Raw genomic sequence first — 57,671 nt, forward strand, 5'->3', positions numbered from 1 at the left:
GCTGGTCGCGCTGTTGGTGGCGTGGCTGAGTCTGAGCCTGGCGCCGTTGGGCGTCGCCCAGGTGCAGAAGATCGTGGCCCAGCAAGATGCCTTGACCGAGTTCGATACCCTGGTGCCCGGTCGCTTCCAGAGCCTGCGTGACGGCACCCGTGTCACCTATGCCGAAACGATGTCCGACGATCGGGTCAATCTCGGTGGCGTGTTCATCTCCGAGAAGCGCTTCAATCAAGACAAGACCAAGGACCGTGCGCCTTCGGTACTGGTCGCCGAAAAGGGCCATCAGGAAGTCCAGGCCGACGGCAACCGCTACCTGATCCTGGAAAACGGCTATCGCTACGATGGCAACCCAGGCGAGGCCGGTTATCGTGCGATCAAGTACGAGACCTACGGTGTGCAATTGCCCAAGCCGGAAGTCAGCCAGGAGGTCACCGAGCGCGAAGCCATCCCGACCTCCGACCTGATCGGGCACGACGGTCTGCGCGAGCGCGCCGAGCTGCAGTGGCGGCTGTCGCTGCCGCTGCTGGTCTTCATCGTGACGCTGCTGGCGGTGCCGCTGGCCAGGGTCAATCCACGCCAGGGTCGCTTCCTCAAGCTGCTGCCGGCGATTCTTCTGTACATGGCCTACCTGACGATGCTGATTTCCGTTCGCGGTGCCCTGGAGAAAGGCAAGCTGCCGATTTCCCTTGGCTTCTGGTGGGTACACACGCTGTTCCTGCTCATCGGTCTTGCGCTGATGTACTGGGAGCCGCTGCGCTTGAAGATGGCCTCGCGCCGTGCGGGGGTGAGCCGTGGTTAAACTCGACCGCTACATTGGCAAGAGCGTACTGCTGGCCATTCTCGCCGTGCTGGGGATCATCCTCGGCCTGGCCTCGCTGTTCGCCTTCATCGACGAGATGGGTGACCTGAGCGACACCTACAGCCTGCTCGATGCCAGCAGCTATGTGCTGCTCACCGCGCCGCGCCGCCTCTACGACATGCTGCCGATGGCCGCACTGATCGGTTGCCTGATTGGCCTCGGCAGCCTGGCTAGCAGCAGCGAATTGACCATCATGCGTGCCGCTGGCGTGTCCATCGGCCGCATCGTCTGGGCGGTGATGAAGCCGATGCTGGTGCTGATGCTGGTCGGCCTGCTGATCGGCGAATACGTTGCCCCGGTCACCGAGAACAAGGCCCAGGCCGAGCGTTCGTTGGCCCAGGGCGGTGGCGAGGCGCAGAGCTCCAAGCGAGGCATGTGGCACCGCCAGGGCGACGAGTTCGTGCACATCAACTCGGTGCAGCCCAACGGCCTGCTGCTGGGCGTGACTCGCTACCGTTTCGACGACGAGCGCAAGATTCTCAGTTCCAGCTTCGCCCGTCGTGCCCTGTACAAGGACGAGCGCTGGGTGCTGCATGACGTCAACACCACGTTCTTCAAGGGCGATCACACCGAAGTGGTGCAGGTGCCGGAAGAACTCTGGGATGTTTCGGTGACGCCGGAACTGCTCAATACCGTGGTGCTGCCGCCCGAATCGCTGTCGATGACTGGGCTGTGGGAGTACATCCATTACCTGGCCGATCAGGGTCTGAACAATGCCCGCTACTGGCTGGCGTTCTGGAGCAAGATTCTGCAGCCGGTGGTGACCGCCGCATTGGTGCTGATGGCGATCTCCTTCATTTTCGGTCCGCTGCGCTCGGTGACCTTGGGTCAGCGCGTGTTCACCGGGGTGCTGGTGGGCTTCGTGTTCCGCATCGCCCAGGATTTGCTCGGCCCCTCGAGCCAGGTGTTCGGCTTCCCGCCGTTGCTGGCGGTGGTGATACCGGCAGGGGTCTGCGCCCTTGCAGGGGTATGGCTGCTACGAAGGGCGGGATGAGCCTAGCCTTGGCGTAAATGAAAAAGCCGACCCTAGGGTCTAATGCTGTTCACTTAATATCTGTATTGCTGGAATTAGGGCTGCTGCGCAGCCCATCGCGACGCAAGGCCGCTCCCACAGGGTCCGTACAGCCCCATGTTTCAGGGTTTGCGCGGACTTTGTGGGAGCGGCCTTGTGCCGCGAAAGGGCCGCGAAGCGGACCCAGCATTCTTTAAGTGAACAGCATTACGACCCTAGGGTCGACTATTTGCTGGCCGCTGCGCAGAGCCTAGGCTGGCCGCAGTCATTTCTTCGATTTTGGTACGCGTACCAGCCGGGTTTCGGAGTAGATGTCATGCCAACTGCGTTTGTGCTTGTCGATCAGCGACCAGATAAAGCCCAGGCCCAGGCACAGCCAGGACGCGATCGAGACCACGAAGCGCAGTAGAGCCTGCCACAATGTGATGGCGCTGCCGTCGGCATTCTGTACGCGCACTCCCCAGACCTGCATGCCCAGCGTCTGGCCGCCGTGGGTCCAGAACTTGGCGAAGAAGCCGAACAGTGCGAACAGCAGTACCGTGGACAGCAGCGGGTCGCCATCCAGCGCGCCCGCCTCGGTGAGCGCTCGCATGCGAGCCTCGCCGATGATCGACATCTGGATCAGCTTGTAGACGCCCGCCGTCACGATCAGCAGGGCCGTGCAGAGCAGGAAGTCGTAGAACATCGCTGCCAGGCGTCGGCCAAGGCCGACAGGCGGGAATTCACCCTGGGGAGTGAGCAAGGGCTTGGTCATGCACGGTGGCTCCGAAAGACGAAGCCGCCATTCTACGGTTAAAAAAAAGCCCCTGCACTTGGCAGGGGCTTTTTCGAAGCCGGATCGGCTTACTCTGCAACCTGAACCTTGTCAGCTTGCATGCCTTTCTGGCCTTGCACGGCTTCGAAGGTGACCTTCTGGCCTTCTTTCAGGCTCTTGAAGCCATTGCCTTCGATCGCGCGGAAGTGAACGAACAGATCCGCACCGCTTTCGGGGGTAATGAAGCCGTAACCTTTCTCGTCATTGAACCACTTGACGGTACCGTTCTGACGCTCAGCCATTTTCTTGCTTCCTATGAATCTTTAGATAGTGATTTCAGTTTCTTTCGTTTTGGAAGGACGAAAGAGTACTGGGCTGGGTTGCAGGAAAGTAAGAGACGTCAGACGGGTTGTAGCAAAATTCGGCTACTGGCCCAGGTCACGAACTGTTGCGACCCATGCAAACACAGTGAGCCGACTCTACGCCAACTCTCGCGACAAAAACAAGCCCCGAATCGCCTCCAGATCAGGCTTTTGCCGATTACCGACACAATGGTCGCAAACAGCATGGCGCCTGGGCTGGCGCCATGTTCGAAAGTTATTAAATGGGTTCGCAATCGAATAAGCGAGCGCTTAATGAATTACCTTCAACCTCGGTAGTAACGCGGCACAACGAAAGGCATTTTGCTGACCCTCAAGGCAACTTGTTTGCCCCGCACCACGGCGAACAGCGGCGTTTCCAATGCACTGTGTTCGCTATCGACATACCCCATCGCCACAGGCGCATTCAATGTCGGTCCGAAGCCGCCACTGGACACCCTTCCGACCGTCTTGCCGGTGCCATCGACGATGTCGGCACCTTCTCGAACCGGCGTGCGCTCCTGTGGCAGCAGGCCGACGCGCTTGCGGGCCACGCCCTCACGCTGCTGCTCGAACACCCGCTCAGCGCCTGGGAAACCGCCCGCACGCGCGCCGTCGGCGCGACGGGCCTTGGACACGGCCCACCACAAGCTGGCTTGCACTGCGCTGGTGTCAGGGTCCATGTCGTGTCCATACAGGCACAGCCCGGCTTCCAGGCGCAGCGAGTCGCGGGCGCCGAGGCCGATCGGCTGCACTTCGGGTTCGGCCAGCAGGCGCCGCGCCAGGGCTTCGGCGTGCTCCGTGGGTACCGAGATCTCGTAGCCGTCTTCGCCGGTGTAGCCAGAGCGACTGATCAGGCAATCCGCCTCGAGCAGCGTCACGCGCCGCACCTGCATGAAGGTCATCTGCGCCACTTCAGGTGCCAGGCGCTGCAGCACCGAGGCCGCTGCCGGGCCTTGCAGTGCCAGCAGGGCGCGCGTCTCGAACAGCGGTTGCACCTCGCAACGGGCGCCCAGATGCTCGCGCAGATGGGCCAGGTCCTGCTCCTTGCAGGCGGCGTTGACCACCAGAAAGAGCGTGTCGTCGCCGAGATTGGCGACCATCAGGTCATCGAGGATGCCGCCCTGTTCGTCGGTGAACAGCGCATAGCGCTGGGTGCCGACCGGCAGGTCGACGATGTCCACCGGCACCAAGCTTTCCAGGGCGGTCGCCGCTCCAGGCCCGTGCAGCAGGATCTGGCCCATGTGCGAGACGTCGAACAATCCCGCCTGGCTGCGGGTGTGCAGGTGTTCCTTGAGTACGCCCAGCGGGTACTGCACGGGCATGTCGTAGCCGGCGAACGGCACCATGCGTGCGCCCAGCTCCAGGTGAAGGGCGTGCAGCGGGGTCTTGAGCAGTGTGGCGGTCATCGATGACTCCTTGGAATGTGGTCCAGCCCTGCGCGCGAGCGGCAAGTGGCATTCGCGCGCAGGCCTTGCTGAGGCGGCGACGTTGGCGGCCTCAGACGTCCTGATAGCTTTCGATCGACGGGCAGGCGCAGACCAGGTTGCGGTCGCCGTACACGTTGTCGACGCGACCCACCGGCGGCCAGTACTTGTTGTCCATCAGGCTGGCCACTGGATACACCGCTTGCTCGCGGCTATACCCGTGTGCCCAGTCCCCGACCAGCTCGGCTGCGGTGTGCGGGGCGTTCTTCAGCGGGTTGTCGTCCCTGTCCAGGCTGCCGTTCTCTACCGCGCGAATCTCTTCGCGAATCTGGATCATCGCCTCGCAGAAGCGGTCCAGTTCCTGGCGCGACTCGCTCTCGGTCGGCTCGATCATCAGCGTGCCGGCCACCGGGAAGGACATGGTCGGGGCATGGAAACCGAAGTCGATCAGGCGCTTGGCCACATCATCGACGCTGATGCCGCTGGCGTCCTTGAGCGGGCGCAGGTCGAGGATGCATTCGTGGGCCACCAGGCCATTGCTGCCGCTGTACAGCACCGGATAGTGCTCTTCCAGGCGGCGGGCGATGTAGTTGGCATTGAGAATGGCCATCTGCGAAGCGCGCTTGAGCCCCGCCCCGCCCATCATGCGGATGTACATCCAGGTGATGGGCAGGATGCTGGCGCTGCCGAACGGTGCAGCGCAGACCGCCCCAGTGGTGTTCTCCAGCGCCGCATGACCGGGCAGGAACGGAGCCAGATGGGATTTGACGCCGATCGGCCCGACGCCCGGTCCGCCACCGCCGTGGGGGATGCAGAAGGTCTTGTGCAGGTTCAGGTGCGAGACATCGCCGCCGAACTTGCCTGGGGCGCACAGCCCGACCATGGCATTCATGTTGGCGCCATCGATGTACACCTGGCCACCGTTGTCGTGGATCAGCGCGCAGATCTCACCGATGGCTTCTTCGAACACGCCGTGGGTCGATGGGTAGGTGATCATCAGCGCGGCGAGGTGCTCGCGGTGCTGGCTGGCCTTGGCCCGCAGATCGTCGACATCGACGTTGCCGCGCGCGTCGCAGGCAGTCACCACCACGCGCATGCCGGCCATGTGGGCCGTGGCCGGGTTGGTGCCGTGGGCCGAGGAGGGGATCAGGCAGATGTCGCGGTGGCTGTCGCCGCGGCTTCGGTGATAGGCGCGGATCGCCAGCAGGCCGGCATACTCGCCTTGCGAGCCGGCATTGGGCTGTAGCGACACCGCGTCGTAGCCGGTGGCAGCGCAGAGCATGGCCTGCAATTCGTCGGTCAGTTGCTGGTAACCCTGGCTTTGGCTGGCTGGGGCGAACGGGTGCAGGTTGCCGAATTCGGCCCAGGTCACCGGCATCATTTCGCTGGCCGCGTTGAGTTTCATGGTGCACGAGCCCAGCGGGATCATGCTGCGGTCCAGGGCCAGGTCCTTGTCGGCCAGGCGGCGCAGGTAGCGCATCAACTCGGTTTCGCTGTGGTAGCGGTTGAATACCGGGTGTTCGAGGTAGCCCGAGCGGCGCAGGAGGGCCTGCGGCAGGCGCGAAATGGGGCCTGCGACCAGGGCGTTGAAGTCGGGCAGGCGACCGCCTTCGGCGAACAGCCCCCACAGCGCTTCGACATCGGCTTGGGTGCTGGTTTCGTCCAGCGACAGGCCCACGTGCGTGGCGTCGATCTGGCGCAGGTTGAAGCGCTGTGCCCGGGCTTTTTCGTGAAGCGCGGCGGTGGTGGCGCCGGTGTTCAGGGTCAGGGTGTCGAAGCAGGTGCTGTTGAGCACCGAGACGCCGAGACTGTCGAGGCCGGCAGCGAGCACGGCAGTCAGCGTATGCGTGCGTTCGGCGATGCGCTTGAGGCCGGCGGGGCCATGATAGACGGCGTACATGCTGGCGATGTTGGCCAACAGCACCTGGGCGGTGCAGATGTTGCTGGTGGCCTTCTCGCGACGGATGTGCTGCTCGCGGGTCTGCATGGCCAGGCGCAGGGCGGTTTTGCCGAAGCGGTCGATCGACACGCCGACCAGGCGGCCCGGCATGTCGCGCTTGAACGCGTCGCGAGTGGCGAAGTACGCCGCATGTGGACCGCCAAAGCCCAGCGGCACGCCGAAGCGCTGGGCGCTGCCGATGGCCACGTCGGCACCGAACTCGCCCGGCGGGGTGAGCAGGGTCAGGGCCAGCAGGTCGGCGGCTACCGCCACCAACGCGTTGCCGTCGTGCAGGCTTTGGACCACTTCGCGGTAGTCGAACACTGCACCATGGCTGGCCGGGTACTGCAGCAGCGCACCGAAGTAGGCGCTGGTGTCCTGCAGCGCGAACTCATCGCCCACCACCACGTCGATGCCCAGCGGCTCTGCGCGGGTGCGCAGTACATCGAGGGTCTGCGGATGGCAATGCACGGAGGCGAAGAAGGCATTGCTGGCCTTGTTCTTCGACAGCCGCTTGCAGAAGGTCATGGCCTCGGCCGCAGCGGTGGCTTCATCGAGCAGCGAGGCGTTGGCGATCGGCAAACCGGTCAGGTCGCTGATCAGCGTCTGGAAGTTCAGCAGCGCCTCCAGGCGACCCTGGGAAATTTCCGGCTGATAGGGGGTGTAGGCGGTGTACCAGGCCGGGTTTTCCAGCAAATTGCGCAGGATCGGCGCCGGCGTGTGGGTGTTGTAGTAGCCCTGGCCGATGAAGCTTTTGAACAGCTCATTGCGTGCAGCGATGGTCTTGAGGGCGGCGAGCGCGTCGGCTTCGCTTTGCCCATCGGCATGACCGAGTACGCTGGTGCCCTTGATGCTCTCGGGAATGACCGCAGCGGTCATGGCTTCGAGCGAATCGAAGCCCAGGGTGTGCAGCATGCCCTGTTCGTCGGCGCTATTCGGGCCGATGTGGCGGGCGATGAATTCGTTGGCGGTGCCGAGGTTGCTGGTCATGGTGGTGATCCTCAGGCGTCGGCGTTGGCGTTGAGCAGGCGGTCGTAGGCATCCTGGTCGAGCAGGGCGGCCACTTCAGCCATGTCGGCGGGGACGAAGCGGAAGAACCAGCCTTGGCCCAGTGGGTCTTCGTTGACCTGTTCCGGGCTGTCATTGAGGTCTTCGTTGACGGCGACCACTGCGCCAGTGAGCGGCATGTACACACCGCTGGCGGCTTTGACCGATTCGACGGTGGCGGCTTCGGCACCTTTGTCGTAGTGCTGCAGCTCCGGCAGTTGCACGAAGACCACATCGCCCAAGGCGTTCTGGGCGTAAGCGGTAATGCCGACGGTGACGCTGCCGTCCGCTTCGACGCGCAGCCATTCGTGATCTTCGGTGAAACGCAACTCGCTCATGGGAAATCCTCGTAACGCAGGGGTCGATGGGCGCGGTGGTTCCGCGCTCTTGAGATGGGATTTCACCTAGCAATAATGCGGCCACTCGAATGGAAGCCCCTCAATTCAATGGGTTGGGAGCTTTTTGTGGGTGCGGGGGAGCGTGGAGATGGAATGAAAACGCTACGGCGCAAAAGTGGGAACAAAAGATCGACCAATCAAACCTTTGCAAAGACAAGCGCAATAGGGTTTGTACTGATTTCATTACGGTGTATTGAAATCAGTACGGCTGTGGTCGGCTTCAGGACTTTCCAGAGATGCCGTACTTACGCAAGCGCTGCGCAATGGCGGTATGCGAGGTATGCAGCCGCGCGGCGAGTTGGCGCGTCGAGGGGTAGCTGGCATAGAGCCGTTGCAGCAAACTGCGCTCGAAATCGCCGACGGCCTGTTCCAGGCTAGCCACTTCGCCATCCTGCCCGCGCGCGACCGACGTGCCCGCAATGTCCAGATCGCCAATGTCCACCAGGTGGCTTTCGCAAATGGCGGCAGCGCGGAAAATCACGTTCTGCAACTGGCGCACGTTGCCCGGCCAGGGGTTGGCCAGCAGCGCCTGGTGGGTGGCGGGCGCCAGGCGGCAGGGCGGGCGCTGGATCTGGGTGCAAGCCTGCTGCATGAAGTAGTGGGCCAGCATCAGGATGTCCTGCCCGCGGTCGCGCAGGGGCGGCACTTGCAGGTTGAGCACGTTCAGCCGATAGAACAGGTCTTCGCGGAAGCTTCCTTCAGCGACCATGCGCTCCAGGTCGCGGTGGGTGGCGCTGATGATGCGCACGTCGACCTTGACCTCACGGTCGCCGCCAACCCGGCGGAAGCTGCCGTCACTGAGAAAACGCAGCAGCTTGGCTTGCAGGTACGGCGACATTTCGCCGATCTCGTCGAGGAACACCGTGCCTTTGTTGGCCAGCTCCATCAGACCGGGCTTGCCGCCGCGCTGGGCGCCGGTGAAGGCGCCGGGGGCATAGCCGAACAGCTCGCTCTCGGCCAGACTCTCGGGCAGCGCGGCGCAGTTGAGTGCCAGGAATGGCGCGGCCTGGCGGCTGCTCAACGCATGGCAGGCGCGGGCCACCAGTTCCTTGCCGGTGCCGGTTTCGCCATGCACCAGCAGCGGCGCATCCAAGGTCGCCACGCGCAGGCCGCGGGCTTTGAGGGTGCGGATGACCGGCGACTCACCGAGCAGTGCATCGAAGCCTTCGGCGCGGTCGTGCCGCAGCGCCGACAGGCGCTCACCCATGCGGTTCGGCGGATACAGCGTGAGCAGGCCACCGGCCTGGGTGATCGGTGTGGCGTCGAGCAGCAGGCTCTGGCCATTGAGCTGCATTTCGCGCATGGGCAGGTGGAAGTTGTTGTCCAGCAGGGCCTGGAGCAGGTTGTCGTCGCCGAACAGCTCGCCCACCGAGCGGCCCGCCGATTCGCGCCCGCACAGGGCGATCAGTGCCGGGTTGGCCAGCAGCACCTTGCCGGCGCTGTCGACGGCCAGCACCGGATCACTCATGGCCGCCAGCAGGGCGTCGAGCTGCAGGTGACGGCGCTGGCCGGGCAGAATGTCGACCACCTCCACCGCCTGCACGCCGTGCACCTCGAACAGCGCATCGTGCAGTTCTTCGAGCACGGCAGGGCTCAGGGTCGGTGCGTCGATGTAGACATTGGGCGGAACCATCTCCACCGCATCGAGGTTGAGGTGACGGGCACCGAGCAGGGCCAGGACTTCCTGGGTGATGCCGACGCGGTCGATGAAGCTGACGTGGATGCGCATGGGGGCGAGCGGTCTTGAGACGAGAGGCAGCAGTATGCCTCGAGATGCCTGGCGCGCCCACACGAACGGTGCATGGTCGGCGCCGAGGTCACTGCAAATGTTCAGGCTTGATCGGATCGCCGGACTTCACCGCCAGCGTCTGGCGGATGTCTTCAAACATGTGGTCGTAGAGTTTGTGCGGCGAGTTCAGGCTCTCGAACTTCTTCGGTGCCGGAAGGTGTGCCTGCGCTCTGCGCGTGAGTTGCATGAGAAAGCTCGGCAGGACCTGGTCCTTGGCCAGGAAGAAGCGTTCGTCCACCGGTTTGCCTTCGATGCTGCCATGCATGTGGAACTGGATGCCGTGCCCTTCCTTGGGGTCCTGGGTGGCCTCGTACTCGATGGCGAGGTCGTAGCTGTGGTCGTGGCTGTTGAGCGCGACGCGCTCGATGTGCACGTGACCAGGATGGAACTGGGCCATGGGGCGTCCTCCTGTAAATCGAAAACGGCCGGTGGGGCGCACCGGCCAACTGCGTTCAACGGTAGCTGATCCCGGGCAGGCCGGTCGATATGCGTGTACCGGCGGTGCCTTTGACGATGTCCTCGATGTTCTCCAGCGAGCTGATGACTGCGACCTTGCCGGTATTGCGGGCGAACTCGCAGGCGGCTTGGACCTTGGGGCCCATGGAGCCGGCGGCGAAACCGAGCGTGTCCAGCGCGTCCGGGTGCGCCTGGGCGATGGCGGTTTGCGTCGGCTTGCCGAAGTCCACATAAGCGGCATCGACGTCGGTGGCGATGATCAACAGGTCGGCGTCGAGCTGCTCGGCCAGCAGCGCGGAACACAGGTCCTTGTCGATCACCGCCTCGATGCCCTTGAGTCGTCCATGGGCATCGTACATCGTTGGAATGCCGCCACCCCCGGCACAGATCACCAGCGTGCGCTTTTCCAGCAGCCATTTGATCGGGCGGATCTCGAAGATACGCTTGGGTTTGGGGCTGGCGACCACGCGGCGGTACTTGTCGCCATCGGCCTTGACCACCCAGCCCTTTTCCTGCGCCAGGCGCTCGGCTTCCTGCCGTTCGTAGACCGGTCCGATGAACTTGGTCGGGTCCTTGAAGGCCGGGTCGTCGGCATCGACTTCGACCTGGGTGAGCAGGGTGGCGAAGGGCACCTCGAAGTCGAGCAGGTTGCCCAATTCCTGCTCGATCATGTAGCCGATCATGCCTTCGGTCTCAGCGCCCAGCACGTCCAGCGGATAGGCCTCGTCAGGCTTGTAGGCCTGGCCCTGGAGCGACAGCAGGCCAACCTGCGGGCCGTTGCCGTGGGCGATGACCAGCTCGTTGCCCGGATGGATGCGGGCGATACGCTCGGCAGCGGTACGAATGTTGGCGCGCTGATTGTCGGCGGTCATCGGTTCGCCGCGGCGGAGCAGGGCGTTGCCGCCCAGTGCAACCACGATACGCATGGGGAATCTCCTTTGGTGAGCTACTGCGAGCCGTCAGCGTCGAGCGGCCAGTAGACGCGCGGTCGGGCTGAGGCTCGCCGCTTGACGCTCAAAGATCGGCGAGGGTCGAGACCAGGATCGCTTTGATCGTGTGCATGCGGTTCTCGGCCTGTTCGAAGGCGATGCAGGCCGGGGACTCGAACACGTCGTCGGTCACCTCGATGCCGTTGGTCAACTCCGGGTACTGCGCGGCGATCTGCTTGCCGACCTTGGTCTCGCAGTTGTGGAAGGCGGGCAGGCAGTGCATGAATTTGGTCCGCGGGTTGCCGCTGGCCTGCATCAGCGCAGCGTTGACCTGATAAGGCTTGAGCAGCGTGATGCGCTCGCCCCAGGCTTCGATCGGCTCGCCCATCGACACCCACACGTCGGTGTGGATGAAGTCCACGCCCTTGACGGCCGCGCGCGGATCTTCGGTCAGGGTGAGGCGTGCGCCGCTTTCTTCGGCGTACTGCTTGCAGCGTTGCACCAGATCGTCGTGGGGCCAGAGGTCCTTGGGCGCGGCGATGCGCACATCCATGCCGAGCTTGGCGCCGATCAGCAACAGCGAGTTGCCCATGTTGTTGCGCGCATCGCCCAGGTAGGCATAGCTGATGTCGTGCAGCGGCTTGTCGCTGTGCTCGCGCATGGTCAGCACGTCGGCGATCATCTGCGTGGGGTGGTATTCGTCGGTCAGGCCGTTGAACACCGGCACGCCGGCGAATGTGGCCAGCTCCTCGACGATCTCCTGCTTGAAGCCGCGGTACTCGATGGCGTGGTACATGCGCCCGAGCACGCGGGCGGTGTCCTTCATGCTTTCCTTGTGGCCGATCTGCGAGGAATTGGGATCGATGTAGGTGACGTTGGCGCCTTGGTCATAGGCGGCGACCTCGAAGGCGCAGCGGGTGCGGGTGGAGGTCTTCTCGAAGATCAGCGCGATGTTGCGGCCCTTCAGGTGCTGCTGCTCGGTGCCGGTGTACTTGGCACGCTTGAGGTCGCGCGACAGGTCCAGCAGGTACTTGAGTTCGCGGGTGCTGTGGTGTTCGAGGCTGAGCAGGTTGCGGTTACGCATGTTGAACGCCATGACGGTGTCTCCTTGGGTTCGGTAGGCTCGTGTAGCTGGGAATGACGGCTCTCAGTAGTCGATCGGATCGCGCACGATCGGGCAGGTCATGCAGTGGCCGCCGCCGCGACCCCGGCCCAGTTCGCCGGCGCTGATGGTGATCACTTCCACGCCGGCCTTGCGCAGCAAGGTGTTGGTGTAGGTGTTGCGGTCGTAGCCGATGACCACGCCGGGCTCCAGGGCCACCACGTTGTTGCCGTCGTCCCACTGCTCGCGCTCGGCGGCGAAGCTGTTGCCACCGGTTTCCACGACTCGCAGCTTCACCCCCAGGTGTTCGCCGACCACGTCGATGAACGATTTATGTTCCCGGCGTACGTCCATGCCGTAGGGCTTGCTCTCGTCGGGGCGAATGATGAACGGCACGATTTCGCTGACCACCTCCGGGAAGACCGTGACCAGGTCGCGGTCGCAGAAGCTGAACACCGTGTCCAGGTGCATCGCTGCGCGCGACTTGGGCAGGCCGGCGACAATGACTTTTTCCACCGCGCCCTTGGCGAACAAGCTCTGCGCCAACTGGCCGATGGCCTGGCGCGAAGTGCGCTCGCCCATGCCGATCAGCACGACGCCGTTGCCGATCGGCATCACGTCGCCGCCTTCGAGGGTGGACTGGCCATGCTCCTTGTCAGGGTCGCCGTACCAGACCTGGAAGTCGGCCTGGGTGAACTGTGGGTGGAAGCGGTAGATGGCCGTGGCCAGCAGGGTCTCCTGGCGGCGCGCCGGCCAGTACATGGGGTTGAGCGTGACGCCGCCGTAGATCCAGCAGGTGGTGTCGCGGGTGAACTGAGTGTTGGGCAGCGGCGGCAGGATGAAGCTGGAATGGCCCAGGTAGTCGTTGTACATCTTCACCACTGCCGCGCCTTCGCTCTGCGGCAGGTCCTGGCCGGCCACGCCGCCGATCAGAAATTCGGCCAGGTGGCGCGGCTCCAGGCCTTCCAGCCAACTGCGCACTTCGTTGGTGAGGCCGACGCCGACGGTGTCCGGCGAAATCTTGCGGTCGAGGATCCAGGCCAGCGCCGCCTTGTCCTGCACGATGTCGGTCAGCAGGTTGTGCATCTCCAGCACCTCGACGCCGCGCTCGCGCATCTTGGTGACGAAGTCGAAATGGTCGCGCTTGGCCTGGTCGACCCAGATCACATCGTCGAACAGCAGTTCGTCGCAGTTGCTTGGGGTCAGACGCTTGTGCGCCAGCCCCGGTGCACAGACCATCACTTTGCGCAGTTTGCCGGCTTCTGAATGGACGCCGTATTTCGCTTTGTCCGCGGACATGAGGTGTTCCTCCAGCAAGAGGTGATTCACAGGGTCAGAAAGCCGTCGTACAGGCCGTAGGCTGCCAGCAGGGCGCCCAGGACCACGGCGGCGAAGATCAGTTTTTCCAGGCGGCTGAAAATGGGTTGGCCCACTTCGTGCCGGGCCTTGGCGAACAGGATCGCGCCCGGTGCGTAGAGCAATGCCGACAGCAGCAGGTACTTCACGCCGCCGGCGTACAGCAGCCAGATGGCGTAGAGCAGGGCGATGGTGCCGATGGCCAGGTCCTTGCGTCGTTCGGCCAGGGCCTGCGCGTAGGTTTCCCCGCGCACCGCCAGCAGCACCGCATAGGCCGCCGACCACAGGTAGGGCACCAGGATCATCGAGGTGGCGAGGTAGATCAGCGACAGGTAGGTGCTGTTGGAAAACAGGGTGATGACCAGGAAGATCTGCACCATGGCGTTGGTCAGCCACAGGGCATTGGCCGGCACATGGTTGGCGTTCTCACGGCGCAGGAACGCCGGCATGGTGTGGTCCTTGGCGGCCGCGAACATGATTTCCGCGCACAGCAGCACCCACGACAGCAGCGCTCCCAGCAGCGAAATGATCAGGCCGACGCTGATCAACAGCGCCCCCCAGTGACCGACGACGTGTTCGAGCACGGCGGCCATCGATGGGTTTTGCAACCTGGCCAGTTCCGGCTGGGTCATCACGCCCATCGACAGCACGTTCACCAGCACCAGGAACAGCAACACGGTGACGAAGCCGATGACCGTGGCCTTGCCCACGTCGGCGCGTTTTTGCGCCCGTGAGGAAAAGATGCTCGCGCCTTCGATGCCGATGAACACCCATACCGTCACCAGCATCATGTTGCGCACCTGGCTCATCACCCCGCCCAAGTCGGGGGAGCCCTGTCCCCAGATGTCGGCGGTGAACACGTCGAGCTTGAAGGCGAACAGACAGATCAAGGCGAACAGCAGCAACGGCACCACCTTGGCCACCGTGGTGACCAGGTTGATGAACGCCGCCTCCTTGATGCCGCGCAGCACCAGAAAGTGCACGCCCCACAACAACAGCGAGGCGCCGACGATGGCCGCTGGCGTGTTGCCCTGGCCGAAGATCGGGAAGAAATAGCCCAGGGTGCTGAACAGCAGGACGAAATAGCCGACATTGCCCAGCCAGGCGCTGATCCAGTAGCCCCAGGCCGAAGAGAAGCCCATGTAGTTGCCGAACCCGGCCTTGGCGTAGGCGTAGACGCCGCCGTCCAGGTCGGGCTTGCGGTTGGCCAGGGTCTGGAACACGAAGGCGAGGCTGAGCATGCCCACGGCGGTGATTGCCCAGCCGATCAGTACCGCGCCGACCCCGGCGCTGGCGGCCATGTTCTGCGGCAGCGAGAAGATACCGCCGCCGATCATCGAACCCACCACGAGGGCAACTAATGCACCAAGTTTGAGTTTTCCGGGAGCATCAGACATTTAACGACTCCACGTCAGGAGGAAGTTGCTGAAAGAATAAATCCGACGCATTCGACATTCGCTGATTTGGATCAGTCGTTGAGGATTCGTCGTCAGAAACTTCCCGTTCGCTAGTTCGAAATTGAAGACGAAAGCGATCCATTCCTCTGCATGAAGGCCATGTGCCACAAGGCTTTGAGGTCGGTCGCCAGAAAAACACAGCGTTTGCCGAACGAACTTTCAACCTAGTCGTTTCCTAGGGCTTCGCCAATTTTCCTCGTCTTCAAAGGCGATAAGTGCTCAGGATGTGAAACGTTTGGCACTCGGCCCCTGTATAAGCGCTCACCGATAGACAGATCCGTTATGAGTCATTTAGATTTAATGGTTTTAGTTGATATGACTGTCATGAAATCTCACGCTTCAATTCGATCGTTCAACTGCCGTGCGCCCGGTGAGGGTGCTCCTTGATGGGCGAGCAAGGACACAAACTAGGCTTGGGCGCGCTCGTCGCCTTGGTCGTGGGGTCGATGATCGGCGGGGGGATCTTCTCGCTGCCGCAGAACATGGCTGCCCGTGCCGAAGTGGGCGCGGTGCTGATCGGTTGGTCGATCACCGCCGTGGGCATGCTGGCGCTGGCGTTCGTGTTCCAGACCCTGGCCAATCGCAAGCCGACGCTCGACTCGGGCGTGTATGCCTACGCCAAGGCCGGGTTCGGCGACTACCTGGGCTTCTGCTCGGCTTGGGGGTACTGGATCAGTGCCTGGATGGGCAATGTCGGCTATTTCGTCCTGCTGTTCAGCACGCTGGGGTTCTACGTTCCGTTGTTCGGCGAGGGCAATACGCCCCTGGCCATTGGCTGTGCCTCACTGTTGCTCTGGAGCGTGCACCTCTTGGTGCTGCGCGGCATCAAGGAGGCGGCGTTCATCAACCTGGTCACGACCGTGGCGAAGGTCTTGCCGCTGCTGATCTTCATCGTCATCGCCGCTTGCGCTTTTCGCGCCGATGTCTTCACCCGCGATGTCTGGGGCCTGGATACGCCGCAGTTGGGCAGCGTGCTGGAGCAGGTGCGCAGCATGATGCTGGTGACGGTGTTCGTGTTCATCGGCATCGAGGGCGCCAGCGTCTATTCCGGGCGCGCGCGGCGTCGCTCGGATGTCGGCAGGGCGACGTTGATTGGTTTTCTCGGCGTGTTGGCGCTGTTGGTGCTGGTCAATGTGCTGTCGCTGGGCGTGATGAGTCGTGGCCAGTTGGCAGGATTGCCGAACCCATCGTTGGCTTCGGTACTGGAACACCTGGTAGGGCCCTGGGGCGCCCTACTGATCAGCGTCGGCCTGGCGGTGTCGCTGCTCGGCGCCTTGCTGTCGTGGGCGTTGCTCTGTGCCGAGATCCTGTTCGCCACGGCCCGTGACGGCACGATGCCGCGTTTTCTCGCCAAGGAGAACGCCAACCAGGTGCCGGCCAATGCGCTGTGGCTGACCAATGGCATGATCCAGGGTTTCCTGTTGATCACGCTGTTTTCTGCCGGCACCTACACCAGCCTGATCTACCTCGCCTCGTCGATGATCCTGATGCCGTACTTCTGGTCGGCCGCCTATGCCGTGAAGTTGGCCTGGTGCGGCGAGGGTTATGCCGGGCAGTCGGCCGCGCGGCGCAAGGACCTGATGATTAGTCTGCTGGCCTTGGTGTATGCGCTGTGGTTGCTGTACGCCGGTGGCGCCAAGTACCTGCTGCTCTCGGCGCTGCTGTATGCCCCTGGGGCAATCCTGTTCGCACGGGCTCGCCGAGAGCAGGGCCGGGCGCTGTTCAGCCGATGGGAGATGCTGATCTTCGCCGTGGTGCTGCTGGGCGCCGGGGTGGCGGCCTGGGCGCTTTCCGTGGGGCTGCTGAGTCTTTAGCGTCCCGCCCTGTGACGGTCACCAGGCCGGGCGGGCCGAACCCAGCTCGCTGGCGCCCAGTGCCCACTCCAACTGCGCGCAGCCCACTCTTAACGGGCCCTTGAGCCGCTGCGCCACGCCCCAGGGCGTGTGCTCCAAGTGGGGATCGAGATCGTCGGCACTTTCTTCGGCCAGCGGCAGGTCATCGCCGACCGTACCGTGCTCGACCAGCAAGGCGGCGGTGCGTGCCAACGACAGGCGCGCGCGGCAACCGGCGCCGCTGTGCAGGCGCTGTTGCAGGCCCCGAATAGCTTCGGCGGCCATCAGGTAACCGGTGGCGTGGTCGAGCGCCTGCACTGGCAGCGGTATGGGTTTTTCCGCCTGCTGCCAGCGCATGCCTTCACGGGCGATACCGCTGCTCATCTGCACCAGGCTGTCGAAACCCCGGCGATCCTGCCACGGCCCGCTCCAGCCGTAGGCATTGAGGCTGACGTCGATCAGGCCGGGGTTGAGCTGGCGCCGATACCGCGCGCCGAAGCCCAGACGCTCCAGAGCATCGGCGCGATAGCCGTGCAGCAGGACGTCGGCGTCGGCAAGCAGGGCAGCGAACGTCTCGCGGTCTGCGGGGGCGTGCAAGTCCAGACGCGCGCAGCGCTTGCCGAGGGTGACCTCAGCGACCAGCGAGGGCTCTTCCCAGGCTGGCGGGTCGATACGCAGGACCTGGGCGCCGAAGCCGGCCAGCAGGCGGCTGGCCGTGGGGCCGGCGATGATGCGGGTCAGGTCGAGTACCTTGAGCCCTGCCAACGGACGCGTCGGTGTGCCCTGCCAGGTCAGGGTCGGGCCGGCTTCGAAGCCTTCGCGCAGCACCAGCGGCTCCTGGTTGACGGCCAGGCCCTGGGGATGCGCGCACCACTGCGCCCAACTGCGCATCTGCGCCGCGCAGCCGCCGGCCTGGACCACGGCGCTTTCCAGCGCTTCGGCATCCCAGCGCGCGACCTCGGCGGCGACGGCCTGGCGTTCGGCGGGGGTACCTAGCACAGCCAGTGCCGCCTGACGGTGATGGACGGCGTTGGTGTGCAGGCGAATCCAGCCGTCACGGGTGGGGTAGTCGCCCGCGATGGCGTCCCACAACGGCGGTGTCTGCCAGCCGTGGGGACGCAGGCTGGTGGCGAACCAGAACGAAGCCAGGCGCCGATCGACGCTGACCAACGGGCATTGGTCGGTCTGTTGTTGCAGCAGCCTGGCCAGGGCCAGACCAGCGGCTGCCACACTGGCGGCGGCCAAGTCGGTGACGGCGAAGGTCGAGGGCAGCGCGCCGATGCCGTGCCAACGCAGGGCGCTGCTGTCCAGGTCGAGTGCTTGGGCGATGGTGTCGAGCATCTGATGCATGCAGGATCCTCCGTGCTGGGGGTCATTGCAGTACATCCGGCGCGTCGATGCAATGTCAGCGTTGCAGTTCGGCGGGAAGTGGCGCAGTGGGATGCTCTGGACGCGACCAGATCCACAGGTTGCCCAGGGTCATGCCGGCGATGGCCAGGAACACCGGCCAGCGGTGCTCGAGCACGATCAGCATCAGGCTGGCGCACAACAGCATGCTCAGGGTGGCGCTGATCTTGGCGCGGCGCTGGATGACCTTGCCATTGCGCCAGTTCCACAGGATCGGTCCGAACAGCCGATGGTTGTCCAGCCACGCTGCCAAGCGGGGCGAGCTGCGGGTCGCGGCCCAGGCGGCGAGGAGGATGAACTCGGTGGTGGGCAGGCCGGGTATCACGATGGCGACCAGGCCTATCCCGAGGCTGACATAGGCCAGAAGCGCATACAGCAGGCGTGACACTCGGGAGCGGGCAAGTCGGGTCGTCATGGTCTCACTGCAAGGCGATACGGCCACCGGGAGGGTGGCCGGCAAAGGCATTTCAAGCCAGCGCGGCATCGGTGGCATAGGCGTGCCTGAGCAGCTCGGTAAAGCGCTCGAAGGCTGCCACGGCGGCGCGCTCGGCGGCGACGTCCTGTTCTGGCGACAACTGCAAGCCGTCCAGCGTGCGGATGAACTGTTTCCAGCCCTCGGCCCGGCCACCTTCGGGCTCGCCCAGATGGCGGGCACCGAAGCTGTCGGACAGGCCCAACGCCTGCGCGCGCTTGATCAGGAACGCGGCGCCCAGTTTGGAGCCTTCGGAGACGAAGATCCAGCCCAGCGCCTGGCCCAGCGTCGGCGCGGTCACGGCGCCGGGAACGGCTGACGGTACAGCGGTGTTCAGGTCTGCCAGATCCAGCCGTGCCTGTTCGGCCCGGCAGCGGGCGGCGAGGTCCGGGAAGAGCGAGATCAGCGCCGGGTCGTTGTACAGCGCCTGCAGTTCGGACTGGAACAGGTACTGGGCGACGACGAAGCGGGCGAAGCTGTCGCGGCTGTCGAACGGCGCATGCGACTTGACCAAGGCATCGAGCTCGGTGTGCGGGGCGTGGGTCACCTGGTTCAGGCGCTGCGAGCGCAGGGCAGGGCGCTCGGAAGGGGCTTGGGTCATGGAGGCATCCTTGGGAAATGGGGCAGTCTAGGTAAAAGACGAAAGAGAAGACGCAGGGCAGTAAAAAAACCTCACCTGCGGTCAGGACGTATTCGCATTGAGGGTCGAAGGAGCGGGTGAGCCACTGCGCGCGCAGGGCTCACGGTAAACAGCCCCGAATCAGATATCCCACACCACATTGATGGCGAAGTTGCGACCGGGCATCGTCAGGCGGTCGAGGTTGGCCGGCTGGGTCACGGCCGCTTCGCCCAGGCCGTCGTAGCCGCGCACGTCATCCCACTGCCAGTATTTCTTGTCGGTGAGGTTGTACAGGCCTGCGTTGACGGTCACGTCGTCGGTGACCTTGTAGAAGCCGGTCAAGTCGAGCACGCCGTATCCTGGGGTGCGGAACTGCGAGCTGGTACCGTCCGGGGCGAAGAAGGTGCTGTCGTCGACCCGGGTCTTGCGCTTGACCAGCGTCCAGCTCAGCAGGCCACCGTACTGCGGCTGCTCGTAGCCCAGGCCCAGTACGGCGGTGAGCGGGTTGACGCTGTTCAGCGGCTGGCCGTTGTCGTCATTGCGGCCATGGGCATAGGCCAGCGAACCCTGGGTATAGAGGCCCTGGCTGGCGCCGAAGCTGTCCAGGTTCAGACGGCCCTTGAGTTCGGCACCCTTGATGGTGGCGTGACGAATGTTGTTGGCCTGGAAGGTCGAGCCGAGGTTGGCCGACTGCACAGCGTCTTCGTTGATGAAGTCGCGGTACTTGTTGTAGAACACCGCGACATCGAACTGGCCGGCCTCGAACTGGCCGCGCAGGCCCGTCTCGTAGCTCTTGCTCTTTTCCGGTTCCAGGTTCGGGTTGGGCTCGACCCGATAGCCCAGTGTCGGGTTGTCGAAGCGGCCATACATGGCCTTGGCGGTCGGTGTGCGGAAGCCCTCGGCGTACTGGCCGTACCAGGTGTAGTGATCGTCGAAGGCATAGGTGATGCCGAGCTTGGGCGAGACCCGATGCCACTTTTTGTCGCTGTCGTCGATACCGGCGGCCGCTGCGCCGTTGCCCTGGATGCCGCGCAGGAATTCGTCGGTCATTTTCGGCGACAGGCGGGTGTAGTCGTAGCGGGCGCCGGGCAGGAAGGTCCAGTCGTTCCAGCGGATCTCATCCTGGGCGAACAGGCTGTAGGTGTCGACGGTGGGGTCGGGGAAGTCACTGACCCGTGCCTGACCGTCGTTCGTGCTGACCTGGCCGATGGCGCGGCAGGTGCCGCCGACATTCAGGCAGACGCCGCTGCCGCTGCGTGAGCCGGTGACTTTCTCATGCTTGAAGGTGGTGCCGTAGGTCAGCAGGTGCTCGGTCTCACCGAGGCTGAAGGCCTTGTCCAATTGCGCGTCGAGCACCCACTGGCGATCCTTGTAGGTGGTCTGGCGATCGCGCGCCACTTGGCGCCCGGACGCGAAATACAGCTCGTCGGTGCGCTGGTCGGTCTTGGCGATCTGGTAGTTCAGGCTCCACTTGACGTGATCTGCCAGCAGGCTGTCGAGGCCGAATTCATGGTTGATGCCCACGCGTTCGCGGGTGACGGTATCGTTGCCTTGGCGCAGGCGGTAGCTGTTCATGGCGCCGAAGCCTGGGATGAACGGCCCACCCACGGCGCTGCGGATGTTCTGATCGCGGTCGTCCTTGTAGTGCTCGTAGGTCAGGCCCAGGCGCGCGTCGTCGGCGTAGTTCCAACCCAGCTTGGCCAGCACGTTGGTGGTGCGCACGTCTTCGGGGTTGGCCTCGGTCCGGGCCAGGCCCGTACCGCCGTGGCTGCCGTAGGACTCGGTCTCGTGGCCGTTGCGCTGACTCAGGTGCAGCAAGCCGTCGACGTCGCCCTGGCGGCCGGCGACGGTGGCGGAGGTCAGCCAGCTCTCGTCGGCCGAGCTGTAGCCCGTCTTCAGGCGCGCGCCGATGTCTTTGCCGGGCTTGATGATGTCGTCCGCGTCCAGGGTGTAGTAGCTCACCGCGCCGCCGATGGCATTGCTGCCGTAGAGCACCGAGGCCGGGCCACGCAGGATTTCCACGCGCTTGACGATTTCAGGGTCGACGTAGTTGCGCTGGGTCTGGGCGTAGGGGCCGTAGAAGAAGCTGTCGGGGATCGACACACCATCGATCTGGGTGAGGATGCGCTCGCCGTCGATGCCGCGGATGTTGAAGCCGTTCAGGCCGCTGCGTTGGCCGGTGCCGCCCACTGATACGCCGGGCTCGTAGCGCACCAGTTGCTTGATGTCGCCGACGTTCTGCCGGTCCAGTTGTTCGCGGGTGTGTACGCTGACGCTGCTGGGCACCTGGCTGGCATCCTGGGCGCTACGGGTGGCGCTGACGGTCATCTGCTGCAAGGCGATCACCGTGCCGGCGCGCTGACGTTCGAGCACCACGTTGCCGGGGCCGAGGATGCGAAAGTCCAGACCGGTATTGGCGAGCAACTGGCGCAACGCGGCCTCAGGCGACAGCGCGCCTTGGGCGCCGGGGGAGGCCACATCCTGGGCCAGTTCGGCGGAAAAGCCGACCTGCCAGCCGGTGGTCTGGCTGAAGGCATTGATGGCTGAGACCAGTGGCTGCTGGGCGATGGCGAAGCGATATTCGCCGCTACGCGGGCTGCTGACCTGGGCGGGCTCGGCGGCCAGCGCAGGCAGGCAGCCGACGCCACTGGCGATCAAGGCCAAGGTCAATAGGGACAATTGCCCCCGGCGTTGGGGGGAGGAATGAAGGCGGGTTGGACCTGAGGACATCGAAAGCGCTCCCTGTCGCGCGAACCGTTATGAGTGAGTGCAGTTCTCGTTTTTGAACAAGAATCAGTTGCATTGGCTATAACGAGACGTGCCAGGATCGCGATTGCGTAAAAAATAGTGGGATGGACTGCGCGGGAGTGCGGCGATCAGTTGAGAATCACCACGTTCGGGTACTCATGCACTTGCGCCGAAGTGATGTGCGCCAGGGCCCGTAGCGCCTCCAGTGGCTGGTCCAGGCGGTAGTTGCCAGTCACCGCTACGGTTTCCAGGCGCGGGTTGCGATTGATGATCCAGCCGGGATAGTAGCGGCGCAATTCGTCGAGCACCTGGCTCATGGGGCAATTCTCGAAGACCAGACGACCCTCGACCCAGGCCAGGTCCTTCTGCGGATCGACCCGCTGGCGCTGGCCGAAACCTTCGGGGCCGACCGCGATGCTGTCGCCGGCACGCAGACGAATGCGCTGGTCGCTGGCGGCCTGCAGGTCGACATCACCGCGCTGTACCCGCACCTGCGCCTGGCCGTCGAGGTAGCGCACGGCGAAGTGGGTATCGCGTGCCTGCGCACGCAGCGGGCCAGCCTGGACCTCCAGCGCCGGCTGGTCGCCGCCAGGCACTTCGAAGTAGGCCTCGCCTTGCAGCAGGCGTGCGACTTGCTGGCCGTCGCGCGCGTGACTGGCGAATGCCGAATCGGTGTTCAGCAGCACGTGGGCGCCACCGTCCAGTTGCAAGCGCTGGCGTTCGCCGACTTGGGTCAGGTGGTCGGCTTGCAGGCGCACCGGCAGATTGCCGAAGGTGAACAGCCCCACCAACAGCAACGCAGCCGTGGCCAGCGGTTTCCAGTGGCGACGTAGGCGACCGCGCAGGGACGCGCGACGGCGCTGGTGCAGATCGCCGGCGAGTCGGCGCACCTGCGCGCCGTTCCATAGCGCTTCGGCCTCCACGTAGGCGTGGGCGTTATGGTCGTTGGCGCTCAGCCAGGCCTGGAAGTGTTCGGTGTCTTCGGCGCTAGGGCATTGCAGACGGATCAGCCAGTCCTGGGCCTCGTCCAGGGCACGGGCGCGGGCGTCTGGCGCGGCGAGCGATGGGCGAGAGGCGGAGTCGGTCACGGCATGTCCTTGGGCGATGGCTGCTGCAGATGATCGGTGCTGGCGCCAGGGCTGGCAAGCGCTCAGGCGAGGCGCTCGGCCACGCTCACGCAGATCGCCATGATCAGTTTCAGTTCCTTCTGCACCGTGCTGGCCGAGACCTGCAATTGCTCGGCGATTTCCTGGTAGCTGGCGCCCTGCAAGCGGCTGAGGATGAAGATGCGTTGTTGCCGCTCGCTGAGCTGGCCGAGGCTCAGGCTCAGACGCTCCAGCAGTTGTTCGGCGTGCAGGGCATCTTCGCGGCTGCTCAGCGGCGCGGCGACATTGTGCAGGACCTGCTCGCAGACGTCGTCCACCAGCGTGCGCGCCTGGACGCGACGTGCGCGCAGGTGGTCGAGCGCCAGGTTGCGCGCGGTCTGGAAGACGAAAGGTTCGAGGTGTTCCACGGGGCGCTCGCCCAATGCGCGAGTGACCCGCAGGTAGGTTTCCTGCACCAGGTCTTCAGCCGTGCTCGGGTTGCCGACCATGCGCTGGAGCGTGCGCAACAGGCTCAGGCGCTGGTTGAGAAACAGGGCAGTGAAGCGGGACTGACTCACGGGGAAACCTGACCGAATGGGATTTTTGATGATGCGTATCATTCGCGCTAAAGGTCAAGCTGGGAAATGTCATGGCGCCATCCCCTTCAGAGCAAAGGGCAATTTCAACGCGATAAATCTGCGGTGATAATCAGCTATTGGGTTTCTAATTGTTTCTATAAGTAGGGATTTTCTGGTTTCTCGATCAAGCGTTGTCTTGCCGGAAGGAGGTGCCTAGGTTTGTGGCTCCCACCTCAGGCAATGACGATCAGGAGACACCATGGCCCATCAGGCGGCTCGGAGCATTTCGCTTATTCGCTTAGCCGAATTTGCGGCACTCATCAAGCGTTTTGGATCGAGCGCTGAGCGAGGAGGGCTGTCATGACTGGCAAGCCTGCCGCCCGCAAGGGCGACGCGATCAAGTGCCCGGTGCATGGCGACAGCACGCTTCTTTCCGGTTCCCCCAACGTCTTGATCAACGGTCGTCCGGCCGCTCGCGAAGGCGATGAATGCGCTTGTGGCGACACCCTGAGCACTGGCTTTTCCACCTCCGTGTTCATCAATGGCAAACCGGCTGCGTTACAGGACAGTGAGGGTGGCCATGGTGGCGTGGTGATTGGCGGATCCGGGAACGTCAATATCGGCGGGGGCACTTCCAGCTGATAGATCAGATGAGGGGTAAGCCCATTGCCGGGCGCAAGGTCAGGCTGTGGTCGGACGATGGGTGGAACCTGGTCGGCACCACGGATGCAGAAGGTCGTACGGTTCCGCGCGTTCACAGCCGCCCCGAGACGCTCTACATCGCTCTGCTGCGAGACGACGAGGCATGAGCGACAGGCCCCGTCTCGACCAGGGCGGTACGGCGGTGGGCGAGCGCGTCAATCCTGTTCGCCTGCAAGCGCCTCAGCTCGATCAGAACGACAAGACCGTACTGTGTTCGGCGGTCTGTCATTGCTCGGCGGCGCCCGCCATCAGCCGTGACGGTCGCAACCTCAAGCAAGTGTGCGTGGCGCAGCACCTGCGGGCGCTGGACGATGTGCTGCAACAGCGCAGCCCCTACAAGCCCGAGGTCAGTTACGACATGACCAAGCAGCCACCGCAGCCGATTCTCGACATGGCGCAGCAAGCTGCTCGACCGCGAGCCGCCTCTGGACGCGTCGAACAGCCTGACCGCCAGCCCGTGATGCGGCTCAGCGCGCGTTGAACAGTGCCAGGCAGTTGTCGAGCATGCGGTTGGAGAAGCCCCATTCGTTGTCGTACCAGGCCAGCACCTTGAGCATGCGCCCGTTGGCGCGAGTGTGGTTGGCGTCGAAGATCGACGACAGCGGGTTGTGGTTGAAGTCGCACGACACCAGCGGCAGGTTGTTGTAACCCAGCACCCGCGAATGGCGACTGGCCTCCAGGAACAGCGCGTTGACGTCGTCGGCCGAGACCTCGCGCTTGAGGTTGACGGTCAGGTCCACCAGCGACACGTTGATCACTGGCACCCGCACGGCCATGCCGGTGAGCTTGCCAGCCAGCTCCGGCAGCACCAGGCCCACGGCCTCGGCGGCGCCGGTCTTGCTCGGAATCATCGATTGGGTGGCCGAGCGCGCGCGGTACGGATCGCTGTGGTAGACGTCGGTGAGTACCTGATCGTTGGTGTAGGCGTGGATAGTGGTCATCAAGCCCTGTTCGATGCCGAACTCGCGCTGCAGCACCTGGGCGATCGGCGCCAGGCAGTTGGTGGTGCACGACGCGTTGGAGATGATCTGGTGCGAGGCGCGCAGCACGTCGTGGTTGACGCCATACACCACGGTGGCATCCACGCCCTTGGCCGGTGCCGAGATGATGACCTTGCCGGCGCCGGCGCTCAGGTGCGCAGCGGCTTTTTCGCGTTCGGTGAACAGCCCCGTGCATTCGAACACGACGTCGATGGCTTCGGCTTTCCAGGGCAGTTCGGCAGGGTTGCGGATGGCGCTCACGCTGATGCGGTCGCCGTTGACCGTGATGCTTTCGTGGTCGGCCTCGACACTGACGTCGAAGGTGCCGTGAACGCTGTCGTACTTGAGCAGGTGGGCGTTCATGGCGCTGTCGCCCAAGTCGTTGATGGCGACGACCTGCAGGTCCTGACGGTAGCCTTGGGTATAGAGTGCGCGAAGGACGTTGCGTCCGATGCGGCCGAATCCGTTGATCGCGATGCGAAGGGTCATGGCATTACCTCTGGCAGTTCGGGTGAAGCTTGTGGCACAAAGACGCGACAGCCTCACTGAAACGGTTTTGTTATAGGAATTACAAGATTATTCACTCCATGATAGAAAACAAGCATTTTTAGTGGCAATATTTTTGTAAATCTACAACGAGTGATCGAGCCGGGCGTCCCGGCGAGCCTTTCGCCCCTGCCTTGAGCCTAGGTGGCAATGGCCGCCAGCGCCGAGATCGGTTCAGATCGCCCTTACCCTAGCCTGGAGTTCAGTACATGCATCCGCGCATCCTCGAGGTCACCGCCCGGCTGACCGAACGCAGCCGTGCCACCCGTGAACGCTACCTTCAGCTCATTCGCGGCGCGGCCAGCGAAGGACCGATGCGCGCCAGCCTGCAATGCGCCAACTTCGCCCACGGCGTGGCCGGCTGCGGCAGCCAGGACAAGCAGAGTCTGAAGATGATGAACGCGGCCAACGTCGCCATCGTCTCGGCCTACAACGACATGCTCTCGGCGCACCAGCCCTACCAGCACTTTCCCGAACAGATCAAACAGGCCCTGCGCGAGATCGGCTCGGTCGGTCAGTTCGCCGGTGGCGTGCCGGCCATGTGCGACGGCGTTACCCAGGGCGAGCCAGGCATGGAGCTGGCGATCGCCAGCCGCGAAGTGATCGCCATGTCCACGGCCATCGCCCTTTCCCACAACATGTTCGATGCCGCGCTGATGCTCGGCATCTGCGACAAGATCGTGCCTGGGCTGATGATGGGCGCGCTGCGCTTCGGTCATCTGCCGACCGTCTTCGTGCCAGGCGGGCCGATGCCCTCGGGCATCTCCAACAAGGAAAAGGCCGACGTGCGCCAGCGCTACGCCGAAGGCAAGGCAAGCCGCGAAGAACTGCTGGAATCGGAGATGAAGTCCTACCACAGTCCCGGCACTTGCACCTTCTACGGCACCGCCAACACCAACCAACTGGTCATGGAGGTGATGGGCCTGCACCTGCCGGGCGCCTCGTTCGTGAACCCCTACACGCCGCTGCGCGATGCCCTCACCGCCGAGGCGGCGCAGCAGGTCACGCGCATGACCAAGGCCAGCGGCAACTTCATGCCCTTGGGCGAAATCGTCGACGAGAAGGCGCTGGTCAATTCCATCGTCGCGCTGCATGCCACCGGGGGGTCGACCAACCATACGCTGCACATTCCAGCCATCGCCCAGGCCGCGGGTATCCAGCTCACCTGGCAGGACATGGCCGACCTGTCCGAGGTGGTGCCGACCCTGTCGCACGTGTACCCCAACGGCAAGGCCGACATCAACCACTTCCAGGCGGCCGGCGGCATGAGCTTGCTGATCCGCGAGCTGCTCGATGCCGGGCTGCTGCACGAGGACGTCAATACCGTGGCCGGACATGGTCTGCGTCGCTACACCCAGGAGCCGTTCCTGGAGGACGGCAAGCTGGTCTGGCGCGAGGGTCCGTTGCAGAGTCTGGACGAAAGCATCCTGCGCCCGGTGGCACGGCCGTTCTCGGCCGAGGGCGGGCTGCGGGTCATGGAGGGCAACCTTGGTCGTGGCGTGATGAAAGTCTCCGCCGTTGCCCCGGAGCACCAGGTGGTCGAAGCCCCCGCGCGCATTTTCCACGATCAGCAGTCGCTGGCCGATGCCTTCAAGGCCGGCGAACTGGAGCGTGATTTCGTCGCCGTGGTGCGCTTCCAGGGCCCGCGCTGCAACGGCATGCCCGAGCTGCACAAGCTCACGCCGTTCCTCGGGGTGCTGCAGGACCGTGGCTACAAGGTCGCGCTGGTCACCGACGGGCGCATGTCCGGCGCCTCGGGCAAGATCCCGGCAGCGATCCACGTGTGCCCGGAAGCCTTTGATGGCGGCCCGCTGGCAAAGGTGCGCGACGGTGATATCGTGCGCGTCGACGGTGTCGAAGGTACGCTGCAACTGATGGTGTCGGCCGAAGAACTGGCCGGGCGCGATCAGCCTGAAGCACCCCAGGGCAATGACCTGGGCTGCGGCCGCGAGCTGTTCGGCTTCATGCGCATGGCATTCAGCCCGGCAGAGCAGGGCGCCAGCGCCTTTACCTCGGCTTTGGAGCGATTCAAATGAAGGCCTTGCTGGTCGGCGACATTGGTGGAACCAACGCACGCTTTGCCCTGTGGCGCGACAACGACCTGCACGCCGTGCAGGTGTTGGCCACGGCGGATTATTCCAGCCCCGAGCAGGCCATCGAGGCCTATCTGCACGAGCAGGGCATCGCCCGTGGCGGCGTGTCGGATGTCTGCCTGTCGGTGGCCGGGCCGGTGGACGGCGACGACTTTCGCTTCACCAACAACCATTGGCGGCTGAACCGCACGGCGTTCTGCAACACCCTGCAGGTCCAGCGCCTGCTGCTGCTCAACGACTTTTCCGCCATGGCCCTGGGCATGACCCGGCTCAAGCCGGGCGAGTTCGTCGAGGTGTGTCCGGGCCAGGCCGATCAGGCGCGTCCGGCGCTCATCATCGGACCGGGCACTGGCCTGGGGGTGGGCACCTTGCTCAACCTGAACAAGCATTGGATGGCGTTGCCAGGCGAGGGCGGCCACGTCGACCTGCCGGTGGGCAACGCCCGTGAGGCTGCGATCCACCAGCACATCCAGGGTCAGATCGGTCACGTCAGTGCCGAAACCGTGCTCAGCGGTGGCGGACTGGTGCGCCTGTACCAGGCGATCTGCGCGCTGGACGGCGCCGCGGCGCAGCACAAGACCCCGGCGCAGATCACCGAGGCGGCGCTCGGCGGCGAGCCGCGTGCGCTGGCGGTGATCGAGCAGTTTTCGCGCTTCCTCGGCCGGGTGGCGGGCAACAATGTGCTGACCCTGGGCGCGCGGGGCGGCGTGTACATCGTCGGCGGCGTGATCCCGCGCTTCGTCGAGCTGTTCCTGCGCAGCGGCTTCGCCACCAGTTTCGCCGACAAAGGCTGCATGAGCGGCTACTTCCCCGGCGTACCGGTGTGGCTGGTGACAGCCGAGTTCTCGGGGCTTCTCGGCGCCGGCGTCGCGTTGCAGCAGGTGCTCGCCCACTGATGCCGTGAACCCCATCGCGCGGGGCGGTCCTTGGCGGCGCAACACCGCACGGACTTGCCCCGCGCCCGCCTCAGCGCTTATACAATGCCTCCAGCAGGCACCAAGACCTGCCCCCACCAAAGGGATTCCATTGTGAGCACTGCCGGTAAGACCATCCTCATGGTCGACGACGACCAGGATATTCGCGAGCTGTTGCAAACCTACCTCAGCCGCTGCGGCTTGCAGGTGCAGGCCGAACCCGACGGACAGGGTTTTCGCCGCGCCCTGGAGGCCGGGAACTACGACCTGCTGATCCTCGACGTAATGCTGCCCGACGAAGACGGCTTCAGCCTGTGCCGCTGGGTGCGTCAGCATCCACGCCAGTCGCGGGTGCCGATCATCATGCTGACCGCCAGTTCCGATGAGGCCGACCGCATCATCGGCCTGGAGCTCGGCGCCGACGACTACCTGGGCAAGCCGTTCAGCCCGCGCGAGCTGCAAGCGCGGATCAAAGCCCTGCTGCGCCGCTGCGACTTCACCACGGCGAGCCCCGCCAGCGCAGTGCTGGCCTTCGACGACTGGCGCCTGGACACGGTCAGCCACCGGCTGTTCCACCGCGACGGCGAGGAGGTGATTCTCTCCGGTGCCGACTTCGCCCTGCTCAAGCTGTTTCTCGATCATCCCCAGCAGATCCTCGACCGCGACACCATCGGCAATGCCACCCGTGGCCGTGAACCGATGCCGTTGGACCGCATCGTCGACATGGCGGTGAGTCGCCTGCGCCAACGGCTGCGCGACACCGACAAACCGCCACGGCTGATCCGCACCGTACGCGGCAGTGGCTACCTGCTCGCGGCGAATGTCTGCTGTGCCGGCTGAACAGGGCGTCGAGCGCCGCTGGCGCCTGCTGCCGCGCTCGTTGCTGGGGCGCATGCTGCTGCTCACCTTGCTGGTGGTGCTGATCGCCCAAGGCCTCTCGAGCCTGATCTGGCTGGCCCAACTGCGCGCCAGTCAGGTACAGGGGCTGCGCGCCAGCGCCAGCAGCCTGGCCCATTCCATGAGCGCCAGCGTCAGCTATTTCCGCTCCTTGCCGGTGGCCTACCGGCCGATGGTGCTCGATCAACTGCGCAGCATGGGCGGCACGCGTTTCTTCGTTTCGCTCAACGACAAACCGCTGGACATGTCGGTGCTGCCCGTCACCTCGCGCAAGCAGGCGGTGATCGAAGTGGTGAGTGAGGTGCTGCATGAGCGCCTGGGCCAGGGCATGGAAATCTCCGTCGAATTCGTCAGCCCCGATGACCTGCGCATCTTCAACAGCGGTCTGAAGCTCGATGAGCTGCCGCGCTCCTGGGCGCACTACGCCTTGACCCTGGAACCGCTGAATCCACCGGTGCTGGTGACCCAGATTCGCCTCGACGAGGGCGAGTGGCTGTACATCGCTTCGTTGCTGCCCGAGCCCTACACGGGGCTCGAACCCCAGGGCCTGCCGCGTCAGCAGATCGGTTTCATCGTCCTGACCACCGCCTTGCTGCTGCTGTTCATCGGCTTGCTGGTGCACTGGCAGAGCCTGCCGCTCAAGCGCCTGGCACGCACGGCCCGGGAGATGTCGCTGGGCGCCGACGTGCCGCCGGTGGCCGAGGCGGGAGGCAGCGAAGTGGTGGAAGTGGGGCGGGCGTTCAACGCCATGCGCGAGCGCATCAGCCGTTACCTGACCGAACGCTCGCAGTTGTTCAGCGCCATCTCCCACGACCTGCGTACGCCAATTACCCGCCTGCGCCTGCGTGTCGAGCTGCTCGAGGACGAGGCGTTGCAGGCCAAGTTCAGCCGTGACCTCGACGAGCTGGAGCTGCTGGTCAAGGGGGCGCTGCAGTGCGTCAAGGACACCGACATTCACGAGAACATCGAGCCGGTCGACCTCAACCAGGTGCTGGAGATTCTTGCCGAACCCTACCTGCGCGACGGACGCATCACCGTCGAGGGAAAAGTGCTGGCGCCCTATCAGGGCAAGCCACTGGCGCTGCGCCGCTGCATCGGCAACCTCATCGATAACGCCATCAAGTACGGCGAGCGCGCGCACCTGCGGATCATCGACGGCCCGGAGGCTTTCGTGTTGCAGGTCGACGACCAGGGCCCGGGCGTGCCGGAGCAGCGCCTGGAACAGGTATTCGAGCCGCACTTTCGCCTGGCGGCGCAGCAGCAGGGCTATGGCCTGGGCCTGGGCATCGCCCGCAACATCGCCCACAGCCACGGCGGCGAGGTGAGCCTGCTGAACCTGCGCGAAGGCGGGCTGCGGGTGACGCTGTGCCTGCCGCGGCTGATGGAGTGAGCTCAGAGGGGCGAGGCGCGGATGTCACGACTTGGTGACATTCGCGCTGGCCTTCGTGACATGATCGCGCAGAGGGCTGGCTAGAATCCGCTGACGACAGGCACCCGGCCTGTCCTTGGCAAGGACCACGCCGCTGATGGACAGCCTCGATTTTACCACCGGCCGCTGGCTCGATTCGCCGGCCCACCAGGCTTGGCTGCTGGGCGAAGGCCAGCGTCTGGTCAGCTTCGCCAAGGCCTCGCGCCTGCCCGGTGGCTTCGCCGGCCTCGATGCCCGCGGTGCGCTGCCCGGCGCAGCGATGGCCGATACCCTGAACACCACCCGCATGATCCACTGCTTCGCCATGGCCCACGTGCAGGGCATTCCCGGCTGCCTGCCGCTGGTCGCCCACGGCGTGGCCGAGTTGCTCGATGGCCCGCTGCGCGATACGCGCCACGACGGCTGGTACATCGATGCGCGTGAGCAAGGCGAGCGCAGCAAGACCGCCTACCTGCACGCCTTCGTCGCCTTGGCCGCCAGTTCGGCGGTGGTGGCCGGTGCTGCCGGTGCCCGGCCCTTGCTGGACGATGCCATCGCGGTGATCGAGGCGCACTTCTGGCGCGAGGAGGAGGGCGCACTGTGCGAATCCTTCGCCGAGGACTGGTCGCAGGCCGAGGCGTATCGGGGCGCCAACAGCAACATGCACGCCACCGAAGCGTTTCTCGCCCTGGCCGATGTCACCGGCCAGACCCGCTGGCTGGATCGCGCCCTGCGCATCGCCGAGCGGCTGATCCAGCATCACGCCGCGGCCCACGACTTCGTGGTGGTCGAGCACTTCGATGCCCACTGGCAGCCGCTGCCGGACTACAACCGCGAAAACCCCGCCGACGGCTTCCGTCCCTTCGGCAGCACACCGGGCCATGCCTTCGAATGGGCACGCCTGCTGCTGCACCTGGAGGCATCGCGCCAGCGGGCCGGGCTGCAAGTGCCGGGCTGGCTGTGCGAGGCTGCCCGGTCACTGTTCGCCGGGGCCTGCCGCCACGCCTGGAACGTCGATGGTGCGCCAGGGCTGGTCTACACCCTCGACTGGCACAATCGCCCGGTGGTGCGCGCGCGTCTGCACTGGGTGCACGCCGAAGCCTGCGCCACCGCCGCCGCGCTGCTGCGCCGTACCGGACAAACCGACTATGAGCAGTGGTATCGCCGCTTCTGGGATTTCATCGCGATGCATTTCATCGATCTGGTCCACGGTAGCTGGCACCATGAGCTGGATCCGCAGAACCGCCCTGGCGCAAGCATCTGGGGCGGAAAACCGGACCTGTACCATGCCTATCAGGCCGTGCTGCTGCCGCGCCTGGCCCTGGCGCCAAGCCTGACTACAGCCCTGGCCCAGGCGAATGTCACCAAACGATGACATTCAGGCATCGCTTCGTTACCTGACGGGGCGGCCTCGCTCTCTAGAATCGATGCAACGCAAGCGCCAGTCTTGCACTGCATAACAAGAAGAAAGGTACTCCAATGAATTCCAAGCTCTGTCTCGCCGCCGCTATTTCCCTCGCCTCGCTTCTGCCGCTCAGTGCCCAGGCCGCCGACTCCAAAGGGAGTGTGGAGGTGGTTCACTGGTGGACGTCGGGCGGTGAAAAGGCCGCCGTCGATGTCCTCAAGGCCCAGGTCGAGCAGGACGGTTTCACCTGGAAGGACGGCGCGGTCGCCGGTGGCGGTGGCGCCACGGCCATGACCGTGCTCAAGAGCCGCGCCGTGGCCGGCAATCCGCCCGGCGTCGCCCAGATCAAAGGTCCCGACATCCAGGAATGGGCGTCTACGGGCCTGCTCGACACCGACGTGCTCAAGGATGTGGCCAAGGAAGAAAAGTGGGATAGCCTGCTCGACAAAAAGGTCGCCGACACCGTCAAGTACGACGGTGACTACGTGGCCGTTCCGGTCAACATCCACCGCATCAACTGGCTGTGGATCAACCCCGAAGTGTTCAAGAAGGCCGGCATCGAACAGCCGCCCAAGACCCTCGAAGAGTTCTACGCCGCCGCCGACAAGCTCAAGGCCGCAGGCTTCATTCCCCTGGCCCACGGTGGCCAGCCGTGGCAGGACAGCACCGTGTTCGAGACCGTCGTGTTCGCCGTGATGGGCGCGGACGGCTACAAGAAGGCGATGGTCGACCTCGACGAGAAGACCCTCACTGGCCCTGAGATGATCAAGGCGCTCACCGAACTCAAGAAAGTCGCCAGCTACATGGACCCGGACGGCAAGGGCCAAGACTGGAACCTGGAAGCGGCCAAGGTCATCAACGGCAAGGCCGGCATGCAGATGATGGGCGATTGGGCCAAAAGCGAGTGGACCCTGGCCAAGAAGGTCGCGGGCAAGGACTACCAGTGCGTGCCATTCCCCGGTACCGGCAAGGGTTTCCTGTACAATATCGACTCGCTGGCGGTGTTCAAGCAGAAAGACAAAGGCACCGCCGAGGGCCAGAAAGACATCGCGCGCAAGGTGCTGGGCGAGGACTTCCAGAAGACCTTCAGCATCAACAAGGGCTCGATCCCCGTGCGTAACGACATGCTCGAGCACATGGACACGTTCGGCTTCGACAGCTGCGCGCAGACCGCTGCCAAGGACTTCCTGGCCGATGCCAAGTCCGGTGGCCTGCAGCCGAGCATGGCGCACAACATGGCGACCACGCTCGCCGTGCAGGGCGCCTTCTTCGATGTCATCACCAACTACATGAACGACCCGAAAGCCGAGCCGGCCGACGCGGCGAAGAAGCTGGCGGCAGCGATCAAGTCTGCCCAATAGCTGAGGCTGTGCAGGGGCGGCCAATCGCCGCGCCTGCAGCGTGTGTGCTTTCTTCCATCGGGGTATCCCTTCCATGACCACGACCACCGCCCGCCTGCGGGCCTCACCCCTGGACGCGTTGCAGCGCTGGCTACCCAAGCTGGTGCTGGCGCCGAGCATGTTCATCGTGCTGGTGGGTTTCTACGGCTACATCCTGTGGACCTTCGTTCTCTCGTTCACCACCTCGACCTTCCTGCCCACCTACAAATGGGCGGGCCTGGCCCAGTACATGCGGCTGTTCGACAACGACCGCTGGTGGGTGGCGAGCAAGAACCTGCTGGTGTTCGGTGGCCTGTTCATCGGCGTCACCCTGGTGATCGGTGTGCTGCTGGCGGTATTTCTCGACCAGCGCATCCGCCGCGAGGGCATGATCCGCACCATCTACCTGTATCCCATGGCGCTGTCGATGATCGTCACCGGCACCGCCTGGAAATGGCTGCTCAACCCGGGCATGGGCCTGGACAAGCTGCTGCGCGACTGGGGCTGGGACGGTTTCCGCTTCGACTGGCTGATCGACCCTGACCGGGTGGTGTACTGCCTGGTGATCGCTGCCGTGTGGCAAGCGTCGGGCTTCATCATGGCGATGTTTCTCGCCGGCCTGCGCGGCGTCGACCCCTCGATCATCCGCGCCGCGCAGATCGATGGCGCGAGCCTGCCGCGCATCTATTGGTCCGTGGTGCTGCCGAGTCTGCGCCCGGTGTTCTTCAGCTCGCTGATGATCCTCTCGCACATCGCCATCAAGAGTTTCGACCTGGTGGCGGCCATGACCGCTGGCGGTCCGGGCTACTCCTCCGACCTGCCGGCGATGTTCATGTACTCGTTCACCTTCAGCCGTGGGCAGATGGGCATGGGCTCGGCCAGCGCGATCCTGATGCTCGGGGCGATCCTTGCGATCCTCGTGCCTTACCTGTATTCCGAGCTGCGGAGCAAACGCCATGACTGACGTCGTCGCCAAACCCGGCCTGAGCCTGGGGCGCGTGGCCATCCACGCGGTGCTGCTGGTGGCCGTGCTGCTGTACCTGGTGCCGCTGGTGGTCATGCTGTTGACCAGCTTCAAGACCCCGGAAGACATCAGCACCGGCAACCTGTTGAGCTGGCCGCAGATGTTCACGGCCATCGGCTGGAGCAAGGCCTGGGCCACGGTCAACGGCTATTTCCTCAACTCGATCCTGATCACCGTGCCGGCCGTGCTGATTTCCACCACCATCGGCGCGCTGAACGGCTACGTGCTGTCGATGTGGCGCTTTCGCGGCTCGCAGCTGTTCTTCGGTCTGCTGCTGTTCGGCTGCTTCCTGCCGTTCCAGACCGTGCTGCTGCCAGCCTCGTTCACCCTCGGCAAGCTGGGCCTGGCCAGCACCACGTCAGGTCTGGTGCTGGTGCATGTGGTCTACGGCCTGGCCTTCACCACACTGTTCTTCCGCAACTACTACGTGAGCATTCCCGAGGCGCTGGTCAAGGCGGCGCGCCTGGATGGTGCCGGGTTCTTCACCATCTTCCGGCGCATCATCCTGCCGATGTCGACGCCGATCATCATGGTCTGCCTGATCTGGCAGTTCACTCAGATCTGGAACGATTTCCTGTTCGGCGTGGTGTTCTCCAGCGGCGACTCGCAGCCGATCACCGTGGCCTTGAACAACCTGGTCAACACCAGCACCGGCGCCAAGGAATACAACGTCGACATGGCCGCCGCGATGATCGCCGCGCTGCCGACGCTGTTGGTCTACGTGGTGGCGGGCAAGTATTTCGTGCGCGGCCTGACCGCCGGCGCAGTCAAGGGGTAAGTCATGGCAACGCTCGAACTTCGCAATGTAAACAAGACCTACGGCAGCGGCCTGCCGGATACCCTCAAGGACATCCAGTTGGCCATCGGCGACGGAGAGTTCCTGATCCTGGTCGGCCCTTCCGGCTGCGGCAAGTCGACGCTGATGAACTGCATCGCCGGGCTCGAGCAGATCACCGGCGGTGCGATCCTGATCGATGGCGAGGACGTCAGTGGCATGAGCCCCAAGGACCGGGACATCGCCATGGTGTTTCAGTCCTATGCGCTGTACCCGACCATGAGCGTGCGCGAGAACATCGAGTTCGGCCTGAAGATTCGCAAGATGCCCCAGGCCGCCATCGACGAAGAGGTGGCGCGGGTGGCCAAGCTGCTGCAGATCGAGCACCTGCTCACGCGCAAGCCGAGCCAGTTGTCCGGTGGTCAGCAGCAACGCGTGGCCATGGGTCGGGCGCTGGCGCGGCGACCGAAGATCTACCTGTTCGACGAGCCGCTGTCCAACCTCGACGCCAAGCTGCGGGTCGAGATGCGCACCGAAATGAAACTGATGCATCAGCGCCTGAAGACCACCACGGTGTATGTGACCCACGACCAGATCGAGGCCATGACCCTGGGCGACAAGGTGGCGGTGATGAAGGACGGCATCATCCAGCAGTTCGGCACCCCGCAGCAGATCTACAACGATCCGGCGAACCTGTTCGTCGCCAGTTTCATCGGTTCGCCGCCGATGAACTTCATTCCGGTGCACCTGAGCCGCCAGGACGGTCGCTTGTTCGCCCAACTCGACAGCGGCCAGGCCCGCTGCGAACTGCCGTTGGGCGTGCACGGCGATGGGCTGGAAGGACGCGAGGTGATTCTCGGCGTACGGCCTGAACAGATCGCCTTGGGCGCCACCGAGGGCAATGGCCTGCCGGCCGTGCGCGCCGAGGTGCAGGTACTGGAGCCCACCGGCCCGGACCTGCTGGTGTTCGTCACCCTCAACCAGACCAAGGTCTGCTGCCGACTGGCGCCGGATGTCGCCTGCCGTGTCGGTGACAGCCTCAACCTGCAGTTCGACCCGGCGCGGGTCCTGCTGTTCGACGCAGCCACCGGCGAGCGCCTGGATCTGCCGGCGACCCACGCGACGATCAAGGACAACGTCGCGCGTTTCAAAGGCCGCTGAAGTACACCCCCCATCGATAACAAGAAAAGAGGAACCAACGGATGGAACATCGCAAACGTATCAAGGCCCTGGGATCGCTGACCCTGCTTGCCCTGTTCGGCAGCACCGGCGCGCACGCCGCCGAGGCGTTCTCCAGCGACTCGAAATGGATGACCGGCGACTGGGGCGGCACGCGCACCGAGTTGCTGGAAAAAGGCTATGACTTCAGCGTGGACTATGTCGGCGAGGTGGCCGGCAATCTGCGCGGTGGCTACAACCACGACAAGACCGCGCGCTACAGCGACCAGTTCGCCCTCGGCGCGCACCTGGACCTGCAGAAGATCCTGGGCTGGCACGACGCCGAGTTCAAGCTGGCGATCACCGAGCGCAGCGGGCGCAACCTGTCCAACGACCGCATCAGCGATCCACGCGCCGGGCAGTTCAGCTCGGTGCAGGAAGTCTGGGGCCGTGGCCAGACCTGGCGCCTGACCCAGATGTGGGTCAAGCAGAAGTACTTCGACGGCGCGCTGGACGTCAAATTCGGCCGCTACGGTCCGGGCGAAGACTTCAACAGTTTCCCCTGCGACTTCCAGAACCTGGCGTTCTGCGGCTCGCAGGTGGGCAACTGGGTGGGCGGCATCTGGTACAACTGGCCGGTGAGCCAGTGGGCGCTGCGCGTGAAGTACAACATCACCCCAGAGTTCTTCGTTCAGGTCGGCGCCTTCGAGCAGAACCCTTCGAACCTGGAGACCGGCAACGGCTTCAAGCTCAGCGGCAGTGGCACCAAGGGCGCGATCCTGCCGGTGGAGATGGTCTGGTCGCCGAAGGTCAACGGCCTGCCGGGCGAGTACCGCCTGGGCTACTACTACAGCACCGCCGACGCCACCGACGTGTACAAGGACATCAATGGCAACCCGCAGGGCATCTCGGGTACCGACTTCAAGTCGCATTCCAGCAAGCATGGCTGGTGGGTGGTGGCCCAGCAACAGGTCACTGCGCACAACGGCGACGCCAGCCGCGGCCTGAACCTGTTCGCCAACTTCACCGTGCACGACAAGGCCACCAACGTGGTCGACAACTACCAGCAAGTGGGCATGGTCTACAAAGGCGCCTTCGATGCACGGCCCAAGGATGACATCGGCTTCGGCATCGCCCGCATCCATGTCAACGACGATGTGAAGAAGCGCGCCGAGCAGATCAATGCCTTCAACGGCATCGACGACTATGACAACCCGGCCTTCCTGCCGCTGCAGCGCACCGAGTACAACGCCGAGTTGTACTACGGCTTCCACGTCACCAACTGGCTGACCGTGCGCCCGAACCTGCAGTACATCAAGCGTCCGGGCGGCGTGGACGAAGTCGACAACGCACTGGTCGCCGGCCTGAAGATTCAGTCGTCATTCTGAGACCGATTGTTGTAAATTTACGCCATCGCCTCTCACCCCGACATCCACTGCCTGGCAGTGGATGTTTTTTCCAGGGCTGAGATAGCGCTGTCTCAACAACAAGAGTGTCTCTGAAATGTCCGAACATCCGCTCCAGCGCTTCTTCACCTCGCAACGGCCGAGACCGGTTTTCGAGTGGGAGCGTCACCAGCAGCGCGATGTCCTGATCATCGATCATCCTCGCTGCCAGGCGGTGTTCAGTCGCCAGGGTGCGCAGTTGTTGCACTTCCAGCCGACCGGTGAGAAGCCTTGGTTGTGGTGCGCCGAGCAGTGGCCGCAGGTGGGTGCGATTCGGGGCGGGGTACCGGTGTGCTGGCCGTGGTATGGCCGTCATCCCAGTGAGGACTTGTGGCCGGCCCACGGCTGGGGCCGGCTGCTGGACTGGAAGCTGCTGGACAGTTGCGAGGACGAGCAGGGGGTGAGTCTCACCTGGCGCCTGGACCTGTGCGATTGGCAGGTGGACCTGCATGCGCGGCTGGGTGCGAGCATGGAACTGCGCTTGAGCACCGAGCACCAGGACAGCGAGCCGTGCCAGTTGAGCCATGCCCTGCTGGCGTTCTGGCGCATCAGCGACGTGTCGCAGGTCGCCTTGTCGGGTCTCGAGGACATCGACGGCTATGACCGGCTCAACCGCCAGGCCTGCCGCGAAGAAGGCGCGCTGACCCTCAACGGGGGCTGCCAGAAGGTGTATCCGGGCACGCCGAAGGTGCAGTTACACGACCCGGCCTGGGAGCGCGAACTGTACATCGACACCAGCGACAGCGACGACACCGTGGTCTGGCATCCCGGCAATCGGCCGCTGATGGGGGTTAGCGGTCGCGAGAGCCAGGGTTTCGTCTGCGTCGAGGCCGCCAGCGGCAGCGCCGAGGGGCTGAGGCTGGCGCCCGGGCAGCGCGCACAGTTGACGCTGCAGGCCCATCGGCTCAGTTGAGCTCGTTGTCCTCGGCGGGGTAGCGGCTGGCGTTGAGGCTTTCCTTGATCTTGCGCAGGTGCGGCTGGAAGTCCGAGCCCCGGCGCAGGGTCATGCCGGTGGCCAGGACGTCGAGTACGGTCAGCTGGATGATGCGTGAAGTCATGGGCATGTAGATGTCGGTGTCCTCCGGCAGCGGCAAGTGCAGGCTCAGGCTGCAGGCGCTGGCCAGCGGCGAACCGGCGGCGGTGATGCCCAGCACCGAGGCGCCGTTTTCCCGAGCCTGGCGGGCTACTTCCACCAGTTCGCGGGTGCGTCCGGTGTAGGAGATGATCACGAACAGGTCACCGGTGTGCGCGACCGATGCCAGCATGCGCTGCATCAGCACATCGGGGTGGGCCGACACGGCCAGGTTGAAGCGGAAGAATTTGTGCTGCGCGTCCATGGCCACCGGGGCCGAGGCGCCGAGGCCGAAGAAGTGGATCTGGCGCGCCTGGATCATCATGTCCACGGCGCGGCTGACCTGCTGCGGATCGATCTGCTGGCACGCGCTGTCGAGCGAGGCGATGGCGCTGGCGAAGATCTTCTGGGTGTAGGCGGCCGGGTCGTCGTCGGCTTCCACCGCGCGGCTCACGTAAGCCGCGCCGCTGGCCAGGCTCTGTGCCAGTTGCAGCTTGAGTTCGGGATAGCCGCTGACGCCGAAGGAGCGGCAGAAGCGGTTGACGGTCGGTTCGCTGACCTTGGCCACCTGGGCCAGGGCGGCGATGCTGAAGCGCGTGGCCTGCTGCGGGTTGAGGAGGATGACCTCGGCGACTTTGCGTTCGGCCTTGTTCAGCTCGTCGAGGCGTCCCTGGATCTGCTCCAGGAGGTTTCGCACACGGTCCATGGGTTGTCCTTGGGTCGGAAACGCGGCCGGCTGCGGGAACTGCCGGCATGTTGCAGGGTTGTCTATCGTACTGAGGGTGGGTGTGTCATACCACACGTCTGTACCACTTAGGGGTAATGTTGTTGTTTTTACTACATCCTTCTTGAAAAGTACGCCTGAAAACGGTATTCCTACGTCCACTTTAATAAAAGAACCAACATCATGGCGGCCATTAGCGTAGAACCTTGCACTTTCGCCCTATTCGGCGCCCTCGGCGACCTGGCGTTGCGCAAGCTGTTTCCTGCCCTCTATCAGCTCGATCGCGCCGGCCTGCTGCACGCCGACACGCGCCTGTTGGCCTTGGCCCGTGAGCCGGGCAGCGCCGACGATCACCTGGCGACCATCGAAGCCCAGTTGCGGCGCTTCGTGCCGGATGCCGATATCGACCCTCAGACCTTGCAGCGCTTCATCGCGCGCCTGAGTTACCTGCACCTGGATTTCGTCCAGGCCGAGGGCTATACCGCGCTGGCCGAGCAGGCCGGCGAGGGCCTGCCGCTGATCGCCTATTTCGCCACGGCGGCAGCGGTGTATGGCGCCATCTGCGAAAACCTCGACAAGGTCGGTTTGGCCGAGCGCACCCGCGTGGTGCTGGAAAAACCCATCGGTCATGACCTGGAGTCCTCGCGTCGGGTCAACGACGCCGTGGCGCGCTTCTTCCCCGAGAGCCGGGTCTATCGCATCGACCATTACCTGGGCAAGGAAACGGTCCAGAACCTGATCGCCCTGCGTTTTGCCAACAGTCTGTTCGAAACCCAGTGGAACCAGAACTCTATCTCCCACGTGGAGATCACCGTGGCCGAGAAAGTCGGTATCGAAGGTCGCTGGGGCTACTTCGACAAGGCTGGCCAGTTGCGCGACATGATCCAGAATCACCTGTTGCAGCTGCTGTGCCTGATCGCCATGGACCCGCCCAGCGACCTGTCGGCCGACAGCATCCGCGACGAGAAGGTCAAGGTGCTCAAGGCGCTGGCACCCATCACCGGTGACGGGCTCAGCACCCGGGTGGTGCGCGGTCAGTACATTGCCGGCTACAGCGACGGCAAGCCGGTGCCTGGTTACCTGGAAGAAGACAATGCCAATGCCCAGAGCGACACCGAAACCTTCGTCGCCCTGCGTGCCGATATCCGCAACTGGCGCTGGTCCGGCGTGCCGTTCTATCTGCGTACCGGCAAGCGCATGCCGCAGAAACTGTCGCAGATCGTCATCCACTTCAAGGAAACCCCGCACTACATCTTCGCTCCGGAGCAGCGTCTGCAGATTGGCAACAAGCTGATCATCCGCCTGCAACCGGACGAAGGCATCTCGCTGCGGGTGATGACCAAGGAGCAGGGGCTGGACAAGGGCATGCACCTGCGCAGTGGCCCACTTCAACTGAATTTTTCCGACACCTGGCGCAGCGCGCGGATTCCGGATGCCTACGAGCGTTTGTTGCTCGAAGTGATGCGCGGCAACCAGAACCTGTTCGTGCGCAAGGACGAGATCGAGTACGCCTGGACCTGGTGCGACCAGTTGATCGCCGGCTGGAAGAACGCTGGCGATGCGCCCAAGCCTTATGCGGCAGGGTCCTGGGGCCCGATGAGCTCGATTGCACTGATCACTCGCGATGGGAGAGCCTGGTATGGCGATATCTGAACTGCGACTGCCGAGCAACGTGAAGGTCCATGAACTGGCCGACAGCAAGCGGCTGGCTGCGGCGTTGGCCGCCGATGTGGCCGAGCGGCTGTCTTCGGCCGTGGCCGCCAAGGGCCAGGCGTGCCTGGTGGTGTCCGGGGGGCGCAGCCCCGTGGCATTCCTGGAGCAGCTTTCCAGCGCGTCGCTGGATTGGTCGAAGGTCACGGTATCGCTGGCCGACGAGCGCTGGGTGCCGGTCGAGCATGCCGACAGCAATGCCGGGCTGCTGGCCCGCCACCTGTTCAAGGGCGCGGCGGCCAAGGCTCGTTTCCTCGGTCTTTACCAGCGCGGCGACAACCTTGAGGCCGCAGCAGAAGCGGCGGACCAGGCACTGACCGAGTTGCCGCCCATCGACGTGCTGATCCTGGGCATGGGCGATGATGGCCATACCGCTTCGCTGTTCCCGGACAGTCCGCACCTGGCTGAGGGCCTGGACCCTGGCGCCAGCCGTCGCTGCCTGCCGATGCTGGCGCCAAGCGTGCCGCACCAGCGCCTGTCGATGACCCGCGCGCTGCTGTCCAGCGCCGCCTTCACTGCCTTGTCGGTGCAAGGCCCGGGTAAGCTCGCCGCCCTGCGCGCTGCATTGGCCGCCAATGATGCCGCGCAGATGCCGATTCGCGCCTTTCTTCACGACCCCCTGGACATCTACTGGTGCCCATGAGCCAAGGATCCACTGTCATGACCACCCTTGAACGCCCCCAACCGCTGCGCTCGATGGCCGAAAAAGCCGCCCGCATCGACCAGATCTGCGCCCAGGCGCGCATCCTGCCGGTGATCACCATCGCCCGCGAGCAGGACATCCTGCCGTTGGCCGACGCGCTGGCCGCCGGTGGCATTCGCACCTTGGAGGTGACCTTGCGCTCCGAGCACGGCTTGAAGGCCATCCGCGTGCTGCGCGAACAGCGCCCCGAGTTGTGCATCGGCGCTGGCACCGTGCTCGACCCGGCGATGTTCGCCGCCGTCGAAGCCGCGGGCGCGCAATTCGTGGTGACGCCGGGCATCACGGCTGAGGTGCTCGAGGCCGGTGTTCGCAGCGACATCCCGCTGCTGCCAGGCATCAGCACGCCATCGGAAATCATGGCCGGTTACGCGCTGGGCTATCGCCGCTTCAAACTCTTCCCGGCAGAAGTAGTCGGTGGCGTCGCCGCGATCAAGGCCTATGGCGGCCCGTTCGGCGACATCCGTTTTTGCCCTACCGGCGGCGTCAATCCGGCCAATGCCCGCAGCTACATGGCCTTGCCGAACGTGATGTGCGTTGGCGGCACCTGGATGCTCGACAGCAGTTGGGTCAAGAGCGGCGACTGGGCGCGGATCGAGGCGTGCAGCGCCGAGGCCATGGCGTTGCTGGGCTGATACGAATTTCGTTGTGTGCTGTACGGCTTGTGGGGCGCTTGGTCGGCGCCCCTTTTTTTGCCTGTGATTCGACGATCAGGCGACCTTGAATTGCGAGACCAGCCGTTGTCGTGCTCAGACCTGTGACGCCAGTTTCTGCTGGGGGAGGCGGTCTGCTGCGCACGAGCGACTGTCCTGCGCACAACAAAAAGCCCGCGTCTTGCGAGGCGGGCTCTCAGGGTAGTGCGCGGGCAATCAGGCCGCTTTGGCAGACTGCTGGCTCAGCGAGCGGTTCAGGGCGCTGAACAGGGCCTTGAAGCTGGCCGTGGTGATGTTCTCGTCGATACCCACGCCATGTACCGGACGACCGCCGGCCACGCGCAGTTCGATGTAGGCTGCGGCCTTGGCGTTGGTGCCGGCACCGATGGCGTGCTCGTTGTAGTCCATGATCTCGACCGCGACCGGCAGGCCGGCGACCAAGGCTTCCAGGGCGCCGTTGCCCTTGCCGCGCCAGTGCAGGGTAGTTTCGCCTTCACCGGCCACTTCCACTTCCACGGCGCTGCTGCCGTTCTCTTCCTGCAGGCGATGGCTGACCAGCGCGTAGGGTGCGTTGGCTTGCAGGTACTCTTTGTGCAGCAGGCTGTAGATCTGCTGAGCGGTCATTTCCAGGCCCAGGCGATCGGTCTCGCCTTGCACCACTTGGCTGAATTCGATCTGCATGCGACGCGGCAGGCTGATGCCGTATTCCTGCTCCAGCAGGTAGGTGATGCCGCCTTTGCCGGACTGGCTGTTGACGCGGATCACCGCCTCGTAGCTGCGGCCGATGTCGGCCGGGTCGATCGGCAGGTACGGCACTTCCCACAACTCACCGTCCTTCTGCTGGGTGAAGCCCTTGCGGATGGCGTCCTGGTGAGAGCCGGAGAAGGCGGTGTGCACGAGGTCGCCCACATACGGATGACGTGGGTGCACGGGCAGTTGGTTGCACTCTTCGACGACCTTGCGCACGCCGTCGATGTCGGAGAAGTCCAGTTGCGGGTCGATGCCTTGGGTGTACAGGTTCAGCGCCAGGGTGACCAAGTCGACGTTGCCGGTGCGCTCGCCGTTGCCGAACAGGCAGCCTTCGGCGCGGTCGGCGCCGGCCATCAAGCCCAGCTCGGTGGCGGCGATGCCGGTGCCACGGTCGTTATGGGTGTGCAGGCTGATGATGACGCTGTCGCGACGGTTGACGTGGCGGCAGAACCATTCGATCTGGTCGGCGTAGACGTTCGGCGTGGCCACTTCGACGGTGGCTGGCAGGTTGAGGATGATCTTGTGTTCCGGCGTCGGATTCCACACCTCGATCACCGCGTCGCACACTTCCTTGGCGAACGCCATTTCAGTGGCGCTGAAGGTTTCCGGGGAGTACTGGAAGGTCCATTGGGTGTCTGGCTGCTGGGCGGCGTACTTGACGAACAGCTTGGCGGCGTTCACCGCGATGTCCTTCACGCCTTGCTTGTCCTGGTTGAAGACGATGCGGCGGAATGACGGGCAGGTGGCGTTATACAGGTGGACGATGGCTTTCTTGGCCCCGCGCAGGGACTCGAAGGTACGTGCGATCAGGTCTTCGCGGGCCTGGGTGAGCACCTGGATGGTGGTGTCGTCGGGGATGTGGCCATCTTCGATGAGGGTGCGCACGAAGTCGAAATCGGTCTGCGAGGCCGAGGGGAAGGCCGCTTCGATTTCTTTCACACCGACCTGCACCAAGGTCTTCCAGAAGCGCAGCTTCTTTTCCGCATCCATCGGTTCGATCAGCGACTGGTTGCCGTCACGCAGGTCGGAGCTGCACCAGATTGGCGCCTGGGTGAGGGTTTGCGAAGGCCAGGTGCGGTCGGGCAGGTCGATGGTGGGGAAGGCGCGGTATTTCTTGGAAGGGTCTTTGAGCATGGTCATTGGAGCAATCCTTTAAATGTGCGGCCTGATCGGGCCTGCCAAGCGGTGACGAGATGACGCGGCGGGGCGATGCGGTTCAGCCAGGTAGTCGTGCACTGACCAGGCAAAGGCTGCGGTGTTGGCGGAGCAGAATGAGGGTGTTGGCGATTTTCATGCCCTCAACCCTAACCAGTGGCATGGGGGTTGGCAAGCGGCGGGAGAAAATTGAGAGGAATGCTTAAATAAACCCTTTTGGCGAGATTCAATAGCTAGATTTTAATAAAGGGTTTTGAATTGTTGCGCAGTATTTTTGGATGGCGCAACTCGGTTTTTTTGAGCGGACGGCCGTTCGCGGATTCACCTGCGAACGGCCGCCACTGCCCTCAAGGCTGAAACGCACCGATGAAAATCGCCGGGTCCACCCGCGCATCGTTCAGGCTGACGTTCCAATGCATGTGCGGCCCGGTCGCCCGTCCAGTAGAGCCCACTCGCCCGACGACGTCGCCACGGCGCAATACCTGCCCTGGCTGCACGTCCACCTTGGACATGTGACAGAACATGCTGATGAAGCCCTGGCCATGGTCGACGAACACCGTGCGGCCATTGAAGAAATAATCGCCCACCAGAATGACCTTGCCGTTGGCTGGGGTCTTGATCGGCGTGCCGGCGGGCACGGCGAAGTCCAGACCCGCGTGGGGATTGCGCTCCTCGCCGTTGAAGAAGCGGCGCACACCAAACTTGCTCGACAGGGGACCATTGACTGGCTTGTCGAGGATCAGGTTGCTGGGCACGCCTGGGCTGAAGCTGCGGTACGCCTTGATCTGTTCGGCCAATTCGCGGTCGATGCGCTTGAGGTCGTCCGGCTCAGGATTGACCTGGCGCGTGTTCTTCAGGGTGATGCGTTGCTCTGGGTACTTCTTGCTGCCGACGCTGAAGGGCAAGGTGCGCGTGCCCTGGGTGAGGCTGGCAGGACCGGGCTTCTGGGTGAGAGGGAGGCCGACGATGGCCAGCCAGCGGTCTTGCTCTTTGACCACCAGCACCGGCTTGCCCTCGAAGCGAGCGCTCGGGGCGCTGGCGGCAGGGCCCAGATCGACCACCGCAACGCCGCCAGGCACGGGTTTGTTCAAGGTGCGGGTGATGTAGCTGGCTTGGGCCGTAGCGGTCAGCAGCAGGGCGCAAAGGGCGAGCAGGGGGGCGAGCAGACGGGGCATGTGTCAGTCCAGAAGCGAGAGGGTGACCGGGGTCTGATGGTTGTCTTCGACCCGCACCTGCAACTCGCCCTGATCCAGGCGTGCGGTCAGGCGTTGGCCGTTGTGAGTCTGGGCGGCGCTGCGGATCGCTTGGCCACGGTCGTCGAGCAGGATGCTGTAGCCGCGCGCCAGGGTGGCCAGGGGGCTGACGATCTGCAACGTTTGCAATTGCGCCTGGAAGCGCTGGCGACGGTCACGAAGCACTGCCTGCATGGCCCTGGGCAAACGTTCGCCCAGGCTGTCCAGGCGCTGTCCCAGCAGGGCCAGGGTGCGCCCGGGATGCTGCGCGGCCAGGCGCGTGTCGAGACGGCCCAGGCGCTGCTGGCGCTGGTTCAGGTCGAGCATGAAGGCGCGGCGCAGGCGCATGTCCAGGTCGTCCAGGCGCTGGGCCTGCTGGCGCAGTCGCTCGCGTGGATGGCGCAGGCGTCGGGCCAGGCCGTCGAGGCGCAGACGGTCGTGGCTCAAGCGGGCATTCATGCGCAACAGCAGACGGCGTTGCAGGCTGTCCAGGCGTTGCAGCAGACCGCTGCTGTCGGGCGCCAGCAATTCGGCGGCCGCCGAGGGCGTGGGGGCCCGCACATCGGCGACGAAGTCGCTGATCGACACATCGGTCTCATGCCCCACCGCGCTGACGATCGGCGTGACGCAGGCCGCGATGGCGCGCGCCACCGGTTCTTCGTTGAAGCACCACAAGTCTTCCAGCGAGCCACCGCCACGGGCCAGAATCAGCGCGTCGAAGCCAAGGCTGTCGGCCCGCTGCAGCGCGCGCACGATCTGCCCGACGGCTTCGCGCCCCTGCACCGCCGTGGGGATCAGGTTGAGTTCCACCTGCGGTGCGCGGCGAGCGAAGACGCTGATGATGTCGCGGATCACCGCGCCGGTGGGGGAGGTGACGATGCCGATGCGCCGCGGATGCGCCGGCAGCGGCTGTTTGCGCTCGGCGGCGAACAGGCCCTGTTCGCCCAGTTTTTCCTTCAGGGCTTCGAAGGCCAGGCGCAGGGCGCCATCGCCCGCCGGCTCGACGCTGTCGACGATCAACTGGTAGTCGCCACGGCCCTCGAACAGCGACACCTTGCCGCGTACCTTCACCGCCAGACCGTCACGCAGGGCCTGGCGAACCCGCGCAGCGTTCTGCCGGAACAGCGCGCAGCGCACCTGGGCACCACTGTCTTTCAGGGTGAAGTAGAGGTGGCCGGAGGCTGGGCGGGCGAGGTTGGATATCTCGCCTTCCACCCAGACACTGCGGAACACGTCCTCGAGCAGCACGCGGGCGCGGCCGTTGAGCTGGGTGACGGTGAGGACCTCGCGGTCCAGGCCGAGTCGTTCGAAAGGGTCTCTGATCATGGCGGGCATCATAAAGGACAACGCTTGCGATTGTCTGTGTCCGCTCCTTGGGTGGCAGCGAGGGGTACGCAGGGGTGGTGCCCCCCATCAGCCGACCTCACGCCGTCATCGCCGCCACGAACTGCCTCACCAGCACGCTCGCGTCAGCGCGACAGGCCAAGGCCACCGTGCTGTCACAGCGTGGTTTCAGTGTGATGAACTTCAGCGAAACCGGGGCAATGTCGCGCATGCAGGCCGGCAACAGCGCCACGCCCAAACCGGCCTCGATCAATTGAAGCTGGGTGGTCTTGCGTGACACCACCTGGGCGGCCTTGGGAAAGAATCCTGCGTCCAGGCACAGCGAAGCCGACAAGTAACTCAGTCCGCCTCGATGCCGGTGGGGAACGGACACGAAGCGTTCGTCCTTCAAGCGCTCCAGCGCGGCTTCAGACACGCCAGCCAGCGGATGCTCGGCCGCGACGGCCAGCAACAGCGGTTCGCTGAACAGCTCGTGCAGTTCGACGCCTTCGTGCTGGCGCAGCACGGGCAGGCGCAGCAGGCCGATGTCCAGGCGTCCTTCGGCGATGTCCAGCAGTTGCGCCTCCGATGACTGCTGGGCGATTTCCAGGTTGACCTCTGGATGGTTTCGCAGATAGCTGCTCAGGCGCGTCAGCAGTTCGCCCGTGAGGGGAACGGTGCTGGAATGACTCAACTGCAGGCTGCCGCGCAGACCTTGTCCGACCTCCAGCGCCAGGCGCTGTGCGCTGTCCAGGTCTGCCAGGAGTTGCCGAGCCCGACCGAGAAACGCTTCGCCGGCCGGAGTCAATCGAGGCTGGCGTGCGGTGCGCTCGAACAGCTGTGTACCGAGATGCTGCTCCAGTTCCTTGATCTGGCGGCTCAAGGCCGATTGGGCGACGTACAGCCGCTCGGCAGCCGCCGTGAAGCTGCCGCTGTCGGCGATTTCCACGAAGTAGCGCAGTTGGCGGAGGGAGGTCATCCTTGATATGCCTTTTCGAGATGGGTATGGGGGTCAAGGCATATTAGTCGGCATAGCTTAAGGGTGGCTAACCTTGTGCTGTCTTTCCAGGAAACCTGCACATGTTCATTGCGCTTCCTTTTACAGGGTTGGAGTGGCTGCCGATCCTATTAGGCATTGCTGCCGCTTACGTCGTCTTTGGCATTGCCGGCTTCGGCACCGCGTTGATTGCCGGGCCGGTGTTGATCCATTTCATGCCGTTGTCGCGGATCATTCCGCTGCTGGTGTTGCTCGATTTCGTCGCCGCTTTCGGCAACCTGCTGCCGTCGCGACGTGATGTGGTGCGCAGCGAACTGCTGCGCCTGCTGCCGTGCATGGCGCTGGGCTGCACCTTGGGCGTGGCGTTCCTGCTGCACCTGAAATCGGACCTGCTGCTCTTGCTCATGGGGCTGTTCGTCACCGCTTACGCGCTCTACAGCCTCTGCGTGAAGGCTCGCCCGCATCGTCTGGCCGCCGCCTGGGCGGTGCCCATGGGGACGGTGGGCGGGCTGTTCGGGGCACTGTTCGGCAGTGGCGGCTTTCTCTATGCGATCTACCTCAGTGCGCGGCTGACGGCCAAGGAGCACGTGCGGGCGACGCAGAGCGCATTGATCAGTTGCAGCACCCTGGTGCGGCTGGCGCTGTTCCTGGTGGCCGGGGTGTATGCCGACAGTCGCTTGCTGTGGCTGGCGGTGTGCTTGCTGCCGGTGATGGCGAGCGGCTTGTGGCTGGGGCGGCGCCTGAGCCTGCGCCTGTCCCGCGAGGCCTTCGTGCGTCTGGTCACCTGGTTGGTGCTGGCCAGTGGGCTGGCGCTGATCGGTCGCTACCTCACGGGCTGAGCAGGGCGTAGACTTGCGCGATCGCTACAGTTTCAGGCCTGACCCTTCATGAACATCCACAGCATCATTGTCCCCAAACTGTCCACCGTACCCGCGCACGAGGCCCGCGCCCGGGCCATCGTGCGCTGGCTGGTGCGCGAGAAAATCGTCGAGGAACACCTGAGCACCTGCGGGCGCACCGGCAACCGCATGGGCCATGCATTGGCCGAGGGGGCACGCAAGGTGGCCCTGCACCCGGAGCGTCTGCCGTTTGGCGAGCCGGTCAATGGTCTGGAAGTGATGCTCAAGCGCTGCATCTATACCCCGACTGACGGCTTTCTGGAGGAAGCCGGCTGCCCTGAGTGTCGCCGCGAAGTGGGCGAACCGCTGTTCGAAAGCCTGGAGGAGTGGATGCCAGCGGTGAGTGACAACTTCACCTGCCCGCTGTGCGGCTTCGAGGACGACATCAACGGCTTCCTGTATCTGCAGCCGTGCGCGTTCTCCAATCTGGGCTTCATCTTCAACAACTGGGGCGAGGCCGGGTTCACCCAGGCTTTTCTCGACAACTTCGCCGACTGGCTGGATCAACCGGTGGCGGTGGTCAGGGTGGGCTGAGCGGTGAGGCCTGCTGCCCATTGAGCCCCGGGCCCTGCATGAGTATAATGGCGCGCTTCCATTTTTCCCGCCCGGGAGCCCCCGCGATGCTGCGTATCAGCCAAGAAGCCCTGACCTTCGACGACATTCTCCTTGTACCCGGTTATTCCGAGGTACTGCCCAATGAAGTCAGCCTCAAGACCCGATTGACCCGCGGCATCGAGCTGAACATCCCGCTGGTGTCCGCTGCCATGGACACCGTCACCGAAGCGCGCCTGGCCATCGCCATGGCCCAGGAAGGCGGCATCGGCATCATCCACAAGAACATGACCATCGAGCAGCAGGCCGGCGAAGTGCGCAAGGTCAAGAAGTTCGAGGCTGGCGTGGTCAAGGATCCGATCACCATCGAGGCCGACGCCACCGTGCGCGACCTGTTCGACCTCACCCGTCTGAACAACATCTCCGGCGTTCCGGTGCTGGAAAACGGTGATCTGGTGGGTATCGTCACCTCCCGCGACGTGCGCTTCGAATCGCGTCTGGACGCCAAGGTACGCGACGTGATGACGCCCAAAGAGCGTCTGGTCACCGTGCGTGAAGGCGCCGACAAGAACGAAGTCCGCGAGCTGCTGCACAAGCATCGTCTGGAAAAAGTCCTGATCGTCGACGACAAGTTCGCCCTCAAGGGCATGATGACCGTCAAGGACATCGAAAAAGCCAAGGCCTACCCGCTGGCCAGCAAGGACGACCAGGGTCGCCTGCGCGTCGGCGCGGCGGTCGGCACCGGCAAGGACACCGGCGAGCGTGTTGCTGCGCTGGTGGCCGCTGGCGTCGACGTGGTGGTGGTCGACACCGCCCACGGCCACTCCAAGGGGGTGATCGAACGCGTTCGCTGGGTCAAGCAAACCTACCCGCAGGTGCAGGTGATCGGCGGCAACATCGCCACTGGCGCCGCCGCCAAGGCCCTGGCCGAAGCGGGCGCCGATGCGGTCAAGGTCGGTATCGGCCCAGGCTCGATCTGCACTACCCGTATCGTCGCCGGTGTCGGCGTGCCGCAGATCAGCGCCATCGCCAACGTTGCCGCTGCGCTGGAAGGCACAGGCGTGCCGCTGATCGCCGACGGCGGTATCCGCTTCTCCGGTGACCTGTCCAAGGCCATCGTTGCCGGTGCTTCCTGCGTCATGATGGGTTCGATGTTCGCCGGTACCGAAGAGGCTCCAGGCGAAGTCGAGCTGTTCCAGGGCCGTTCCTACAAGGCCTACCGCGGCATGGGCTCACTGGGTGCCATGGCGCAGGCGCAAGGCTCGTCCGACCGCTACTTCCAGGACTCCTCGGCCGGCGCCGAAAAGCTGGTGCCGGAAGGTATCGAAGGCCGCGTACCATACAAGGGCGCCCTGGCCGCGATCATCCACCAACTGATGGGCGGCCTGCGTTCGTCCATGGGCTACACCGGCAGCGCGACCATCGAAGAGATGCGCACCAAGCCTGAGTTCGTGCGCATCACCGGCGCTGGCATGGCCGAGTCCCACGTGCACGACGTGCAGATCACCAAGGAAGCGCCGAACTACCGGGTCGGCTGACCCCTGAAGCCGCGCCGCGCGGCTTCGCCACATGTGACAAACGATGGCTGCGTCGATGCAGCCATCGTGTTTTTCCCCCGATCAACTTGCAGCTTGCAGCTTCAAGCTCGCAGCTGAATCAGAGATTCCCCCATGGCCCTCGACATTCACGCTCACCGCATCCTGATCCTCGATTTCGGTTCCCAGTACACCCAGTTGATCGCCCGCCGTGTACGCGAGATCGGCGTGTATTGCGAACTGCACCCGTTCGACATGGACGATGAGGCGATTCGCGAATTCAACCCACGCGGCATCATCCTCGCCGGTGGTCCCGAGTCGGTTCACGAAGCCAACAGCCCACGCGCGCCGCAGGCCGTGTTCGACCTGAAGGTGCCGGTGCTGGGCATCTGCTACGGCATGCAGACCATGGCCGAGCAGATGGGCGGCAAGGTTGCCGGCTCCGAGCTGCGTGAGTTCGGCTATGCCCGAGTCGATGTAGTCGGCAAGAGCCGCCTGCTCGACGGCATCGAAGACCATGTCGATGCCGACGGCGTGCTGGGGCTGGACGTGTGGATGAGCCACGGCGACAAGGTCACCCAGATGCCGGCCGACTTCCACGTGCTGGCCAGCACCCCGAGCTGCCCGATTGCTGGCATGTTCGACGACGCGCGCGGCTACTACGGCGTGCAGTTCCACCCGGAAGTGACCCACACCAAGCAGGGCGGTCGCATCCTGTCGCGTTTCGTCCAGGACATCTGCGGCTGCGAAGCCCTGTGGACCCCCTCCAACATCGTCGAAGACGCCATCGCTCAAGTGCGCGAGCAAGTGGGTTCGGCCAACGTCCTGCTGGGCCTGTCCGGCGGTGTCGACAGCTCGGTGGTCGCGGCGCTGCTGCACCGCGCCATCGGCGATCAACTGACCTGCGTGTTCGTCGACAACGGCCTTCTGCGCCTGCACGAGGGCGACCAGGTGATGGCCATGTTCAAGGAGAACATGGGCGTCAAGGTGATCCGCGCCGACGCCGAGAAGCAGTTCCTCGATAACCTGGCCGGCGAAGCCGACCCGGAGAAGAAGCGCAAGATCATCGGCCGCACCTTCATCGACGTGTTCGATGCCGAGGCCAGCAAGCTGCCCAACATCCAGTTCCTCGCCCAAGGCACCATCTACCCCGACGTGATCGAGTCGGCCGGCGCCAAGAGCGGCAAGGCCCACGTGATCAAGTCGCACCACAACGTCGGCGGCCTGCCGGAGGAAATGAACCTCAAGCTGGTCGAGCCGCTGCGCGAGCTGTTCAAGGATGAAGTGCGCAAGATCGGCCTGGAGTTGGGCCTGCCGTACGACATGGTCTACCGCCACCCGTTCCCAGGCCCGGGCCTGGGTGTGCGTATCCTCGGCGAAGTGAAGAAGGACTACGCCGACATCCTGCGCCGCGCCGACCACATCTTCATCGAAGAACTGCGCAAGGCTGACTGGTATCACAAGACCAGCCAGGCCTTCGTCGTATTCCAGCCGGTGAAGTCGGTAGGCGTCGTCGGCGACGGCCGCCGCTACGCCTGGGTCGTTGCCCTGCGCGCCGTGGAGACCGTGGACTTCATGACCGCACGCTGGGCGCACCTGCCTTACGAGCTGCTGGAGACCGTCAGCGGGCGCATCATCAACGAGATCGAAGGCATCTCGCGGGTGACTTACGACGTGTCGAGCAAGCCGCCGGCGACGATTGAGTGGGAATGATCCCGCGTTCGGTTTAGACCGGTATCAAGTAGTAGAAGCGACACCCAAAGCCCGCGTCCCTGCGGGCTTTGGGTTTTTGGAAGTTGGGAATAAGTAACGCTGTGCAGTGTTTTTGACGCGTTATAGAATCACCGACTGTATTGAATACCACGAATGCAGTTTCCGCGAATGGCTAAACTGCCTAACCCAAAACACGGATAGCCTTAGGTGATTTACACTACGCTTGTCCGGCCAGTGCTCGCAGCCTGGGATGTACTCATGATGATGTATAAGGATGTCTAACATGTTTTATGTGCAGGATGCTGTGCTGGTGTTTGTTTTGCTTGGTATTCCCTATGCCTTTTTACTTAAAAAGGCGGGGCTCTCTCCGTATTGGTCGTTGATGTTCATGATTGTCCCATTCGGTATACCGTTGGGCGCATGGATTGGCTTCCCGATTCTTGCCCTCAGGGCATGGCCTGCCAGGAATGAATTACCCAACAGGTACTTCCTGGCCGTTCCTCAAAACGTCACGTTGGTCCTGCTCCACCTTGTGATGCCGATCTTTTCAATCTTTGTAATTCTCAAGAAGTCTGGCTACAGCGGATGGTGGTGTTTGACCGCTGTGATACCTCCAGCCGCTTTCATCATGCTCTGGGTCATTGCATTCAAGAAAAGAACAATGCAAGCACCCGTAGCGCCATGCTAGTGGGCTAGCGTCATTCGCTTTTTATGCCCTGTCTTAGAAGTGAGCTGAGCCCCATGTTTCGGGGTTCACGCGAACGTGGTGGGAGCGGCCTTGTGCCGCGAAAGGGCCGCGAAGCGGCCCCAGCATTCTTTAGGCGAACAGCATTACCGTAAATACGGGATTTGTTGTTTCAGGCAAAGACGTTCAATCAGAAGTCATAACGCACATTGGCCATGAAACTGTTTGCATCGAAACCACTGCGGGCCAGGTAGTTGTAACTTCCACCTACGTTCCATGCGCCCACGCGATAGGTCGCGCCGAGTCCCAGCTCGTAGCTGTCGCGTGCCGGCGTGGCACCGGTGGTGGTGAACGCGTTGCCGCCGAGCACGAAGGTCGAGGTGGTGCTGGCCTTGTCGCCGATGAAGTCGTGCCAAGCCATCAATTTGGCCTCCGGCTCCAGGCTGCCCACGCCCATGTCGAAGGCTGCCGCCAGGCGAGCGCCCAGGCCCATTTCGCCGATTTCATAGCGCTGGCTGCCGACTTTGAGGGCGGCCGAGCTGCCTTTTTCCCGGTACGAATCGATCGACACATTGGCATAGCGTGCCCCGACCTGCGGTTCCACAAGCCATTGCTTGTCGAGTTGGAAGCGGTAGCCGGCCAATGCATTGACGCCGAAGATCTCGCTGTCGTAATCGGCTTTGGCGCGGGTGCCGGCAATGTAGCGTTTGGATGCGTTGTCGTTCCAGCCATACATCAGCGAGGTATCGACGAAGACGTTGCCGCGCGTCCAGTTGCCGTACAAGGTCAGGGCATGGCCGCTGACATCGGTTTTGTGGCCCAGGTCGGATTTGACGTCGCTGGTCAGGTAGCTGTAGGCCAGGCCCAGGGTGGTGTCGGCATTGAGCTTGCCATCGGCACCCAGGGCGATGCCTTTGGTCTTGGCGTCGTAGCCTTGGACGCCGTGGCGGTTGTCCTGGTTGGCATCGCTGGACAGCGTTTGCAGCCAGACGCCTTGCTCAGGTAGTACTTCACCGGAAGACAGGCCGCTACGCGCTTTGCCGGCGCGCGCGTGAATGGCATTGGCCACCAGATTCAGGCTGTCGGTGGCGGCATTGATCACGCCACGGCTGACGTCCGGCGTCAGGGTTTCGGCCAGTTGGGCGAGTTCGGCGTTGCTGGCGGCGCTGGCGAAACGCTGGAAGACCGGGTCGCTTTCGGCGATCTGGCCCATGATCGTGTTCTTCAGCGGATTCACGGCGTTGACCGCGTTGTCCGAACCGCTGGCCTCCACCACGTTCTGTGCGACCTCCTCATCGCTGCGGGTGGTCACCAATGCTTTGACGTCCTGGCCTTCGATACCGAAGTTCTTGACTTCGAGCAGGGCCGACGAAGACACCACGGAGAGGTTCTGTTGTTCTTCCCAGGTGCCGGAATTGATCAGCGTGTAGCGTGTGCCTTGGGCAGATGTGCGGAAATCGTCGGAGCGCGCTTGCAGTTCGACCTGGCTACCTTTGGAGAAGTAGGTATTGCCGGTGACTTTCAGGATCGGCGTGTTGGGCTGTGTGTCGTTGTCCAGCAACAGGCGCAGGCGTGCGGTGTCGCTGTCCAAGTCGAGGTCGCCGACGATCGTGGTCTGTGGGCGCAGCAGCGTTAGGCGGCCTCCGTCAATATCGACGAAGCCGCTGCGAATGGTCGAGCCATCGAACTGCGCATCGCCTTTGACCAGGACACCGCCCAGGCCCTGCAGGTCTCCCTTCACTTGGCCGCCGCGCCAGTAAAAGTAGGTATTAGGTGCATCCTCGTCGGCCAGAATCGCTGCGACGCCGCCTTCGATCAGGCCGCTGGTCTGGGTGATGCTGAGCAGGTTCCCCGGTGTGCTGGCATCGATGACGTGGATACCTACACCGTCGGCTGAAATAGTCCCACTGTTGTTGACGTCGGACTGATAAGGAGAGCCCGGCGCGTTACCGGTGAATTGAGCTTTATCGAGCACGATGCCCTCAGCGTCGGTGCCACGTGCCGTTATGGTGCCGGTGTTGTTGATGCGCGCTTGAGTCGAGCTGATCCACATGCCTTCGGCCTCTTCACCCGTGACGGTGATGTTGCCGGAGTTATTCACCTCGCCTGCGATCTTGGTCCGATACATTTGCAGACCGCCGCCGAGATCACCGCTCACCGTGATGTCACCCTGGTTGATCACATCGCCAGCGATGTTGGCGTACAAGCCGTCGATCGAGATTCCTGCTGCGAATCCTTTTGAGCTATCTGCTCGGTTGATTGTGCCTCGGTTTATTACGTTACCTGCCAGGGTGACGTCATTAAACCTAACCCCTGCGTTCTGGGAGGTGCCGGTGAAGGTGGCATTATTGAAAACTTCACCGGTACTAAGGTAGCCCCCAGTACTCAGATCGTGATTCAGATTGTTCAGGGGTTCAGCTTGGAGTGGGGCAACGACAGCTGCCACGGAGAGCGCCAACAGTGAGCGGCGCAGAGGGGAAATAGTCAAAGCAGTATCCTTACAAGGCAGAGACTGGCAGGGAACGATCCGCATTGGCGTCTACTGTTGGCATCCCTGCCAGCTTTTCAGTGGAGTGCTGAATCAAGCGCGCGTGAATTTACACGAATGAAGATGGCAATTCACCACTATCCATTCAGCGTGCGGCCAGATATTTCAGAAATGCGACAGGTGTCTCTCAGGTCTGGACTTTCTCTAATGTTTAATCGGAAATCGTTCGAGCGATTTCAGCGATGCCATAGCCCAGCAGCGACGAGACGAGGGCGGGCCATCGCGCGACAGCGAATGTGAAGATTGGCTGAAATGCCTCGATAGGGTTGGCAGCGATTCGAACGGTTAGTGGCTAAAAGCCGCTATCGTGCTAGCGTCACTCCTACCCGTATTTCTGGTTCAGCGGGGCGCATTGGCTCCCTGCATGGCGGTCGATTCGCCTCCCACTCCTACATGACGAGGACACGCCATGATCTCCACTCCCAAGACGCCCGGCGTGTACATCACCGAGCTCAATGCGTTTCCCAACTCAGTCGCGCCCATCGCGACCGCTGTGCCCGCGTTCATCGGCTATACGCCGCGCGCCGATTATCGAGGCGCGTCCTATTACAACAAGGCCGTGAAGATCACCTCGTTCGCCGAGTTCCAGGCCTATTTCCTGCTGGACAATCCGCCGCCGCCGGCGGAGCCGGCGCGCCAATACAGTCCTGCGTACTACCTGGTAGCGCAGAACGCGCAACCTGACTCGGGTCAGTTCGTGCTGATCGGCGGCACGTACTATTCGATAGTGCCCGACCCCAGCACCGTCTATTACCTCTACAACAGCATTCGCCTGTTCTATCAGAACGGCGGCGGCGATGCCTACGTCGTTGCGGTCGGCGCCTATGGTGCACCCAGCCACAGGCCGGCCAGCGATGCATCGGCACCTGTCGTCAACCCCAACGTACAATTGGCCGATCTGCAACGAGGCTTGAGTGTGCTGCTCAAGGAGGCGGAGCCGACCTTGTACATCTGTCCAGAGGCCACCCTGCTGACGGTGGCCGACAACGGCACACTGATGCGGGGGATGCTGGAGCAGGCCGAGCAGATGGGTACTGCGCTCTGCGTGTTCGACATCATTGGCGCAGACAAACCT

At 63.9% G+C, this 57,671-nt stretch carries 49 protein-coding genes (2 of these 49 only partly in view); 25 read left to right on the plus strand and 24 right to left on the minus strand.

Annotated features, from left to right (window positions below):
* Positions 1–796, plus strand: partial view of an LPS export ABC transporter permease LptF gene (lptF, locus tag NJ69_RS01500; RefSeq protein ID WP_029613581.1) — the 3' portion only. 320 nt of this gene lie to the left of the window's left edge; only the last 796 of its 1,116 coding nucleotides appear in the window; its start codon lies beyond the left edge, outside the window; it ends in the stop codon at positions 794–796.
* Positions 789–1,850, plus strand: a complete 1,062-nt coding sequence (gene lptG, locus NJ69_RS01505; RefSeq protein WP_029613580.1) for an LPS export ABC transporter permease LptG — start codon at positions 789–791, stop codon at positions 1,848–1,850. The genes lptF and lptG overlap by 8 nt, the downstream gene beginning before the upstream one ends.
* A 283-nt stretch (positions 1,851–2,133) precedes the next feature.
* Here the strand turns inward: lptG and NJ69_RS01510 are convergent, their stop codons facing one another.
* From NJ69_RS01510 to arcD (NJ69_RS01560), 11 genes are all read right to left on the minus strand, one after another.
* The gene (locus tag NJ69_RS01510) at positions 2,134–2,622 is read right to left on the minus strand and encodes an RDD family protein (protein WP_039575654.1); all 489 of its coding nucleotides are present in this window, start codon (positions 2,620–2,622) and stop codon (positions 2,134–2,136) included.
* Between the two features lie 89 nt (positions 2,623–2,711).
* Positions 2,712–2,924, minus strand: a complete 213-nt coding sequence (locus NJ69_RS01515) for a cold-shock protein (protein ID WP_029613578.1) — start codon at positions 2,922–2,924, stop codon at positions 2,712–2,714.
* A gap of 344 nt (positions 2,925–3,268) precedes the next feature.
* Positions 3,269–4,390: a glycine cleavage system aminomethyltransferase GcvT gene (gcvT, locus tag NJ69_RS01520; RefSeq protein ID WP_039575657.1), complete on the minus strand. Its 1,122-nt coding sequence runs from the start codon at positions 4,388–4,390 to the stop codon at positions 3,269–3,271.
* Between the two features lie 91 nt (positions 4,391–4,481).
* Positions 4,482–7,337 carry an aminomethyl-transferring glycine dehydrogenase gene (gene gcvP, locus NJ69_RS01525; RefSeq protein WP_039575659.1) on the minus strand — a complete coding sequence of 952 codons (2,856 nt, stop codon included), beginning with the start codon at positions 7,335–7,337 and terminating at the stop codon, positions 4,482–4,484.
* A gap of 11 nt (positions 7,338–7,348) precedes the next feature.
* Positions 7,349–7,732 carry a glycine cleavage system protein GcvH gene (gene gcvH / locus NJ69_RS01530; RefSeq protein WP_039575662.1) on the minus strand — a complete coding sequence of 128 codons (384 nt, stop codon included), beginning with the start codon at positions 7,730–7,732 and terminating at the stop codon, positions 7,349–7,351.
* Between the two features lie 280 nt (positions 7,733–8,012).
* Positions 8,013–9,521: a sigma-54-dependent transcriptional regulator gene (locus NJ69_RS01535; RefSeq protein ID WP_039575665.1), complete on the minus strand. Its 1,509-nt coding sequence runs from the start codon at positions 9,519–9,521 to the stop codon at positions 8,013–8,015.
* Between the two features lie 88 nt (positions 9,522–9,609).
* A complete protein-coding gene (locus NJ69_RS01540; RefSeq protein ID WP_029613575.1) occupies positions 9,610–9,978 on the minus strand; it encodes a DUF5064 family protein in 369 nt (122 codons plus the stop codon).
* Between the two features lie 55 nt (positions 9,979–10,033).
* Positions 10,034–10,963 (minus strand): carbamate kinase, encoded by a 930-nt coding sequence (gene arcC / locus NJ69_RS01545; protein ID WP_039575667.1) that lies wholly within the window; start codon positions 10,961–10,963, stop codon positions 10,034–10,036.
* A gap of 88 nt (positions 10,964–11,051) precedes the next feature.
* Positions 11,052–12,062: an ornithine carbamoyltransferase gene (locus tag NJ69_RS01550; RefSeq protein ID WP_039575669.1), complete on the minus strand. Its 1,011-nt coding sequence runs from the start codon at positions 12,060–12,062 to the stop codon at positions 11,052–11,054.
* A 51-nt stretch (positions 12,063–12,113) separates the two neighbouring features.
* On the minus strand, positions 12,114–13,367 hold the full coding sequence (gene arcA, locus NJ69_RS01555; RefSeq protein WP_039575671.1) for an arginine deiminase: 1,254 nt from the start codon (positions 13,365–13,367) through the stop codon (positions 12,114–12,116).
* A gap of 26 nt (positions 13,368–13,393) precedes the next feature.
* Positions 13,394–14,821 (minus strand): arginine-ornithine antiporter, encoded by a 1,428-nt coding sequence (gene arcD / locus NJ69_RS01560; protein WP_039575674.1) that lies wholly within the window; start codon positions 14,819–14,821, stop codon positions 13,394–13,396.
* 446 nt (positions 14,822–15,267) lie between these two features.
* Here arcD (NJ69_RS01560) and arcD (NJ69_RS01565) point away from each other — a divergent pair, with 446 nt between their 5' ends.
* Positions 15,268–16,695, plus strand: coding sequence for an arginine-ornithine antiporter (gene arcD / locus NJ69_RS01565; protein ID WP_039575677.1), 1,428 nt, complete (start codon positions 15,268–15,270; stop codon positions 16,693–16,695).
* Between the two features lie 18 nt (positions 16,696–16,713).
* Here arcD (NJ69_RS01565) and NJ69_RS01570 read toward each other — a convergent pair whose 3' ends face one another.
* The 6 genes from NJ69_RS01570 to NJ69_RS01595 all read right to left on the minus strand — a co-directional run bounded on the left by NJ69_RS01570 (position 16,714) and on the right by NJ69_RS01595 (position 23,622).
* Positions 16,714–18,063, minus strand: coding sequence for a CoA transferase (locus NJ69_RS01570; protein WP_039575680.1), 1,350 nt, complete (start codon positions 18,061–18,063; stop codon positions 16,714–16,716).
* Positions 18,064–18,118: 55 nt separating this feature from the next.
* The gene (locus NJ69_RS01575; protein WP_037027852.1) at positions 18,119–18,535 is read right to left on the minus strand and encodes a YbaN family protein; all 417 of its coding nucleotides are present in this window, start codon (positions 18,533–18,535) and stop codon (positions 18,119–18,121) included.
* Positions 18,536–18,587: 52 nt separating this feature from the next.
* Entirely contained in the window at positions 18,588–19,193 is a 606-nt protein-coding gene (locus NJ69_RS01580; RefSeq protein ID WP_039575684.1) for a biliverdin-producing heme oxygenase, read from the minus strand.
* Positions 19,194–19,352: 159 nt separating this feature from the next.
* On the minus strand, positions 19,353–21,941 hold the full coding sequence (locus NJ69_RS01585; RefSeq protein ID WP_039575687.1) for a TonB-dependent receptor: 2,589 nt from the start codon (positions 21,939–21,941) through the stop codon (positions 19,353–19,355).
* A gap of 146 nt (positions 21,942–22,087) precedes the next feature.
* Positions 22,088–23,047 (minus strand): FecR family protein, encoded by a 960-nt coding sequence (locus NJ69_RS01590; RefSeq protein ID WP_029613377.1) that lies wholly within the window; start codon positions 23,045–23,047, stop codon positions 22,088–22,090.
* Positions 23,048–23,109: 62 nt separating this feature from the next.
* Positions 23,110–23,622 carry an RNA polymerase sigma factor gene (locus NJ69_RS01595; protein WP_029613376.1) on the minus strand — a complete coding sequence of 171 codons (513 nt, stop codon included), beginning with the start codon at positions 23,620–23,622 and terminating at the stop codon, positions 23,110–23,112.
* Between the two features lie 360 nt (positions 23,623–23,982).
* Between NJ69_RS01595 and NJ69_RS22575 the strand changes: the two genes are divergently transcribed.
* Positions 23,983–24,264 (plus strand): PAAR domain-containing protein, encoded by a 282-nt coding sequence (locus NJ69_RS22575; RefSeq protein WP_029613375.1) that lies wholly within the window; start codon positions 23,983–23,985, stop codon positions 24,262–24,264.
* Between the two features lie 163 nt (positions 24,265–24,427).
* A complete protein-coding gene (locus tag NJ69_RS22580) occupies positions 24,428–24,805 on the plus strand; it encodes a hypothetical protein (protein WP_052191967.1) in 378 nt (125 codons plus the stop codon).
* On the opposite strand, the gene gap is transcribed toward NJ69_RS22580, so the two are convergent.
* Complete coding sequence (gap, locus tag NJ69_RS01610; RefSeq protein WP_039575689.1) at positions 24,792–25,793, minus strand: type I glyceraldehyde-3-phosphate dehydrogenase; 1,002 nt, start codon at positions 25,791–25,793, stop codon at positions 24,792–24,794. The genes NJ69_RS22580 and gap overlap by 14 nt on opposite strands.
* A 266-nt stretch (positions 25,794–26,059) precedes the next feature.
* Between gap and edd the strand changes: the two genes are divergently transcribed.
* The 11 genes from edd to NJ69_RS01665 all read left to right on the plus strand — a co-directional run bounded on the left by edd (position 26,060) and on the right by NJ69_RS01665 (position 39,261).
* Positions 26,060–27,886, plus strand: a complete 1,827-nt coding sequence (gene edd, locus NJ69_RS01615) for a phosphogluconate dehydratase (RefSeq protein WP_039575691.1) — start codon at positions 26,060–26,062, stop codon at positions 27,884–27,886.
* The gene (locus NJ69_RS01620) at positions 27,883–28,839 is read left to right on the plus strand and encodes a glucokinase (protein ID WP_039575693.1); all 957 of its coding nucleotides are present in this window, start codon (positions 27,883–27,885) and stop codon (positions 28,837–28,839) included. Before edd ends, NJ69_RS01620 begins: the two co-directional genes overlap by 4 nt.
* 84 nt (positions 28,840–28,923) lie before the next feature.
* A complete protein-coding gene (locus NJ69_RS01625) occupies positions 28,924–29,697 on the plus strand; it encodes a response regulator (RefSeq protein ID WP_430736661.1) in 774 nt (257 codons plus the stop codon).
* A 52-nt stretch (positions 29,698–29,749) separates the two neighbouring features.
* Complete coding sequence (locus NJ69_RS01630; RefSeq protein ID WP_369811446.1) at positions 29,750–31,144, plus strand: ATP-binding protein; 1,395 nt, start codon at positions 29,750–29,752, stop codon at positions 31,142–31,144.
* Positions 31,145–31,280: 136 nt separating this feature from the next.
* On the plus strand, positions 31,281–32,537 hold the full coding sequence (locus NJ69_RS01635) for an AGE family epimerase/isomerase (RefSeq protein ID WP_039575698.1): 1,257 nt from the start codon (positions 31,281–31,283) through the stop codon (positions 32,535–32,537).
* 104 nt (positions 32,538–32,641) lie between these two features.
* Positions 32,642–33,928 (plus strand): ABC transporter substrate-binding protein, encoded by a 1,287-nt coding sequence (locus NJ69_RS01640; RefSeq protein WP_029613369.1) that lies wholly within the window; start codon positions 32,642–32,644, stop codon positions 33,926–33,928.
* Between the two features lie 73 nt (positions 33,929–34,001).
* Positions 34,002–34,910, plus strand: coding sequence for a carbohydrate ABC transporter permease (locus tag NJ69_RS01645; RefSeq protein WP_029613368.1), 909 nt, complete (start codon positions 34,002–34,004; stop codon positions 34,908–34,910).
* Positions 34,903–35,748 (plus strand): carbohydrate ABC transporter permease, encoded by an 846-nt coding sequence (locus tag NJ69_RS01650; protein WP_039575700.1) that lies wholly within the window; start codon positions 34,903–34,905, stop codon positions 35,746–35,748. Before NJ69_RS01645 ends, NJ69_RS01650 begins: the two co-directional genes overlap by 8 nt.
* Before the next feature lie 3 nt (positions 35,749–35,751).
* A complete protein-coding gene (locus tag NJ69_RS01655; RefSeq protein WP_039575703.1) occupies positions 35,752–36,906 on the plus strand; it encodes an ABC transporter ATP-binding protein in 1,155 nt (384 codons plus the stop codon).
* Between the two features lie 41 nt (positions 36,907–36,947).
* Positions 36,948–38,291, plus strand: coding sequence for a carbohydrate porin (locus NJ69_RS01660; protein WP_039575705.1), 1,344 nt, complete (start codon positions 36,948–36,950; stop codon positions 38,289–38,291).
* Positions 38,292–38,406: 115 nt separating this feature from the next.
* Complete coding sequence (locus NJ69_RS01665; protein WP_039575706.1) at positions 38,407–39,261, plus strand: D-hexose-6-phosphate mutarotase; 855 nt, start codon at positions 38,407–38,409, stop codon at positions 39,259–39,261.
* On the opposite strand, the gene hexR is transcribed toward NJ69_RS01665, so the two are convergent.
* On the minus strand, positions 39,254–40,117 hold the full coding sequence (hexR, locus tag NJ69_RS01670) for a DNA-binding transcriptional regulator HexR (RefSeq protein WP_209435531.1): 864 nt from the start codon (positions 40,115–40,117) through the stop codon (positions 39,254–39,256). The genes NJ69_RS01665 and hexR overlap by 8 nt on opposite strands.
* A 210-nt stretch (positions 40,118–40,327) precedes the next feature.
* Between hexR and zwf the strand changes: the two genes are divergently transcribed.
* From zwf to NJ69_RS01685, 3 genes are read left to right on the plus strand one after another with little or no spacing between them, the layout of a single operon-like run.
* On the plus strand, positions 40,328–41,797 hold the full coding sequence (zwf, locus tag NJ69_RS01675; RefSeq protein ID WP_029613366.1) for a glucose-6-phosphate dehydrogenase: 1,470 nt from the start codon (positions 40,328–40,330) through the stop codon (positions 41,795–41,797).
* On the plus strand, positions 41,784–42,497 hold the full coding sequence (gene pgl, locus NJ69_RS01680) for a 6-phosphogluconolactonase (RefSeq protein WP_039575711.1): 714 nt from the start codon (positions 41,784–41,786) through the stop codon (positions 42,495–42,497). The genes zwf and pgl overlap by 14 nt, the downstream gene beginning before the upstream one ends.
* A 17-nt stretch (positions 42,498–42,514) precedes the next feature.
* On the plus strand, positions 42,515–43,189 hold the full coding sequence (locus NJ69_RS01685; RefSeq protein WP_039575714.1) for a bifunctional 4-hydroxy-2-oxoglutarate aldolase/2-dehydro-3-deoxy-phosphogluconate aldolase: 675 nt from the start codon (positions 42,515–42,517) through the stop codon (positions 43,187–43,189).
* Between the two features lie 234 nt (positions 43,190–43,423).
* Here NJ69_RS01685 and leuA read toward each other — a convergent pair whose 3' ends face one another.
* From leuA to NJ69_RS01705, 4 genes are all read right to left on the minus strand, one after another.
* Positions 43,424–45,097, minus strand: a complete 1,674-nt coding sequence (gene leuA / locus NJ69_RS01690) for a 2-isopropylmalate synthase (RefSeq protein WP_029613363.1) — start codon at positions 45,095–45,097, stop codon at positions 43,424–43,426.
* A gap of 362 nt (positions 45,098–45,459) precedes the next feature.
* Positions 45,460–46,287, minus strand: coding sequence for a peptidoglycan DD-metalloendopeptidase family protein (locus NJ69_RS01695; protein WP_039575717.1), 828 nt, complete (start codon positions 46,285–46,287; stop codon positions 45,460–45,462).
* A gap of 3 nt (positions 46,288–46,290) precedes the next feature.
* Positions 46,291–47,670, minus strand: a complete 1,380-nt coding sequence (gene xseA, locus NJ69_RS01700) for an exodeoxyribonuclease VII large subunit (protein WP_039583057.1) — start codon at positions 47,668–47,670, stop codon at positions 46,291–46,293.
* A 97-nt stretch (positions 47,671–47,767) separates the two neighbouring features.
* A complete protein-coding gene (locus tag NJ69_RS01705; protein ID WP_039575718.1) occupies positions 47,768–48,646 on the minus strand; it encodes a LysR family transcriptional regulator in 879 nt (292 codons plus the stop codon).
* Between the two features lie 101 nt (positions 48,647–48,747).
* On the opposite strand from NJ69_RS01705, the gene NJ69_RS01710 reads away from it, so the two are divergent.
* The 5 genes from NJ69_RS01710 to NJ69_RS01730 all read left to right on the plus strand — a co-directional run bounded on the left by NJ69_RS01710 (position 48,748) and on the right by NJ69_RS01730 (position 54,051).
* Positions 48,748–49,503: a sulfite exporter TauE/SafE family protein gene (locus NJ69_RS01710; protein WP_039575720.1), complete on the plus strand. Its 756-nt coding sequence runs from the start codon at positions 48,748–48,750 to the stop codon at positions 49,501–49,503.
* A 48-nt stretch (positions 49,504–49,551) separates the two neighbouring features.
* Positions 49,552–50,097 (plus strand): hypothetical protein, encoded by a 546-nt coding sequence (locus tag NJ69_RS01715; protein ID WP_039575723.1) that lies wholly within the window; start codon positions 49,552–49,554, stop codon positions 50,095–50,097.
* A gap of 86 nt (positions 50,098–50,183) precedes the next feature.
* Complete coding sequence (gene guaB, locus NJ69_RS01720; protein WP_039575726.1) at positions 50,184–51,653, plus strand: IMP dehydrogenase; 1,470 nt, start codon at positions 50,184–50,186, stop codon at positions 51,651–51,653.
* A 132-nt stretch (positions 51,654–51,785) separates the two neighbouring features.
* Entirely contained in the window at positions 51,786–53,363 is a 1,578-nt protein-coding gene (gene guaA / locus NJ69_RS01725; RefSeq protein ID WP_039575728.1) for a glutamine-hydrolyzing GMP synthase, read from the plus strand.
* Positions 53,364–53,646: 283 nt separating this feature from the next.
* Positions 53,647–54,051 carry a hypothetical protein gene (locus NJ69_RS01730; RefSeq protein ID WP_029613360.1) on the plus strand — a complete coding sequence of 135 codons (405 nt, stop codon included), beginning with the start codon at positions 53,647–53,649 and terminating at the stop codon, positions 54,049–54,051.
* A 187-nt stretch (positions 54,052–54,238) separates the two neighbouring features.
* On the opposite strand, the gene NJ69_RS01735 is transcribed toward NJ69_RS01730, so the two are convergent.
* Positions 54,239–56,254, minus strand: coding sequence for an autotransporter outer membrane beta-barrel domain-containing protein (locus NJ69_RS01735; protein ID WP_245219494.1), 2,016 nt, complete (start codon positions 56,252–56,254; stop codon positions 54,239–54,241).
* Positions 56,255–57,005: 751 nt separating this feature from the next.
* On the opposite strand from NJ69_RS01735, the gene NJ69_RS01740 reads away from it, so the two are divergent.
* Positions 57,006–57,671, plus strand: the 5' portion of a protein-coding gene (locus NJ69_RS01740; protein ID WP_039575733.1) for a phage tail sheath family protein. Its footprint extends 915 nt past the window's final position; the window shows 666 of its 1,581 coding nt (coding positions 1–666); it begins with the start codon at positions 57,006–57,008; the stop codon falls past the right edge of the window.

The sequence above is a fragment of the Pseudomonas parafulva genome (genome assembly GCF_000800255.1).
Lineage (GTDB): Bacteria > Pseudomonadota > Gammaproteobacteria > Pseudomonadales > Pseudomonadaceae > Aquipseudomonas > Aquipseudomonas boreofloridensis.

Bases quoted from the DNA above. Each gene is read 5' to 3' on its own strand.
- NJ69_RS01685 (WP_039575714.1), top strand. From the start codon at position 42,515: ATGACCACCCTTGAACGCCCCCAACCGCTGCGCTCGATGGCCGAAAAA.
- NJ69_RS01665 (WP_039575706.1), top strand. From the start codon at position 38,407: ATGTCCGAACATCCGCTCCAGCGCTTCTTCACCTCGCAACGGCCGAGA.
- pgl (WP_039575711.1), top strand. From the start codon at position 41,784: ATGGCGATATCTGAACTGCGACTGCCGAGCAACGTGAAGGTCCATGAA.
- arcD (WP_039575674.1), bottom strand. From the start codon at position 14,821: ATGTCTGATGCTCCCGGAAAACTCAAACTTGGTGCATTAGTTGCCCTC.
- NJ69_RS01655 (WP_039575703.1), top strand. From the start codon at position 35,752: ATGGCAACGCTCGAACTTCGCAATGTAAACAAGACCTACGGCAGCGGC.
- leuA (WP_029613363.1), bottom strand. From the start codon at position 45,097: ATGACCATGCTCAAAGACCCTTCCAAGAAATACCGCGCCTTCCCCACC.
- NJ69_RS01540 (WP_029613575.1), bottom strand. From the start codon at position 9,978: ATGGCCCAGTTCCATCCTGGTCACGTGCACATCGAGCGCGTCGCGCTC.
- arcA (WP_039575671.1), bottom strand. From the start codon at position 13,367: ATGTCCGCGGACAAAGCGAAATACGGCGTCCATTCAGAAGCCGGCAAA.
- NJ69_RS01645 (WP_029613368.1), top strand. From the start codon at position 34,002: ATGACCACGACCACCGCCCGCCTGCGGGCCTCACCCCTGGACGCGTTG.
- NJ69_RS01695 (WP_039575717.1), bottom strand. From the start codon at position 46,287: ATGCCCCGTCTGCTCGCCCCCCTGCTCGCCCTTTGCGCCCTGCTGCTG.
- NJ69_RS01710 (WP_039575720.1), top strand. From the start codon at position 48,748: ATGTTCATTGCGCTTCCTTTTACAGGGTTGGAGTGGCTGCCGATCCTA.
- NJ69_RS01630 (WP_369811446.1), top strand. From the start codon at position 29,750: ATGCTGCTGCTCACCTTGCTGGTGGTGCTGATCGCCCAAGGCCTCTCG.
- zwf (WP_029613366.1), top strand. From the start codon at position 40,328: ATGGCGGCCATTAGCGTAGAACCTTGCACTTTCGCCCTATTCGGCGCC.
- NJ69_RS01550 (WP_039575669.1), bottom strand. From the start codon at position 12,062: ATGGCGTTCAACATGCGTAACCGCAACCTGCTCAGCCTCGAACACCAC.
- NJ69_RS01715 (WP_039575723.1), top strand. From the start codon at position 49,552: ATGAACATCCACAGCATCATTGTCCCCAAACTGTCCACCGTACCCGCG.
- guaA (WP_039575728.1), top strand. From the start codon at position 51,786: ATGGCCCTCGACATTCACGCTCACCGCATCCTGATCCTCGATTTCGGT.
- gcvH (WP_039575662.1), bottom strand. From the start codon at position 7,732: ATGAGCGAGTTGCGTTTCACCGAAGATCACGAATGGCTGCGCGTCGAA.
- xseA (WP_039583057.1), bottom strand. From the start codon at position 47,670: ATGATCAGAGACCCTTTCGAACGACTCGGCCTGGACCGCGAGGTCCTC.
- guaB (WP_039575726.1), top strand. From the start codon at position 50,184: ATGCTGCGTATCAGCCAAGAAGCCCTGACCTTCGACGACATTCTCCTT.
- NJ69_RS01660 (WP_039575705.1), top strand. From the start codon at position 36,948: ATGGAACATCGCAAACGTATCAAGGCCCTGGGATCGCTGACCCTGCTT.
- NJ69_RS01515 (WP_029613578.1), bottom strand. From the start codon at position 2,924: ATGGCTGAGCGTCAGAACGGTACCGTCAAGTGGTTCAATGACGAGAAA.
- NJ69_RS22575 (WP_029613375.1), top strand. From the start codon at position 23,983: ATGACTGGCAAGCCTGCCGCCCGCAAGGGCGACGCGATCAAGTGCCCG.
- arcC (WP_039575667.1), bottom strand. From the start codon at position 10,963: ATGCGTATCGTGGTTGCACTGGGCGGCAACGCCCTGCTCCGCCGCGGC.
- NJ69_RS01510 (WP_039575654.1), bottom strand. From the start codon at position 2,622: ATGACCAAGCCCTTGCTCACTCCCCAGGGTGAATTCCCGCCTGTCGGC.
- gap (WP_039575689.1), bottom strand. From the start codon at position 25,793: ATGACCCTTCGCATCGCGATCAACGGATTCGGCCGCATCGGACGCAAC.
- NJ69_RS01640 (WP_029613369.1), top strand. From the start codon at position 32,642: ATGAATTCCAAGCTCTGTCTCGCCGCCGCTATTTCCCTCGCCTCGCTT.
- NJ69_RS01620 (WP_039575693.1), top strand. From the start codon at position 27,883: ATGAAGGCCTTGCTGGTCGGCGACATTGGTGGAACCAACGCACGCTTT.
- NJ69_RS01650 (WP_039575700.1), top strand. From the start codon at position 34,903: ATGACTGACGTCGTCGCCAAACCCGGCCTGAGCCTGGGGCGCGTGGCC.
- NJ69_RS01635 (WP_039575698.1), top strand. From the start codon at position 31,281: ATGGACAGCCTCGATTTTACCACCGGCCGCTGGCTCGATTCGCCGGCC.
- NJ69_RS01705 (WP_039575718.1), bottom strand. From the start codon at position 48,646: ATGACCTCCCTCCGCCAACTGCGCTACTTCGTGGAAATCGCCGACAGC.
- NJ69_RS01625 (WP_430736661.1), top strand. From the start codon at position 28,924: ATGCCTCCAGCAGGCACCAAGACCTGCCCCCACCAAAGGGATTCCATT.
- gcvT (WP_039575657.1), bottom strand. From the start codon at position 4,390: ATGACCGCCACACTGCTCAAGACCCCGCTGCACGCCCTTCACCTGGAG.
- NJ69_RS22580 (WP_052191967.1), top strand. From the start codon at position 24,428: ATGAGCGACAGGCCCCGTCTCGACCAGGGCGGTACGGCGGTGGGCGAG.
- NJ69_RS01730 (WP_029613360.1), top strand. From the start codon at position 53,647: ATGTTTTATGTGCAGGATGCTGTGCTGGTGTTTGTTTTGCTTGGTATT.
- arcD (WP_039575677.1), top strand. From the start codon at position 15,268: ATGGGCGAGCAAGGACACAAACTAGGCTTGGGCGCGCTCGTCGCCTTG.
- edd (WP_039575691.1), top strand. From the start codon at position 26,060: ATGCATCCGCGCATCCTCGAGGTCACCGCCCGGCTGACCGAACGCAGC.
- NJ69_RS01535 (WP_039575665.1), bottom strand. From the start codon at position 9,521: ATGCGCATCCACGTCAGCTTCATCGACCGCGTCGGCATCACCCAGGAA.
- NJ69_RS01575 (WP_037027852.1), bottom strand. From the start codon at position 18,535: ATGACGACCCGACTTGCCCGCTCCCGAGTGTCACGCCTGCTGTATGCG.
- NJ69_RS01570 (WP_039575680.1), bottom strand. From the start codon at position 18,063: ATGCATCAGATGCTCGACACCATCGCCCAAGCACTCGACCTGGACAGC.
- gcvP (WP_039575659.1), bottom strand. From the start codon at position 7,337: ATGACCAGCAACCTCGGCACCGCCAACGAATTCATCGCCCGCCACATC.
- NJ69_RS01585 (WP_039575687.1), bottom strand. From the start codon at position 21,941: ATGTCCTCAGGTCCAACCCGCCTTCATTCCTCCCCCCAACGCCGGGGG.
- NJ69_RS01580 (WP_039575684.1), bottom strand. From the start codon at position 19,193: ATGACCCAAGCCCCTTCCGAGCGCCCTGCCCTGCGCTCGCAGCGCCTG.